This is a genomic window from Mycobacterium alsense (genome assembly GCF_002086635.1).
GTDB classification, from domain to species: Bacteria; Actinomycetota; Actinomycetes; order Mycobacteriales; family Mycobacteriaceae; genus Mycobacterium; species Mycobacterium alsense.
This window is the reverse complement of the sequence record NZ_MVHD01000008.1, coordinates 57296-114449: the sequence shown is the minus strand read 5'-3', so window position 1 is coordinate 114449 and position 57154 is coordinate 57296. Positions and strand designations below refer to the sequence as shown.

At 70.9% G+C, this 57154-nt stretch carries 54 protein-coding genes and 2 pseudogenes (2 of these 56 cut by a window edge); 39 read left to right on the top strand and 17 right to left on the bottom strand.

Annotation, left to right across the window (positions count from 1 at the left end; translation table 11 throughout):
- The 5 genes in view from BST11_RS07660 to BST11_RS07640 are tightly spaced (at most 8 nt apart) and all read left to right on the top strand, a layout consistent with a single transcriptional unit that may run on beyond the window.
- A protein-coding gene (locus BST11_RS07660) for a thiamine pyrophosphate-binding protein (protein ID WP_083137331.1) crosses the window boundary here: on the top strand, positions 1 to 1571 show its 3' portion. 184 nt of this gene lie to the left of the window's left edge; only the last 1571 of its 1755 coding nucleotides appear in the window; its start codon lies beyond the left edge, outside the window; it ends in the stop codon at positions 1569 to 1571.
- The gene (locus BST11_RS07655) at positions 1552 to 2196 is read left to right on the top strand and encodes an SRPBCC family protein (protein WP_083137330.1); all 645 of its coding nucleotides are present in this window, start codon (positions 1552 to 1554) and stop codon (positions 2194 to 2196) included. Before BST11_RS07660 ends, BST11_RS07655 begins: the two co-directional genes overlap by 20 nt.
- A 7-nt stretch (positions 2197 to 2203) precedes the next feature.
- Complete coding sequence (locus BST11_RS07650; RefSeq protein ID WP_083137329.1) at positions 2204 to 3223, top strand: 3-oxoacyl-ACP synthase III family protein; 1020 nt, start codon at positions 2204 to 2206, stop codon at positions 3221 to 3223.
- Positions 3223 to 4284, top strand: coding sequence for a pyridoxal phosphate-dependent aminotransferase (locus tag BST11_RS07645; RefSeq protein WP_083137328.1), 1062 nt, complete (start codon positions 3223 to 3225; stop codon positions 4282 to 4284). The genes BST11_RS07650 and BST11_RS07645 overlap by 1 nt, the downstream gene beginning before the upstream one ends.
- 8 nt (positions 4285 to 4292) lie before the next feature.
- Complete coding sequence (locus BST11_RS07640; RefSeq protein WP_068213874.1) at positions 4293 to 4796, top strand: MarR family winged helix-turn-helix transcriptional regulator; 504 nt, start codon at positions 4293 to 4295, stop codon at positions 4794 to 4796.
- Between the two features lie 69 nt (positions 4797 to 4865).
- On the opposite strand, the gene mmsB is transcribed toward BST11_RS07640, so the two are convergent.
- From mmsB to BST11_RS07625, 3 genes are read right to left on the bottom strand one after another with little or no spacing between them, the layout of a single operon-like run.
- Positions 4866 to 5753: a 3-hydroxyisobutyrate dehydrogenase gene (mmsB, locus tag BST11_RS07635; RefSeq protein WP_083137327.1), complete on the bottom strand. Its 888-nt coding sequence runs from the start codon at positions 5751 to 5753 to the stop codon at positions 4866 to 4868.
- Between the two features lie 22 nt (positions 5754 to 5775).
- On the bottom strand, positions 5776 to 6942 hold the full coding sequence (locus tag BST11_RS07630) for an isobutyryl-CoA dehydrogenase (RefSeq protein ID WP_083137326.1): 1167 nt from the start codon (positions 6940 to 6942) through the stop codon (positions 5776 to 5778).
- Positions 6943 to 6946: 4 nt separating this feature from the next.
- Positions 6947 to 8467: a CoA-acylating methylmalonate-semialdehyde dehydrogenase gene (locus BST11_RS07625; RefSeq protein WP_083137325.1), complete on the bottom strand. Its 1521-nt coding sequence runs from the start codon at positions 8465 to 8467 to the stop codon at positions 6947 to 6949.
- Positions 8468 to 8550: 83 nt separating this feature from the next.
- On the opposite strand from BST11_RS07625, the pseudogene BST11_RS07620 reads away from it, so the two are divergent.
- Positions 8551 to 9962, top strand: a pseudogene (locus tag BST11_RS07620) (NAD(P)/FAD-dependent oxidoreductase).
- Between the two features lie 63 nt (positions 9963 to 10025).
- Here the strand turns inward: BST11_RS07620 and BST11_RS28920 are convergent.
- The 5 genes from BST11_RS28920 to BST11_RS07595 form a co-directional block, all read right to left on the bottom strand.
- Positions 10026 to 11915, bottom strand: a complete 1890-nt coding sequence (locus tag BST11_RS28920) for a PecA family PE domain-processing aspartic protease (protein WP_083137324.1) — start codon at positions 11913 to 11915, stop codon at positions 10026 to 10028.
- Between the two features lie 225 nt (positions 11916 to 12140).
- On the bottom strand, positions 12141 to 12746 hold the full coding sequence (rfbC, locus tag BST11_RS07610; RefSeq protein WP_083137323.1) for a dTDP-4-dehydrorhamnose 3,5-epimerase: 606 nt from the start codon (positions 12744 to 12746) through the stop codon (positions 12141 to 12143).
- A gap of 1 nt (position 12747) precedes the next feature.
- Positions 12748 to 13743: a dTDP-glucose 4,6-dehydratase gene (rfbB, locus tag BST11_RS07605; RefSeq protein WP_067322176.1), complete on the bottom strand. Its 996-nt coding sequence runs from the start codon at positions 13741 to 13743 to the stop codon at positions 12748 to 12750.
- Between the two features lie 28 nt (positions 13744 to 13771).
- The gene (locus BST11_RS07600) at positions 13772 to 14638 is read right to left on the bottom strand and encodes an LLM class F420-dependent oxidoreductase (RefSeq protein ID WP_083137322.1); all 867 of its coding nucleotides are present in this window, start codon (positions 14636 to 14638) and stop codon (positions 13772 to 13774) included.
- 26 nt (positions 14639 to 14664) lie between these two features.
- A complete protein-coding gene (locus BST11_RS07595) occupies positions 14665 to 15522 on the bottom strand; it encodes an LLM class F420-dependent oxidoreductase (protein ID WP_083137321.1) in 858 nt (285 codons plus the stop codon).
- 191 nt (positions 15523 to 15713) lie between these two features.
- Here BST11_RS07595 and BST11_RS07590 point away from each other — a divergent pair, with 191 nt between their 5' ends.
- From BST11_RS07590 to truA, 9 genes are all read left to right on the top strand, one after another.
- The gene (locus BST11_RS07590) at positions 15714 to 17648 is read left to right on the top strand and encodes a serine/threonine-protein kinase PknD (RefSeq protein WP_083137366.1); all 1935 of its coding nucleotides are present in this window, start codon (positions 15714 to 15716) and stop codon (positions 17646 to 17648) included.
- A gap of 233 nt (positions 17649 to 17881) precedes the next feature.
- Positions 17882 to 18103 (top strand): translation initiation factor IF-1, encoded by a 222-nt coding sequence (gene infA / locus BST11_RS07585; protein ID WP_003418601.1) that lies wholly within the window; start codon positions 17882 to 17884, stop codon positions 18101 to 18103.
- A 32-nt stretch (positions 18104 to 18135) separates the two neighbouring features.
- Positions 18136 to 18249: a 50S ribosomal protein L36 gene (gene rpmJ / locus BST11_RS07580; protein WP_003879483.1), complete on the top strand. Its 114-nt coding sequence runs from the start codon at positions 18136 to 18138 to the stop codon at positions 18247 to 18249.
- 179 nt (positions 18250 to 18428) lie between these two features.
- A complete protein-coding gene (gene rpsM / locus BST11_RS07575) occupies positions 18429 to 18803 on the top strand; it encodes a 30S ribosomal protein S13 (RefSeq protein ID WP_067322044.1) in 375 nt (124 codons plus the stop codon).
- A 3-nt stretch (positions 18804 to 18806) separates the two neighbouring features.
- Positions 18807 to 19223 carry a 30S ribosomal protein S11 gene (rpsK, locus tag BST11_RS07570; RefSeq protein WP_067322041.1) on the top strand — a complete coding sequence of 139 codons (417 nt, stop codon included), beginning with the start codon at positions 18807 to 18809 and terminating at the stop codon, positions 19221 to 19223.
- A 24-nt stretch (positions 19224 to 19247) separates the two neighbouring features.
- Positions 19248 to 19853 carry a 30S ribosomal protein S4 gene (gene rpsD, locus BST11_RS07565; protein WP_067322038.1) on the top strand — a complete coding sequence of 202 codons (606 nt, stop codon included), beginning with the start codon at positions 19248 to 19250 and terminating at the stop codon, positions 19851 to 19853.
- A 129-nt stretch (positions 19854 to 19982) separates the two neighbouring features.
- Positions 19983 to 21026, top strand: coding sequence for a DNA-directed RNA polymerase subunit alpha (locus BST11_RS07560; protein ID WP_083137320.1), 1044 nt, complete (start codon positions 19983 to 19985; stop codon positions 21024 to 21026).
- A 67-nt stretch (positions 21027 to 21093) separates the two neighbouring features.
- The gene (rplQ, locus tag BST11_RS07555) at positions 21094 to 21735 is read left to right on the top strand and encodes a 50S ribosomal protein L17 (RefSeq protein ID WP_083137319.1); all 642 of its coding nucleotides are present in this window, start codon (positions 21094 to 21096) and stop codon (positions 21733 to 21735) included.
- Positions 21722 to 22585 (top strand): tRNA pseudouridine(38-40) synthase TruA, encoded by an 864-nt coding sequence (gene truA / locus BST11_RS07550; protein WP_083137318.1) that lies wholly within the window; start codon positions 21722 to 21724, stop codon positions 22583 to 22585. The genes rplQ and truA overlap by 14 nt, the downstream gene beginning before the upstream one ends.
- Here truA and BST11_RS07545 read toward each other — a convergent pair.
- Positions 22582 to 23145, bottom strand: a complete 564-nt coding sequence (locus BST11_RS07545; protein ID WP_142276240.1) for a cutinase family protein — start codon at positions 23143 to 23145, stop codon at positions 22582 to 22584. The two genes, truA and BST11_RS07545, sit on opposite strands and share 4 nt — an antisense overlap.
- 125 nt (positions 23146 to 23270) lie before the next feature.
- Positions 23271 to 24137, bottom strand: coding sequence for a cutinase family protein (locus BST11_RS07540; RefSeq protein WP_083137317.1), 867 nt, complete (start codon positions 24135 to 24137; stop codon positions 23271 to 23273).
- A gap of 123 nt (positions 24138 to 24260) precedes the next feature.
- On the opposite strand from BST11_RS07540, the gene eccB reads away from it, so the two are divergent.
- Positions 24261 to 25622: a type VII secretion protein EccB gene (eccB, locus tag BST11_RS07535; RefSeq protein WP_244897565.1), complete on the top strand. Its 1362-nt coding sequence runs from the start codon at positions 24261 to 24263 to the stop codon at positions 25620 to 25622.
- Here the strand turns inward: eccB and mycP are convergent.
- Both mycP and eccD read right to left on the bottom strand, forming a co-directional pair.
- Entirely contained in the window at positions 25587 to 26870 is a 1284-nt protein-coding gene (mycP, locus tag BST11_RS07530) for a type VII secretion-associated serine protease mycosin (protein WP_083137315.1), read from the bottom strand. The genes eccB and mycP overlap by 36 nt on opposite strands.
- Positions 26867 to 28228, bottom strand: coding sequence for a type VII secretion integral membrane protein EccD (eccD, locus tag BST11_RS07525; protein ID WP_443677626.1), 1362 nt, complete (start codon positions 28226 to 28228; stop codon positions 26867 to 26869). The genes mycP and eccD overlap by 4 nt, the downstream gene beginning before the upstream one ends.
- A 129-nt stretch (positions 28229 to 28357) precedes the next feature.
- Between eccD and eccCa the strand changes: the two genes are divergently transcribed.
- The 9 genes from eccCa to BST11_RS07480 all read left to right on the top strand — a co-directional run bounded on the left by eccCa (position 28358) and on the right by BST11_RS07480 (position 38190).
- Positions 28358 to 31981 (top strand): type VII secretion protein EccCa, encoded by a 3624-nt coding sequence (gene eccCa / locus BST11_RS07520; RefSeq protein WP_083137314.1) that lies wholly within the window; start codon positions 28358 to 28360, stop codon positions 31979 to 31981.
- Positions 31978 to 33237: a type VII secretion-associated protein gene (locus tag BST11_RS07515; protein WP_083137313.1), complete on the top strand. Its 1260-nt coding sequence runs from the start codon at positions 31978 to 31980 to the stop codon at positions 33235 to 33237. The genes eccCa and BST11_RS07515 overlap by 4 nt, the downstream gene beginning before the upstream one ends.
- Positions 33238 to 33289: 52 nt before the next feature.
- The gene (locus tag BST11_RS07510) at positions 33290 to 33601 is read left to right on the top strand and encodes a WXG100 family type VII secretion target (RefSeq protein ID WP_067323019.1); all 312 of its coding nucleotides are present in this window, start codon (positions 33290 to 33292) and stop codon (positions 33599 to 33601) included.
- The gene (locus BST11_RS07505; RefSeq protein ID WP_083137312.1) at positions 33598 to 33912 is read left to right on the top strand and encodes a WXG100 family type VII secretion target; all 315 of its coding nucleotides are present in this window, start codon (positions 33598 to 33600) and stop codon (positions 33910 to 33912) included. The genes BST11_RS07510 and BST11_RS07505 overlap by 4 nt, the downstream gene beginning before the upstream one ends.
- A 217-nt stretch (positions 33913 to 34129) precedes the next feature.
- Positions 34130 to 34573 (top strand): 50S ribosomal protein L13, encoded by a 444-nt coding sequence (gene rplM / locus BST11_RS07500; protein WP_067323026.1) that lies wholly within the window; start codon positions 34130 to 34132, stop codon positions 34571 to 34573.
- Positions 34570 to 35058 carry a 30S ribosomal protein S9 gene (rpsI, locus tag BST11_RS07495; RefSeq protein ID WP_083137311.1) on the top strand — a complete coding sequence of 163 codons (489 nt, stop codon included), beginning with the start codon at positions 34570 to 34572 and terminating at the stop codon, positions 35056 to 35058. Before rplM ends, rpsI begins: the two co-directional genes overlap by 4 nt.
- A gap of 138 nt (positions 35059 to 35196) precedes the next feature.
- Positions 35197 to 36534: a phosphoglucosamine mutase gene (gene glmM, locus BST11_RS07490; protein WP_083137310.1), complete on the top strand. Its 1338-nt coding sequence runs from the start codon at positions 35197 to 35199 to the stop codon at positions 36532 to 36534.
- A gap of 46 nt (positions 36535 to 36580) precedes the next feature.
- Complete coding sequence (locus tag BST11_RS07485) at positions 36581 to 36868, top strand: hypothetical protein (protein WP_083137309.1); 288 nt, start codon at positions 36581 to 36583, stop codon at positions 36866 to 36868.
- Between the two features lie 2 nt (positions 36869 to 36870).
- Positions 36871 to 38190, top strand: coding sequence for a hypothetical protein (locus BST11_RS07480; protein WP_083137308.1), 1320 nt, complete (start codon positions 36871 to 36873; stop codon positions 38188 to 38190).
- Positions 38191 to 38201: 11 nt separating this feature from the next.
- On the opposite strand, the gene BST11_RS07475 is transcribed toward BST11_RS07480, so the two are convergent.
- The 4 genes from BST11_RS07475 to BST11_RS07460 all read right to left on the bottom strand — a co-directional run bounded on the left by BST11_RS07475 (position 38202) and on the right by BST11_RS07460 (position 41507).
- Positions 38202 to 38684 (bottom strand): Clp protease N-terminal domain-containing protein, encoded by a 483-nt coding sequence (locus BST11_RS07475; RefSeq protein ID WP_083137307.1) that lies wholly within the window; start codon positions 38682 to 38684, stop codon positions 38202 to 38204.
- 84 nt (positions 38685 to 38768) lie between these two features.
- Positions 38769 to 39371, bottom strand: a complete 603-nt coding sequence (locus BST11_RS07470) for a TetR/AcrR family transcriptional regulator (protein WP_244897564.1) — start codon at positions 39369 to 39371, stop codon at positions 38769 to 38771.
- A gap of 203 nt (positions 39372 to 39574) precedes the next feature.
- Positions 39575 to 40618 carry an LLM class F420-dependent oxidoreductase gene (locus BST11_RS07465; protein WP_083137362.1) on the bottom strand — a complete coding sequence of 348 codons (1044 nt, stop codon included), beginning with the start codon at positions 40616 to 40618 and terminating at the stop codon, positions 39575 to 39577.
- 46 nt (positions 40619 to 40664) lie between these two features.
- Complete coding sequence (locus BST11_RS07460) at positions 40665 to 41507, bottom strand: dienelactone hydrolase family protein (protein WP_083137306.1); 843 nt, start codon at positions 41505 to 41507, stop codon at positions 40665 to 40667.
- Between the two features lie 191 nt (positions 41508 to 41698).
- Between BST11_RS07460 and glmS the strand changes: the two genes are divergently transcribed.
- From glmS to groL, 13 genes are all read left to right on the top strand, one after another.
- Positions 41699 to 43576, top strand: a complete 1878-nt coding sequence (gene glmS / locus BST11_RS07455; RefSeq protein WP_067323049.1) for a glutamine--fructose-6-phosphate transaminase (isomerizing) — start codon at positions 41699 to 41701, stop codon at positions 43574 to 43576.
- Positions 43577 to 43599: 23 nt separating this feature from the next.
- Entirely contained in the window at positions 43600 to 44307 is a 708-nt protein-coding gene (locus tag BST11_RS07450) for a rhomboid-like protein (RefSeq protein ID WP_142276234.1), read from the top strand.
- Positions 44308 to 44310: 3 nt separating this feature from the next.
- Entirely contained in the window at positions 44311 to 46164 is a 1854-nt protein-coding gene (locus BST11_RS07445) for an alpha/beta hydrolase family protein (RefSeq protein WP_083137305.1), read from the top strand.
- 45 nt (positions 46165 to 46209) lie between these two features.
- Positions 46210 to 47634: an NAD(P)H-hydrate dehydratase gene (locus BST11_RS07440; protein WP_083137304.1), complete on the top strand. Its 1425-nt coding sequence runs from the start codon at positions 46210 to 46212 to the stop codon at positions 47632 to 47634.
- A 13-nt stretch (positions 47635 to 47647) separates the two neighbouring features.
- Positions 47648 to 49030 carry a glutamate decarboxylase gene (gene gad / locus BST11_RS07435; RefSeq protein WP_083137303.1) on the top strand — a complete coding sequence of 461 codons (1383 nt, stop codon included), beginning with the start codon at positions 47648 to 47650 and terminating at the stop codon, positions 49028 to 49030.
- Positions 49031 to 49134: 104 nt separating this feature from the next.
- Positions 49135 to 50310, top strand: a complete 1176-nt coding sequence (gene alr / locus BST11_RS07430) for an alanine racemase (RefSeq protein ID WP_083137360.1) — start codon at positions 49135 to 49137, stop codon at positions 50308 to 50310.
- Between the two features lie 52 nt (positions 50311 to 50362).
- Positions 50363 to 51415 (top strand): alpha/beta fold hydrolase, encoded by a 1053-nt coding sequence (locus tag BST11_RS07425; protein ID WP_244897563.1) that lies wholly within the window; start codon positions 50363 to 50365, stop codon positions 51413 to 51415.
- Positions 51408 to 51878 (top strand): tRNA (adenosine(37)-N6)-threonylcarbamoyltransferase complex ATPase subunit type 1 TsaE, encoded by a 471-nt coding sequence (gene tsaE / locus BST11_RS07420; protein ID WP_083137301.1) that lies wholly within the window; start codon positions 51408 to 51410, stop codon positions 51876 to 51878. The genes BST11_RS07425 and tsaE overlap by 8 nt, the downstream gene beginning before the upstream one ends.
- The gene (tsaB, locus tag BST11_RS07415) at positions 51863 to 52492 is read left to right on the top strand and encodes a tRNA (adenosine(37)-N6)-threonylcarbamoyltransferase complex dimerization subunit type 1 TsaB (RefSeq protein ID WP_083137300.1); all 630 of its coding nucleotides are present in this window, start codon (positions 51863 to 51865) and stop codon (positions 52490 to 52492) included. The genes tsaE and tsaB overlap by 16 nt, the downstream gene beginning before the upstream one ends.
- The gene (rimI, locus tag BST11_RS07410; protein WP_083137299.1) at positions 52489 to 52980 is read left to right on the top strand and encodes a ribosomal protein S18-alanine N-acetyltransferase; all 492 of its coding nucleotides are present in this window, start codon (positions 52489 to 52491) and stop codon (positions 52978 to 52980) included. The genes tsaB and rimI overlap by 4 nt, the downstream gene beginning before the upstream one ends.
- Positions 52977 to 54020, top strand: coding sequence for a tRNA (adenosine(37)-N6)-threonylcarbamoyltransferase complex transferase subunit TsaD (gene tsaD / locus BST11_RS07405; protein WP_083137298.1), 1044 nt, complete (start codon positions 52977 to 52979; stop codon positions 54018 to 54020). Before rimI ends, tsaD begins: the two co-directional genes overlap by 4 nt.
- Positions 54021 to 54284: 264 nt before the next feature.
- The gene (gene groES / locus BST11_RS07400) at positions 54285 to 54587 is read left to right on the top strand and encodes a co-chaperone GroES (RefSeq protein ID WP_067323081.1); all 303 of its coding nucleotides are present in this window, start codon (positions 54285 to 54287) and stop codon (positions 54585 to 54587) included.
- A gap of 76 nt (positions 54588 to 54663) precedes the next feature.
- Entirely contained in the window at positions 54664 to 56301 is a 1638-nt protein-coding gene (groL, locus tag BST11_RS07395; protein WP_083137297.1) for a chaperonin GroEL, read from the top strand.
- Positions 56302 to 56433: 132 nt separating this feature from the next.
- Here groL and BST11_RS27040 read toward each other — a convergent pair whose 3' ends face one another.
- Positions 56434 to 56742, bottom strand: coding sequence for a hypothetical protein (locus BST11_RS27040; RefSeq protein ID WP_142276232.1), 309 nt, complete (start codon positions 56740 to 56742; stop codon positions 56434 to 56436).
- Between the two features lie 90 nt (positions 56743 to 56832).
- On the opposite strand from BST11_RS27040, the pseudogene BST11_RS07390 reads away from it, so the two are divergent.
- A pseudogene (locus tag BST11_RS07390) lies at positions 56833 to 57154 on the top strand (nitroreductase family protein) (its annotated part continues 71 nt past the right edge of the window); the annotation flags it as partial.

The window sequence follows — 57154 nt, the reverse complement described above, 5'->3', positions numbered from 1 at the left end:
ACAGCCGCAGCGGGGCCGGGCTGGGGTCCGGGCTCGGTGTCGTCGCGGCGACCTCCGGCGGCGGGGCGCTGAATCTCGTAGCGGCCCTTGGGGAGTCGCTGGCGAGCCGGGTCCCGCTGCTGGCCCTCGTCGGCCAGACGCCCACCACCATGGACGGCCGGGGCAGCTTCCAGGACACCAGCGGCGCCAACGGAGCGCTCGACGCGAGCGCGGTGTTCTCGGCGGTGTCGGTGTCGTGCGAGCGGGTGCTCAGCCCGGCGGACGCCGCGCCGGCGCTGTCGAGGGCGATCGCCGCGGCGCGCACCGGTGGCCCGGCGGTGTTGTTGCTGCCCAAGGACATTCAGCAGGGTTACACGGACTACGCGCGCAACGGCAGCACCGCGCACGACCTGCGGCCCATCGGCAACCCGCTGCCGCTGGCCGCCGTCCTGCGCAACGCGGACGGACCGGTCACGATCATCGTCGGCGAGCAGGTGGCCCGCGACGACGCCCGCGCCGAGCTCGAAGCGCTGCGGGCGGTGCTGCGGGCGCGGGTGGCGACGGTGCCCGACGCCAAGGACGTCGCCGGCACACCGGGTCTCGGGTCGTCGTCGGCGCTCGGGGTGACCGGCGTCATGGGCCACCCGGGTGTGGCCGAGGCGGTGGCCGCCAGCGCCGTCTGCCTGGTGGTCGGCACCCGGCTGCCGGTCACCGCGCGCACCGGGCTGGACGACGCGCTGACCGCGGTCCGCACGGTGTCGATCGGCTCGGCGGCGCCGTACGTTTCCTGCACCCACGTGCACACCGACGACCTGCGCGGCTCGCTGCGCATGCTGACCCAGGCGCTGTCCGGACCCGGCCGGGCGACCGGCGTGCGGGTGCCCAACGTGGTGCTGCGCACCGAGTTGTCGCCGCCGCCGTGCGCGGGCCCCGGTGTGCGCTATCGGGACGCCCTGGCGGTGCTGGACGGCTGCGTGCCCGACGGCGCGGACATCGTCGTCGACGCCGGCAACACCGGGGCGGCCGCGATCCACTACCTGCCCGCGCGGCGGGGCGGCAGGTTCGCGGTGGCGCTGGGGATGGGCGGCATGGGCTACAGCTTCGGCGCCGGCATCGGGATGGCCTTCGGGCGCGCGAACAGCGGCCGTCCCCGCGGGCGCACCGTGGTGATCGCCGGGGACGGCGCATTTTTCATGCACGGCATGGAGATACACACTGCGGTGCAGTACCGGCTGCCGGTGACGTTCGTGCTGTTCAACAACAACGCCCACGCCATGTGTGTGACGCGCGAGCAGCTGTTCTACGACGATCTCTACAGCTACAACCGATTTCGGCCCAGCCGGCTGGGCGCCGGGGTGGCGGCGATGTTCCCGGGGCTGACGTCTCTCGACGTCGCCGACCTCGACGGCCTGGCCGCGGCGATGCGCGCCGCGCTGCGCGTCGACGGGCCGGCCGTCGTCGCCGTCGAATGCGCCGCCGACGAGGTCCCGCCGTTCGCGCCGTTCCTCGGCAGGCCGGCGGCCAACAATGCCGTATCACAGGAGATTTCGAGGGTAAAGGAGAACCGGACCGATGTCGCTGCCAGCGCTTGAGGATATCCCGGACATCGACGGCGTGACCCGCATCGAAACCAGCCCCCGGGAGAAGGCCACCCCGATCATCATGGACATGATGCGCTCGGTGTACCCGCACGACCAGGTGTTCGGGGAATACTGCACCGTCAACGAGTACGTCGATTGTCCGCCCGACGAGTTGTACGAATACATGGCCGACACCCGCAGCCTCGAGGAGTGGACGTACAGCCTGCGCGGCTTCACGCCCACCGACGAGCCCGGGCTGTGGCTGGCCCACGACCGGCTCGGTTCGGAGACCAAGATCTACACCCGGACCGTCGCCAACGAACAGGCGCGCACCGTCGACTACCACTGCGCGTGGGACCAGGGCAAGCACCTGTGGATGATCTATTTGATGCGGGTCGTCGACGCACAGGTGGTCCTCGACAAGCCGGGTTCCGTTGTGCTGTGGACCAATTGCCATCACCCGTTCTACGACCACAACCCGTACCCGGAGACCGCGCCGGCCGAACGCCCGGTGTGGGTCGGCGACTTCTGGGACATGTTCGGCGCCGGGCACCTGCTGGAGATGCAGAACCTCAAGGCCATCGCCGAGTACCGGCACCGCAACGGGCTCCCGGTGACCCCGAAGTGGATGAGATGAGCCGACCATGAGCCAGCAAAGCGTCAGCCTGATCGACGTCGCGACCTACCTGCCCGGTGAGCCGATCGGCGCAGACTACTACGCGCAATTCGCCGAATCCGACGACCTGCGCGACAATCTCATGTTCCGCGCGCCCCGCTTCCGCCATCACGTCGGCGCGGACGAAACCGCCGTCGACATGATCGAACGCGCGGCGCGGGGCCTCATCGAGCGCCACGGCGAAGACGTCGTCGCCGGCGCGGACGTGCTGATCACCCACACCCAGGCGCCCGACCTACCGTTCTACGGCGCGGGCGGGGGGGTCGCGCACCGGCTGGGCATGCGGCCGTCCTGGGTTCTCGATCTGCACAACGGGGGGTGCGCGGTTTTCGTGTTGGCGCTCAACATCGCCCGCAAGCTGCTGTCGTCCGGGGAAGGCCGCACCGCGCTGATCGCCGTCGCGCAAAACGCCGCCGGTCAGGTCTTCGACCAACCCGGAGTGCGCCGCAAGGCGCAGGCCGCGGTGCCCGGCGACGGCGCGGCGGTGGGCCTGGTCACCCTGGGCGACCGATCACCCATACTCGATGTTGAGTGCCGCACCTACGGCGAATACCACGGCGAGATGACGCTGTCCCCCGACCCGCCGCGCAAGTGGTGGGAGCCCGGTACCGGTGAGCTGTGCATCGGCTTCACCGAGAGCAAGATCACCAAGGTGCTGGCCCGCGGCAACCGGCAGGTGCCCGAGGTGGCGCTGGCGGTGTGCGACCGAATCGACTTGTCCCCCAAGGACATCGACCTGTTCGTCACCAACCAGCCCAACCGCGTGTTTTTGCGTAACTGGCGTGACGCGCTCGAGCTGCCGAAATCGAGACACGTCGACACCTTCGACGAGTGCGGCAACCTGTTCGGGGCCGGGATCCCGATCAACCTGGACCGTGCGCTTTCCGGCGGCCAGGTGCGCGCCGGCGACGTGATCATGATGGCGGGGTTCGCCCACGCCGGCGACTTCGCCGGCGCGGCGGCGGTGCGCTGGGGCGGGCGGGCCTGATGCAACTCGTCCGCGGCACCCTCGCCGCCGAGGCCGACGACGCCTGCCCCACGGCCATCGACCCGCTTGCGTTGTCGCTCAACGAGAATCCGTTCCCGCCGCTGCCCGCGGTGCGGTCCGCGCTGATCCGCTCCGTGCACGCGATCAACCGGTATCCGGAGTTCCTGCCCGAACGGCTGCGGGGCGTGATCGCCTGCCGCGTCGGGCTGCCCGCTCGACAGGTGGTGCTGGGCGCCGGCGCCACGGGGGTGGCGTTGCAGGCCCTGCACGCGCTGACCGCCCCGGGGGACGCCGTCGCGATGGCCGCGCCGACGTTCGACGGCTACCCGATCATCGCGAAGATGGCGCGCCTGAACGCACTGACCGTTCCCCTCGACGGGGACGGGCACAACGACCTCGACGGGCTGGCCGGCGCCGCGGCCGGCGCCAAGGTCGTGGTGGTGTGCCGGCCGCACAACCCGACCGGCACGCTGGAGCCCGCGGCCGAGCTGATGCGCTTTTTCGCCGCCGTGCCGCGCGACACCGTCGTGCTGCTCGACGAGGCCTACATCGAGTTCGCCGCGCCCGAGCACCGGATCGACGTCCCCGCGCTGCTCGCCCGCTTTCCCAACGTGGTGGTGCTGCGGACGTTTTCCAAGGCCTACGGGTTGGCGGGCCTGCGGATCGGCTACGCGCTGGCGTCACCGGAACTGGCCGGGCCGTTGTGGTCCCAGCAGCTGCCGTTCGGCGTGGCGCTCACCGGGTTGCTCGCGGTGACGGCCTCTTACCAGGCCGAAGACCAACTGCAGCAACGGATCCAGTCGATCAATGCCGAACGCCACTACCTGCGGATGCGGCTGAGCGCGTTGGGGATCTACACCACCGACGCCCATGCGAACTTCACGTACCTGCCTCCGAGGGGTCGGCAGGGTCGCCCGTGGCGTGAGGTGTTCGACAGCTGCGGGCTGCAGGTCCGCCACTATGCGGACGGCGGCACCCGGATCACCGTGGGCAACCGCGCGTCGACGGTGGCGGTGCTGTCGGCGATAGGAAAGGTCACAGGCCGGCCGCCGATGCGGTAAGAAGGGGCGTGGCCGCATCAAGCTCCAACCGCGATCCGATCGCCGCGGCACGGGCCAACTGGGAGCGCGCCGGATGGGGCGGCGTCGCGCCCGGCATGGTCGCCGTCACCTCGGTGATGCGCGCGCACCAGATCCTGCTGGCCCGCGTCGAGAACGCGCTGCGCCCCTACGACCTGAGCTTCTCCCGCTTCGAGTTGCTGCGGCTGCTGGCGTTCAGCCGGGCCGGGGCGCTGCCGATCACCAAGGCATCCGACCGCCTGCAGGTGCACGTCACCAGCGTCACCCACGCCATCCGCCGGCTGGAGGCCGACGGGCTGGTGCAGCGGGTCCCGCACCCCACCGATGGGCGTACGACCCTGGTGCGGATCACCGACCTCGGCCGCTCCACGGTCGAGGACGCCACGGTCACGCTCAACGAGCAGGTGTTCGCCGACATCGGCATGGACGCCGCCGAATCCGAGGCGCTGGTGTCGTCCATCGAGACGTTGCGGCGCAACGCGGGAGACTTCTGACCCGCCCGCTGCACGCGGTGCCGCGGTGGCGCTGGTGAGTTACGAGTGAATACCCTTGTGCGCCAACGCTCAGCGCAGCATCTGGATCACGGCGCTGAAGTCCAGGGCGGCGTGGGAGTCGTCGGACGCGATGAACTCGGCGTAGATCTGCGCGGCGTGGGTGCCCAGCGGAGCCACCGAACCGGTGGAGGCCAGCGCATCCATCGCCAGGCCCAGGTCCTTGTTCATCAGCGCCGTCGCGAACCCGGGCCGAAAGCCGTCGTTGGCCGGCGACGTCGGCACCGGGCCCGGCACCGGGCAGTTGGTGTGCACCGCCCAGCAGTTGCCCGTCGCGCCGGTGATGACGTCGAACAGGGCCTGCGCCGACAGCCCCAGCCTCTCGGCCAGCACGAACGCCTCGCCGATCGCGATCTGCTGCACGGCCAGCACCATGTTGTTGCACACCTTGGCCGCCTGGCCGGCGCCGGCGGCGCCGCAGTGAATGATCTTGCCCGCCATCGGTTCCAGCACCGGCCGGGCCCGCTGCAGCGCGGACTCGTCGCCGCCCACCATGAACGCCAGCGTCCCGGCGACGGCGCCCTTCACCCCGCCGGACACCGGCGCGTCCACCTGGGGCATCCCGTGCGACGCCGCCAGCGAGTGCGCCTCGCGGGCGTCGTCGACCGAGATCGTGGAGCTGTCGATGAACAGCGCGCCCGGTCGGGCGGCGGGCAGCACGTCGGCGTAGCAGCTTTTGACCAGGGCGCCGTTGGGCAGCATGGTGACGACGACGTCGGCATCGGTCACCGCGGCCGCGGCGCTGTCGAATATCGTGGCGCCCGTTTCGGCCGCCGCCGCCGCGGCGGCGGGGGCGGGATCGAATCCGCGCACGGCATGGCCGGCGGCGACCAGGTTCGCCGACATCGGCGCACCCATGTGGCCCAGCCCGAGGAAGGCGATCGCGAGATGCTCGGTCATGGCTCTCTTTCTCGGGGCGGCTTCAGGAAACACGGAACCGCGCGGCCTCGGCCCGGCCGATGACCACCCGCATGATTTCGTTGGTGCCTTCCAGGATTCGATGGACCCGCAGATCGCGGACGATCTTTTCCAGACCATACTCGCGCAGGTATCCGTAGCCGCCGTGCAGTTGCAGGGCCTTGTCGGCGACGTCGAAGCAGGTGTCGGTGACGTAGCGCTTGGCCATCGCGCACAGCTCGACCTTGTCGGGGTCGTCGGCGTCCAGCGCACTTGCGGCCCGCCACAACATCATTCGCGAGGTCTCCAGCCCGGTGGCCATGTCGGCCAGGGTGAACCGGATGGTGGGCTCGTCGAGCAGGGGAGAGCCGAACGCCTGGCGTTCGCGCACGTAGGCCCCGGCCTTGTCGTAGGCGGCCTGGGCGCCGCCGAGCGAGCACGCCGCGATATTGAGGCGACCGCCGTTGAGGCCGTTCATGGCGATGCCGAACCCGGCGCCCTCGCCGTCGGCGCCGCCCAGCATGGCGTCGGCGGGCACCCGCACGCCCTCCAGGATCACCTGGGCGGTGGGTTGGGCGTGCCAGCCCATCTTCTCCTCCAGGGCGCCGAAACTCAGGCCCTGCGTGCCCTTTTCCACGACGAACGCGGAAATGCCGCGCGGGCCGGGCTTTTCCGGCCCCCCGGTCCGGGCCATCACCACGTACACGTCCGAGGCCCCCGCCCCGGAGATGAACTGCTTGACGCCGTCGAGCACGTAGTCGCCGCCGTGCTTGACGGCGCGGGTGCTCAGCGCGCTGGCGTCCGAACCGGCGCCCGGCTCGGTGAGGCAGTAGCTGGCGATGACGTCCATCGCGGCCAGCCGCGGAACCCAGGCCTTGCGCTGCTCAGGGGTGCCGAAGCTGTCGATCATCCACGCGCACATGTTGTGGATGGACAGGAACGCCGCGGTGACCGGGTCGGCGATGGCGAGCTGTTCGAAGATGCGCACGCCGTCGAGGCGGCGCAACCCGCTGCCGCCCACGTCGTCGCGGCAGTAGATCGCCGCCATGCCCAGCTCGGCGGCTTCGCGCAGCACGTCGGTCGGGAAATGGTTGGCGGCATCCCATTCCAGCGCGTGCGAGGCCATCCGCTTCTCGGCGAAGGCGGCCGCCGTCTCGGTGATCACCCGTTCTTCGTCGTTGAGGGTAAACATGTCGCTACTTCATGGTGGGGATGACGAATTCGGCGCCGTCCTTGATGCCCGACGGCCAGCGCGACGTGACGGTCTTGACCTTGGTGTAGAACTGGATCGACGCCGGGCCGTGCTGGTTGAGGTCGCCGAACCCGGACCGCTTCCAGCCGCCGAAGGTGTGGTAGGCCACCGGAACCGGGATCGGCACGTTGACGCCGACCATGCCCACCTGCACCCGCGAGACGAAGTCGCGGGCGGTGTCGCCGTCGCGGGTGAAGACCGCCACGCCGTTGCCGTACTCGTGCTCCGAGGGCAGCCGCAGCGCCTCTTCGTAGTCGTGGGCGCGCACGATGCACAGCACCGGCCCGAAGATCTCGTCGGTGTAGATCGACATCTCGGGGGTGACGTGGTCGAACAGGGTGGGGCCGATGAAGAAGCCGCCTTCGAGGTTCGCGTCGCCGAAAGCCAGGTCGTCGCTGGTGCGTTCCCGGCCGTCGATGACCAGCTCGGCGCCCGCGTCGACGCCCTGGCCGATGTAGTCGCGCACCCGCGCCAGGGCCGCGTCGGTAACCAGCGGGCCGTAGTCGGCCTTGGGGTCGAGGCTGTGGCCCACGCGCAGGTTGTTGATCCGCTCGATCAGCCTGGCGCGCAACCGGTCCGCGGTCTGCTCGCCGACGGGCACGGCGACACTGATCGCCATGCAACGCTCGCCCGCGCTGCCGTAGCCGGCGCCGATCAGCGCGTCGACGGCCTGGTCGAGGTCGGCGTCGGGCATCACGATCATGTGGTTCTTGGCGCCGCCGAAGCACTGCGACCGCTTGTCGGTGGCCGCGGCGGTGGCGTAGATGTAGTGCGCGATGTCGGAGCTGCCGACGAAGCCCACGGCCTTGATGTCGCGATGGTGCAGGATGGCGTCGACGGCCTCCTTGTCGCCGTGCACCACCTGGAACACGCCCGGGGGCAGGCCGGCCTCGATGAACAGCTCGGCCAGGCGCACCGGAACCGACGGGTCGCGCTCGCTGGGCTTGAGCACGAACGCGTTGCCGCACGCCAGCGCCGGCCCGGCCTTCCACAGCGGGATCATCGCCGGGAAGTTGAACGGGGTGATGCCCGCGACCACGCCCAGGGGCTGGCGCAACGAATAGACGTCGATGCCGGGGCCCGCGCCCTCGCTGTACTCGCCCTTGAGCAGGTGCGGAATCCCGACGCAGAACTCGATCACCTCGATGCCGCGCTGGATGTCGCCGCGCGCGTCGGCCAGCGTCTTGCCATGCTCGAGCGACAGCAGCTCGGCCAGCTCGTCAGCCGCCTCGTTGACCAGCTCGATGAACCGCATCAAGACCCGGGCGCGGCGCTGCGGATTGGTTGCGGCCCAGCCCTTTTGGGCCTCGACGGCCGAGGCGACCGCCGCGTCGACGTCCGCCTTGCCCGCCATGGGCACTTTCGCCTGCACCTCGCCGGTGCTGGGGTTGAAGACGTCGGCGGTGCGGGTGGCCTGGCCGGCGGTGCGCTTCCCATCGATGAAGTGCGGGATCTGTGTGGTCATGATGTCCTCGGAGTCGGTATCGCGCGATTACTTGCATATCCTAGTAACCTGGCCTGGGCGTCGCAAGGTGGATAGCTTGTCGTATGCGCACCATCGAGGCCGACTATCTGCTGGTCGGGGCGGGCGCGATGGGCATGGCGTTCGTCGACACCCTGGTGACCGAGACGGAGGCGCGCGTGGTGCTGGTGGACCGCAACCACCAGCCGGGCGGGCACTGGACCGTGGCCTACCCTTTCGTGCGGCTGCATCAGCCTTCGGCGTTCTACGGGGTCAACTCGCTGCCGCTGGGCAGCGGCGCCATCGACGAAATCGGCTGGAACAAGGGCCTTTACGAGCTGGCGACCGCGGGCGAGGTGTGCGCCTACTACGACCACGTCCTGCGCCACCGGCTGCTGCCGACCGGGCGGGTCGCCTACTTCCCGATGAGCGAATACCGCGGTGACGGCCGCTTCACCACGCTGGCCGGGACCGATTACACCGTCGACGTGGCGCGCCGCCTGGTCGACGCCACCTACATGCGCGTCGAGGTCCCCGCCATGCGCCCGCCGCCCTACCGCGTCGCGCCCGGCGTCGAGTGCGTCCCGCCCAACGACCTGCCCGGGGCCGCGGCCCGCGAGCGCTACGTCATCGTGGGCGCCGGCAAGACCGGGATGGACACCTGCCTGTGGTTGCTGGGGCAGGGCATCGCGCCGGACCGGCTGACCTGGATCATGCCGCGCGATTCGTGGCTACTCGATCGCGCGACGATCCAGCCCGGGTCGTTGTTCGCCGACCGGATCAAGGCCGCGTTCACCGCCCAGCTGAAGGCCGTTCGCGACGCGGCGTCGGTCGACGACCTGTTCGCGCGCCTCGAGGATGCCGGCGCCCTGTTGCGCATCGACCCCGCGGTCACGCCCACCATGTATCGGTGCGCGACCGTCACCCGCGCCGAACTCGAGCAACTCCGGCGCATCACCGACGTCGTGCGCATGGGACATGTGCGGCGCATCGAGGCCGACGAGATGGTGCTCGACGGCGGCGCCATCGGCACGCACGCCTCGACCCTGTACGTCGACTGCGCCGCCGACGGCGCCGAGAAACGCCCCGCCACACCAATTTTCGAGAACGGCCGCATTACCTTGCAGAGCGTGCGGGGCTGCCAGCAGATCTTCAGCGCGGCGCTGATCGCCCATGTGGAGGCCGCCTATCCCGACGACACGGTGAAAAACCGGATCTGCGTGCCGGTGCCGCACCCCGACACGGACCTCGACTGGTTGCGCATCGCGGTGGCCGACTACGGCGGCCAGCTGCGCTGGCTCGACGACCCGGACCTGACCGCCTGGCTGTCCACCGCCCGCCTTGACCTCTTGGGTCATCTGATGGGCGATCTGCTGGCGTCGGCGGCGGCGAAACCCCGGGTGTCCTGCGCATGACCCGCTCGGCGCTGTCGGACACCGCCGCGAAACTCGACCGGCTCATGCTCGAGGAGGCGTCGGGTAACCCGAGCCGATATTGATCGGTGGACGAGACGCCTTGGCGGCACAGGTCAACGATCGACGTCGACCTTGTTATCGACGGCCTAAGTGGGAGGCGCGTCGAAGATGATCGTTCCGACAGATTCGGGAAGGTACGAGTGATAGATCGGCATCAGGGTGTACGGGTAGTTCCCGGTGTTGAAGACACCACCCGCCCCCACGTCGGCCGTCACCAACGTGCCGTTGATGCCCCCCTGCGTGATCTGCTCGTACAGCACGGAATAACCACCCGTCACCGGATCGACCACTCCGACATAGATTCCGGTTCCCGCGGGGAGGGACCCGCCTATCGGGATGTTTTGCAGGTCGGGCGGCAACAGGTTGTGGGGGATGCTGCCGTTGACGCCGCCGGTATCGACGACACCCGTGGTCGGCTGCAGGGTGGTGTTGCCGACCTGCACGATCAGGCCATTGGTGAACGGCGACCCGGTGACGCCGGCAATCCCGGGGAGCGGGTTGTCGCCGAACTGGAAGTAGTGTCCGGGCTGGTTGACCAGAATGCCGTTGGCCAGCTGGCCCGGCAATTGCTGCACGGCAGTGGAGGTGAATCCACTGCCGAGCGTGTTGGCGCCCACCCCGACCAGCGTTTCGGGTGTCGTGGGCGTTCCATTGTGAACTTCGGAGGTGATGACGCCGATGGTTGTCGGCTGGGTCATGATGCCGTTCCCGAAGTTCACCGCGGCCCGGTATTGGTCGTAGGTGACGACCGTTTCGTCTCCGGGACTGCCGAAGTTGTAAGTGAGTCCGGTTTGGATGGGGGTGCCGAGGGCCGCCAGATCGACGTCGCGGGGTGCAAAGAACAGGGCGCTCGATCCGGTGTCGACCGTTGCCTGCACAAACGGCCCGCCGTCGACGGACACCTGCAGTGTCGGGCGGGTCCCGTGCATCGTGAGCTGGACGGCGGCCGGCCCGCCATTGGCGCCGGTGGCCCCGGATTCGCCCAGCAATTGGCCGCCGATGCCGCCCTGACCACCGATGCCGGTGACGACGCCGCCGGTGCCGCCGTCGCCGCCGGCGCCGATCAAAAGTCCGCCGTTGCCGCCGATGCCGCCGTTCGCGAAGGCGCCACCCATGCCGCCGGTGCCGCCATTGCCGAACCATTGCGCGCTGCCGCCGGCACCGCCGATTCCGTACGGCCCGCCGATGCCGCCGGCGCCGCCGTTCCCCCAGAGCAGGCCGCCATGGCCGCCGGTTCCGCCGGTTCCGCCGGGAAGGATCGTGCCGACGGCGTTGTACATGAACGTTCCGCCTTGGCCGCCCGTGCCGCCGTCACCGATGAACAGCGCGCTCCCGCCGGGGCCGCCGATTCCGGTCCAGCCCCCCAGACCGCCGGTTCCGCCGTTGCCCCACAGCAATCCGCCGGTGCCTCCGGCCCCGCCGGCCGCGCCCAATCCGCCCATGCCGCCCGTGCCGCCGGTGCCGATCAAGCCGGCCGGGCCGCCCGCGCCGCCCGCCACCCCGTCGGCGATGCTGGCGCCGCCGTGACCGCCGTTGCCCCACAGGATTCCGCCGGCGCCGCCGGGTGTTCCGACTCCCGCCGCGGTCGTGATGCCGTCCGCGCCGTCGCCGATCAGGGGGCGCCCCAACAGGGTGTTGGTTGGCGTGTTGATCAGCGCCAGCACGTCTTGCTCGAGGGTCTGCAGCGTCGCGGCGTTCGTCACCTCGGCGGCCGCGTAGGCTTGCGCGCTCGTGTTGACGGTCCGCGTCAACTCGCTGTGGAACGCCGCAGCCTGGGCGCTGAGAGCCTGGTAGGCGGCTCCGTGTTGGGCGAACAGTGTCGCGATGGCGGCCGACACCTCATCGCCGGCGGCCGCCGCGATTGCGGTGGTGGGCGCGGCCGCCGCCGCGTGCGCCGATCGGATTGTCGCGCCGAGGCTTTCGAGGCTCTTCGCCGCGTCCGCCACGGGCTCCGGCAACACGATCACAAACGACATAGCTCCCTCCGGCGATGGTCAAGCGGTCGCTGCTGACTGGCGATGAATCGGATGGTATGTAATTTCAGTCACGAAAGTGCTGAATTGACAGGACAAGTCGGATCCGGGCCGCACCCGAACCGTAACGGGTAGCCCTCCGCCGCCGGGAAATACGCGTTTTCAGTTACCGCGTGTCGAAGGCAACAGTTGCCGGCTCGCCGGCGTCTTCGTTGTCCGGCCGGTATGTCAGCCGCGCAGATCGGCGATGAACCGCTGCGTCTCCTCCCAGGTCGGCAGGAGGCCGGCGGCGCGCACCTCGTCGAAGCCGGGTGCCGCGGCGTCGCGGTCGGACAGGCTGGGGGCGGCACCGTCAACCAGGGGCCAGTCGATCCCCAGCGCCGGGTCCGTCGCGCAGATGGTGTGCTCGCGCTGCGGATTGTATTGCGCGGAGCACAGATACATCACGGTCGAATTGTCTTGCAGGGCGAGGAAGGCGTGCCCGAGGCCCTCGGAGATGTAGATCGTCCGGTGGTCCTGGTCGTCGAGCAGGACCGAGTCCCACTGGCCGAAAGTCGGTGAGCCGACGCGGATGTCGACGACCACGTCGAACACCGAGCCAGACACGCACGTCACGTATTTGGCCTGGCTCGGCGGCAGCTGGGCGAAGTGCAGGCCGCGTAGCACGCCGGCCGACGACACCGAACAGTTGGCCTGCCGGATGTCCAGCCGGTGGCCGCTGAAATCGGTGAACCCGCGCTCGGTGAACCATTCGAAAAACACGCCGCGGGAGTCGCCGTGGACGGCCGGGGTGATCTCCCAGGCGCCGGGGACCTTCAGTTCGCGAGCCTTCACGTCAGCGTCCGCGTTCCTCGTAGCGCGCCTCGGCCTCGTCTTTCAGCGGGCGCCACCACGACTCGTTGTCCCGGTACCAGTCGATGGTCGCGCGCAGGCCCTCTTCGAAGTCGGTGTGCTTTGGCGCCCAGCACAATTCGTTGCACAGCAACGACGGGTCGATGGCATACCGCAGGTCGTGGCCGACCCGGTCGGGAACGTGGTCGAAGTCGTCGGGATCGCGGCCCATCATCTTCAAAAGCGTGCGCAGCACGGTCAGGTTGTCGCGCTCGCCCTCGGCGCTGATGAGGTAGGTCTGGCCGATCCGGCCCTTTTCGAGGATGCGGCGCACCGCGCTGTTGTGGTCCTCGACGTGGATCCAGTCGCGCACGTTGGCGCCGCGGCCGTACAACTTGGGGCGCCGACCGGTGAGCACGTTGGTGATCTGGCGCGGGATGAATTTCTCGATGTGCTGATACGGCCCGTAGTTGTTGGAGCAGTTCGAGATCGTCGCGCGCACCCCGTAGGACCGCACCCAGGCCCGGACCAGCAGGTCGGCGGCGGCCTTGGTCCCCGAGTACGGGCTCGAGGGATTGTAGGGCGTCGACTCGGTGAACCGCGCCGGGTCGTCGAGCTCCAAATCGCCGTAGACCTCGTCGGTCGAGATGTGGTGCAGCCGCACGCCGTGGTGTCGCACCGCCTCGAGGATCGCGTAGGTCCCGATGACGTTGGTGCGCAGGGACGGCTCCGGGTCGTCGAGCGAGTTGTCCACGTGGCTTTCGGCGGCGAAATGCACCACCGCATCGGACTCGGCGACCAGCGCGTCGACCAACGCGGCATCGGCGACGTCGCCCTCGACCACCTTGATGGCGTCCTCGACGTCGGCCAGCGACTCGCGCCGTCCCGCATACGTGAAAGCGTCGAGCACCGTCACGGAATCCTCGGGATGCTCCCGCACCGTGCTGTGCACAAAATTCGCACCGATGAAGCCGGCGCCGCCGGTGACCAGCAATCGCATGGTCAACCACACTAACCGAGGGCGGCGGTCAGTTTGGGGCAGTTAGCCCTAATGGGCCGGCCAGCTCGCCCAGCACCGACAGCAGCGCCTCGTCGTTCGGGGTCCCCAGCACCTGGATCGCCACGTGGTCGGCGCCCGCTTCGCGGTGTTCGTCGAGGCGCCGCGCGATGGCCTGCGCGGTGCCGTGGGCGACCACCGCGTCGATCAGCCTGTCGCTGCCGGGCGGATGCACGTCGCGCTGGGTGAACCCGAGCCGCAGCCAGTTGTTCACGTAGTTGCTCAGCCCCAGGTAGAACTCAACGGTCTTGCGGCCGATGGCGCGGGCCTCGTCGGGGTCGGTGGTCAATACCACCTTGTGTTCCGGCGCCAAAAACACCGAGTTCCCCACCTGCTGGCGCGCCTTGGCCGTGTGTTCCGGGGTGGTCAGGTACGGATGCGCGCCGGCGCTGCGTTCCGCCGCCAGCCCCAACACCCGCGGCCCGAGCGCCGCGAGCACCCGCCGGCTGGTCGGCACCATCGCGGCGTCGAGCGCGTCGAGGTAGGCGACCAGCGCGTCGTAGGGCTTGACGTACTCCTCGGTGTGCTCGGGGTGGCCGACCCCGACGCCGAGCAGGAACCGCCCCGGGTGCGCGTCCTCGATGCGGGCGAAGGCGCCGGCGACCGCGGGCGCCGGGGCGGACCAGATGTTGACGATGCCGGTCGCCAGGTGCAGCGAGCTCGTCGCCGCCAGGGCCGGTTCCACCCAGGCCAGGTCCGCGTCCGGCGATCCGCCGACCCAGGCGGCGCCGTAGCCGAGCGATTCGATCTCGGCGGCCAGCCCGGGCGTGATCGAGCGCGTGGGCAGCCATACGCCGAACCGGCCCAGGTCGGGCTTCAGTGCAACTGCGTCGGTCATCCTGGTCCCCCTCGAAGGTCCGCGTGCTAGGTCAGCCCCAGCGGCCCCGCCAAGTCGGCCAGGGCCGAAACCAGGTTTTCATCCTTGGTGAGGACCTGCACGGGCACGTGGTTGGCGCCCGCGTCGAGGTGCTGTTTGAGCCGCGCGGCGATCTCGTCGGGCGTGCCGTAGGCGACCAGCGCGTCGACCAGGCGGTCGCTGCCGGGGCGGGTGACCTCCTCGTCGGAGTAGCCGAGCCGCTTCCAGTTGTTGCGGTAGTTGGCGAGGTTGAAATAGATGTCCAGCGCCCGCCGGCCGACCGCGCGGGCCTTGTCGGCGTCGGTGGTCAGCACCACCTTGTGTTCGGGCGCCAGGAACGCCGACGGGCCGATCAGCTCGCGGGCGCGCGCGGTGTGCTCGGGGGTGGTCAGGTAGGGGTGCGCACCCGCGCTGCGCTCGGCCGACAGCTTGAGCACGCGGGGTCCCAGCGCCGCCACCACGCGCCGGTTGGCCGGCACGCCGTACTCGTCGAGCTGGTCCAAATACTGCGTCAGCGCGTCGAAGGGCTTGCGGTACTCGCTGTGCGCCTCGGGATGGCCGACGCCGATGCCCAGCAGGAAGCGGCCCGGGTAGGCCTTGTCGATGCGGTGAAACGAGTCGGCCACCGGCTTGGCCGCCGCCGTCCAGATGTTGACGATGCCGGTGGCCACCTGCAGGGTCGTCGTCGCCTCGAGGATGGGCTCGACCCACGCGAGCTCGGCGGGCGGCGAACCGCCCACCCAGACGGCGCCGTAGCCCAGGGCTTCGATCTCCCTGGCCTGCTGGGGGGTCACGCCGCGTCCGAAGGATCCGAACCGGCCGAGGGACGGGCTTGACGGGGAGCCAGTGGCTTGAGCATCGGTCATGGTTGCTCCAACCCGCCGCCGGGCCCGCGCTATTCCTGCCCAGGCCCGCCGATTGCCCCGCTCGCGACGCAGTTTTTGCGGAAAAAAACAATGGGCTTGGAAAAATTACCCGGTGAATTCGCGAATTTTCGCATTCCCGCGCCACTAGCCTGGGACTCGATGAGTTTGACCAGTTGTTGTGGGAGCGCTTGTTGCAGGGAACGACCTTCGGAAACTACGAGCTGATCGACTTGCTGGGTCGCGGCGGCATGGGCGAGGTATGGCGGGCCCACGACACCGTCATCGACAGAATCGTCGCGATCAAGATATTGCCCTCCGATATCTCCCAGGACGAGATCTTTCAGCAGCGGTTCCGTCGCGAGGCCCATGCGGCCGCGCGGTTGAGGAGCCCGCACGTCGTGCCGATTCACACCCACGGGGAAATCGACGGACGCCTGTTCGTGGACATGGCGCTGATCGAGGGCCGAGACCTCCAGTCGATCCTGCGCGACGGCCCACTGCCGCCGGCCCGGGCGGTGCACGTCATCGATCAGATCGCCAAGGCTCTGCACTCCGCGCACAAGGAGGGGCTGCTGCACCGGGACGTCAAGCCCTCCAACATCCTGGTCGACGACGACGACTATGCCTACCTGATCGACTTCGGCATCGCCATCGCGGCGGGGGAGCGGAATCTGACCACGGTCGGGGACGTGATCGGCACGTTCCGCTACATGGCCCCGGAACGCTTCAAGACCCAAGAGCCCGGTGCGCCGCCGATCGACTCCCGTTCGGACATCTACGCGTTGACGTGCGTGCTGTATGAGTGCTTGACCGCCCAGCACGCCTTCCCCGGCGAAAGCCTGGAGCAGCAGGTCAGCAACCACCTCGTCAAGCCGCCACCGCGCCCATCGGTCGTCCGGCCCGAGGTGCCGCGAAGCCTCGACGGCGTCATCGCCAAGGGCATGGCCAAGGTGCCCGGTGACCGCTACGACACCACCGTGGAGTTGGCGCGAGCGGCCCGCAATGCCATCACCGCGCCCATCCCCCTGCCGCCGCGGCCCCCGGACTGGGGACCACCGTCGGACCCGTTCCCGTCGATCCCGTCGACGCCGGCCCACGGGCGGTACTACGGTCGCGGCTACCCGCCGGCCCCGCAGGAAGGGGGCGCCACGGTCCGGTACTCGGTGCCCACCCCCGGCGCGCACCCGCGCCCCCAACCCCAGGCGGTGCCCGGGCCCTTCGCCGACCGGCCGCCCGGCGGACCGGCGCGCGCGCGGTGGTGGCGCCGGAAACCCGCCGTCATCTCGGCGGCGGCCCTGGCGACCGTCGCCGCCGTCGTCGCGGGGTTGGCCGCCTTCGGCGTCTTCGGCGTCTTCGGGTCGAACGGCGACGATTCGCGGCAGACGACTCTGCCGTTCACCGGGCTGCGCGAGCCGCAGGGGCTCTCGGTCGGCAACGGCGGCACGGTGTACGTCGCCGACACCCTGCACAACCGGATACTGGCGTTGTCCGCGGGCTCGACGACCCCGGTGGAGCTGCCCTTCGAGGGCCTGAGCTATCCGACCGGGGTGACGGCGGACAACACCGGCAACGTCTACGTCAACGATTCCGGCAACAAGCGCGTGCTGGTGCTGCGTGCCGGGTCGAGGCAGCCGACCCCGCTGCCCTTCAGCGACCTCGACCAGCCGACGGGCCTGACGGTGGACAGCGCCCGCACCGTCTACGTCACCGACACCGCCAAGAACCGGGTGGTCGCGCTCAACCAGGGCTCGAACAGGCAACGCGTCCTGCCCTTCAGCGGCCTGAACGCCCCGACCGGATTGGTGGTGGCCGACAACGGCAGCATCTACGTCGCGGACGGCGGCAACAATCGGGTGCTGGTGCTGGACCCTCGCTCGAACATCGAGTCCACCGTGCCGTTCACCGGCCTGTCGGATCCGGGCGGTGTGACGCTGGACCGGGAGGGCGCCGTCTACGTCACCGACAGCGCGGGCAATCGCGCGCTCAAGCTGCCCGCGGGCTCGAACCAGCAGGTCATACTGCCCTTCACCGGCCTCGACTACCCCTGGGGCCTGGCGGTCGACAACAACGGCACGGTGTATGTCGCGGGCCACAACAACAAGGTCCTGGCACTGCGGCAAGAATAGGGGCGGGCATAACCCCTGACCGAGGCCCGGACTGCCGGGCGTTTTTGCGCCGACTGCGGCGATGCGGGTAAGGTGGGACGACGGTACGGCTTCCCGTGCCGACTTTTTGCGTGCCCAGCCCTCTGAAATTCCGGGAATTTCTGCCACCGGCTCACGTTTGAAGTCGGGGTGAATGGTGGCGTGCCGAACGGGCGCTGAGCGAACGCAACGAATGACGAGGATTTCTGCGAAGTATGGCCAAAAAGGACGGTGCCATCGAGGTCGAGGGCCGCGTGGTCGAGCCCCTGCCCAATGCGATGTTCCGCATTGAGCTGGAGAACGGCCACAAGGTGCTCGCCCACATCAGCGGCAAGATGCGGCAGCACTACATCCGCATCCTGCCCGAGGACCGGGTGGTGGTGGAGTTGTCTCCCTACGACCTGTCCCGGGGCCGCATCGTCTACCGGTACAAGTAAGAACACGAACGAGAACAGGACCGAGAACAGCCGTGAAGGTGAACCCGAGCGTCAAGCCGATCTGCGACAAGTGCAGGGTGATCCGTCGGCATGGGCGGGTCATGGTGATCTGCTCCGACCCGCGCCACAAGCAGCGGCAGGGTTAGCAGGCTTCGGCCTACACAACTGAATGCAGACCTCCCAGCACCAGTGAGCGGCTGGCATCTGTTAGAGATGGGCCGCTCATCCACGCCCGGACGGAGGCCGGGCCCCGCCCCTCGATCTTTGTCGGGGGTCGGGAACGGACTGGGAACAGACCTCCGCCTAGAAAGAGGACACGCCACCTATGGCTCGACTAGTAGGCGTCGATCTCCCGCGCGACAAGCGGATGGAGATCGCGCTGACGTACATCTTCGGCATCGGCCGCACCCGCTCGAACGAGATTCTGGCGGCCACCGGCATCGACAAGGATCTGCGCACCCGCGACCTCACCGACGACCAGGTGACCCACCTGCGTGACTACATCGAGGCCAACCTGAAGGTGGAGGGCGACCTGCGCCGGGAGGTGCAGGCCGACATCCGCCGCAAGATCGAGATCGGTTGCTACCAGGGCCTGCGGCACCGCCGCGGCCTGCCGGTGCGCGGCCAGCGGACCAAGACCAACGCGCGGACCCGCAAGGGCCCCAAGCGCACCATCGCAGGCAAGAAGAAGGCCAGGTAACCGATGCCACCCGCCAAGAAAGCCGCAGGCAGCGCCAAGAAGGGTCAGAAGACCCGCCGTCGGGAAAAGAAGAACGTCCCGCACGGCGCCGCGCACATCAAGAGCACCTTCAACAACACGATCGTGACGATCACCGACCCGCAGGGCAACGTCATCGCCTGGGCGTCGTCGGGCCACGTCGGCTTCAAGGGCTCGCGCAAGTCGACCCCGTTCGCCGCCCAGCTGGCCGCCGAGAACGCGGCGCGCAAGGCCCAGGAGCACGGGGTGCGCAAGGTCGACGTGTTCGTCAAGGGGCCCGGCTCGGGCCGGGAGACCGCGATCCGGTCGCTGCAGGCCGCGGGCCTGGAGGTCGGCGCGATCTCCGATGTCACCCCCCAGCCGCACAACGGCGTCCGCCCGCCCAAGCGTCGGCGCGTCTAGAAGCGTCAGGAGACCCAGAACCCCATGGCTCGTTACACCGGACCCGTCACCCGCAAATCGCGCCGGCTGCGCACCGACCTCGTCGGTGGGGACCAGGCGTTCGAGAAGCGCCCCTACCCGCCGGGCCAGCACGGCCGCGCGCGGATCAAGGAGAGCGAGTACCTGCTGCAGCTACAGGAGAAGCAGAAGGCCCGCTTCACCTACGGCGTGATGGAAAAGCAGTTCCGCCGCTACTACGAAGAGGCCGTGCGTCAGCCCGGCAAGACCGGTGAGGAACTGCTGCGCATCCTCGAAAGCCGGCTGGACAACGTCGTCTACCGCGCCGGGCTGGCCCGCACCCGGCGGATGGCCCGCCAGCTGGTCACCCACGGCCACTTCACGGTCAACGGCGTGCGCGTCGACGTCCCCAGCTACCGGGTGTCGCAGTACGACATCATCGACGTGCGGGACAACTCGCTGAACTCCGTGCCGTTCCAGATCGCGCGGGAGACCGCGGGTGACCGTCCGATCCCGAGCTGGCTGCAGGTGGTCGGGGAACGCCAGCGCATCCTGATCCATCAGCTGCCGGAGCGCGCCCAGATCGACGTCCCGCTCACCGAGCAGCTGATCGTCGAGTACTACTCGAAGTAAGACCCCCTGTACCAACCGGTGCAGGTCTCGCGACGATCGCAAGCGCGGCGAAGCCGGGCGCAGCGGGTCGGAGCGGGACAACCAAGCGGCATCAAATAGCGGGTGCCGAGAAGGAGAACGAGAAACACCATGCTGATCTCACAGCGACCCACACTGTCCGAGGAAGTCGTCACCGACACCCGGTCCCAGTTCGTCATCGAGCCGCTGGAGCCCGGATTCGGTTACACCCTGGGCAATTCGCTGCGGCGCACGCTGCTGTCGTCGATTCCCGGCGCGGCCGTCACCAGCATCCGCATCGACGGCGTGCTGCACGAGTTCACCACCGTGCCCGGCGTCAAGGAGGACGTCACCGACATCATCCTGAACCTCAAGGGCCTGGTCGTGTCCTCGGAGGAGGACGAGCCGGTCACCATGTACCTGCGCAAGCAGGGCCCGGGCGAGGTCACCGCGGGTGACATCGTGCCGCCCGCCGGCGTGACCGTGCACAACCCCGCCATGCACATCGCGACGCTGAACGACAAGGGCAAGCTCGAGGTCGAGCTCGTCGTCGAGCGCGGCCGCGGCTACGTCCCGGCGGTGCAGAACCGGGCCTCGGGCGCCGAAATCGGCCGCATCCCGGTCGATTCCATCTACTCGCCGGTGCTCAAGGTGACCTACAAGGTGGACGCCACCCGTGTCGAGCAGCGCACCGACTTCGACAAGCTGATCCTGGACGTCGAGACCAAGAGCTCGATCACCCCGCGCGACGCGCTGGCGTCGGCCGGCAAGACGCTGGTCGAATTGTTCGGCCTGGCACGGGAACTCAACGTCGAGGCCGAGGGCATCGAGATCGGGCCGTCGCCGGCCGAGGCCGACCACATCGCGTCGTTCGCGCTGCCGATCGACGACCTGGACCTGACGGTGCGCTCGTACAACTGCCTCAAGCGCGAGGGCGTGCACACCGTCGGCGAGCTGGTCAGCCGCACCGAGTCCGACCTGCTCGACATCCGCAACTTCGGCCAGAAGTCCATTGACGAGGTGAAGGTCAAGCTGCACCAGCTGGGCCTGTCGCTCAAGGACAGCCCCCCGAGCTTCGACCCGTCGGAGGTCGCGGGTTACGACGTCGCCACCGGCACCTGGTCCACCGAGGCCGCCTACGACGACCAGGACTACGCCGAAACCGAACAGCTGTAACACAACACCACAAGTCCGTCCCGGCCCTACCTGATACGGGGGTCGGCCCCACTTAGGAGATAGCGCAATGCCCAAGCCCACCAAGGGCCCCCGCCTCGGCGGGTCGTCTTCGCACCAGAAGGCCCTGCTGGCCAACCTGGCCACCTCGCTGTTCGAGCACGGCCGGATCAAGACGACCGAGCCCAAGGCTCGGGCGTTGCGGCCGTACGCGGAGAAGCTGATCACCCACGCCAAGAAGGGCACGCTGCACAACCGTCGCGAGGTGCTGAAGAAGATCCGCGACAAGGACGTGGTGCACACCCTGTTCGAGGAGATCGGGCCGTTCTTCGCCGACCGCGACGGCGGCTACACCCGCATCATCAAGGTCGAGGCGCGCAAGGGCGACAACGCCCCGATGGCCGTGATCGAGCTGGTGCGGGAGAAGACGGTGACGTCGGAGGCGGATCGGGCGCGCCGGGTGAAGGCTTCCAAGAAGGTGGATGCGCCGGTGGCCGCGGCTGCGGCGCCGCAGGCGGCCGTCGAGCCGGAGGCGGCCGAGGGCCCGACGGCCGACGACGTCTCGGAAGTCACCGAGCCGGCGGATACCGAGGCCACGGAGACCGAGGCCACCGACGCCGAGGCTGCCGCTGAGGAAAAGCATGACGAGGCCGTGGCGGCGAGGGCCGAGGCCGAGGCCGCCGAAGTGAACGACGAGGCTGACGAGAGTTAACGACCCGGGTTTTCAGGTCCGTCTGCGGCTGCACATCGCCTACGACGGAACCGATTTCGCGGGCTGGGCAGCGCAGGCCGGGCAGCGGACCGTCGCCGGCGTCCTCGACGAGGCGCTGACGACGGTTTTCCGCGTTCCGGTGCGGTTGCGCGCCGCCGGGCGCACCGACACGGGGGTTCACGCCACCGGTCAGGTCGCCCACGTCGACGTGCCCGCCGACGCACTGCCCAACGCGTACCCGCGCGCGCCGCGCGACGGGGAGCCCGAATTCCTGCCGCTGCTGCGCCGGCTCGGGCGGTTCCTGCCCGCCGACGTGCGCGTGCTCGACATCGCCCGCGCCCCAGCGGGTTTCGACGCCCGGTTCTCCGCCCTGCGCCGGCACTACGTCTACCGGCTGTCGACGGCGCCCTACGGCGTGGAGCCGCAGCGGGCGCGCTACGTCACCGCCTGGCCGCGGCCGCTGGACCTCGACGCGATGGCCGCCGCGTCGCGAGACCTGGTGGGGCTGCACGACTTCGCGGCCTTCTGCCGGCACCGTGAGAACGCCACCACCATCCGCGACCTGCAGCGGCTGGACTGGTCGCGCGAGGGCGACCTGATCACCGCCCACGTCACCGCCGACGCGTTCTGCTGGTCGATGGTGCGCTCGCTGGTCGGTGCCCTGCTGGCCGTCGGCGAGCACCGGCGCCCGCCCTCCTGGTGCCGCCAATTGCTTTCGGCCACGGACCGATCGAGCGACTTCGCCGCCGCGCCCCCGCACGGGCTGACGCTGGTCGGCGTCGACTACCCGCCCGACGACCAGCTGGCCGCGCGGACGTTGATCACCCGGGATCTGCGCACGCGAGACTAGACGCGGCCCGAGACGAAGGCCGCGGCCTGGTTGGTCAGCCCGGGCACGTAGCCCAGGTGCGCGCTCCACTTGTTGCCGTTGGAGCAGATCGGGTCGCCCGTGTTGCACAGGTCGATGGTCTTGCCACTGAAATCCGGTGTGAGCGCGCTCATCAACCCGCCCGCGCGGGCCGAAGGGTTGCCGAACAGCGCGACGGCGGCGACGTGGTCGGCGGCCTTGGCGGGCAGCGGCTGATGAAAGCCGAAGCCCGGCAGCGGTGCGGCGGTGACGATGTCGATGACGGCGGCGCCCTGCGAATACCCGCCGAGCACCACCTTGGAGTTCGGGCAGTTGTTGGCCATCCGCTGGACGTGGTTGCTGGCGTCGTTCGCGCCGTCGGCGGCGGCCAGGAAGTCCTTGCTGGCCGGGTAGTTAACCCCGTACGCGCCAACGCTTTTGCGGGTGTGCTGGCGCAGCGAGTTGACGAAGGCCTGACCGACCCGCCCGACGCCCGGCGGCTCGTCGGTGCCCCGCGCGAACACCACCTCGACGTCCGGGCAGGAGGCCGAGGCCAGCGGCATCAGCCTCGGCACGACGAAATACGCTGCCACCGCGAGGAATGCGACGGCCAGCGCCAGGCGGATCAGCCTCACACGACGAGGCTACGGACCGATCTGCGGACCTATGGTCAAGCGCCGGTAACGATTTAGACCAGGGGCGCTTGCAGGTTCGGCGCGGGCGCGCTCGGCGCGGGGACCGACGGGCCCGGGCCGGGGACCGAGGGGCCGGACCCGGGGACCTGCGGGGCGTAGCCCGGCGCCTGCGGCGCGTAGCCGGGCGCCTGCGGGGCGTAGCCGGGCGCCTGCGGCGTGTACTGGGGCCCATAGCCGGGCGCTTGCGGGGTCGTCGCACGCAGCCGGGACGCCACGAACGCCGCCGCCTGGTTGGTGTAGGCGGGCACGTAGCCCTCGGTGTGGCCGCTCCACTCGTTGCCCGGACCCGCATGGCAGATCGGGTCGCTGGGGTTGCACAGGTCGATCGCCTTGGACCCCAGCAGCGCGCTCTTGGACGGCAGCGTGCCGCCGGCCCGGTCGGCGATGTCACCGAAGGTGGCGACGGCGGCGATGTTGCTGGCGTACTGCGCCGGCAGCGAGCTGCCCCAGTTGATGCCGCCGATGGGGACGCCCGCCACGATGTCCATCACCGAGGCGCCCTGCGAGTAGCCGCCCAGCACGATCTGGGTGTTCGGGCACTTCTCCACGCTCTTCTTGACGCGGTCGATGGTGTCGTTGGCGCCGTCGCCGCCGTGCAGCTGCAGCTTGCTGGCCGCGTAGTTCACCCCGTAGGGCAGGATGTTCAGGCCGGTCTGCTGGCGCAGCGCGTCGACGAACGCGTCGCCCACCCGGCCCAGGCCCGGTGGCTCGTTGGTGCCGCGCGCGAAGATGACCTCGACGTCCGGGCAGTCGTCGGCGGAGGCGACCGGCGTCGCGGTCGGGGACAGGAGCAGGCCGGCGGCGGTGAGCACTGCGGAAACCCCCGGGCCCACCCAGCGAACTATCCGGTGGGAAGACACGCCGGAATTTTACCCGCAACCCGCGAACACCGAAAATTCGCTGCGCTGTGGATGGACCACCGCACCGCCGCTGACGTGCGGTTTAACGTGAACCTGAGAGATAGATTCCACAATCTTTTCGGGGTGACTTTGGACGTCGGCGGTTACCGATTTCTGCTGCGCCGCCTCGAGTGCGCATTGCTGGGCCTGGACCTTGGTGAAGCGAACGCATTGCGGCGAGCACGTGCGGCGCCGCTGGCGCTCGGGTGCGCGCTCGCGGCCGCCACCCTGGCGGGATGCGCGTTGCTGGGCGTCCTGCGCCCGCACGCGGATCTGGGTCAGGCGCGGATCGTGATCGCCCAACCCTCCGGGGCGCTGTTCGTGCGGGTGGGCGACACGTGGCATCCGGTGCTGAACCTGGCCTCGGCGCGATTGATCGCGGCCGCGCCCGCCAACCCGCAGCCCGTCCGTGACGCCGACCTGGGCCGCACCAAACGCGGTCCGCTGCTTGGCATCCCGGGGGCGCCGCAACTGCTCGGTCAGCCGCTGTCGACCGACGAATCGGCCTGGACGATCTGCGATACCCACGAGACCGGCGCGACGACGGTGATCGTCGGGCCCACCGACGGATCGACGGCGCAGCACCTGGCTCCCGGCCACGCCCTGTTGGTGGCACCGCCCCCGGGCCGGCCCGCCTATTTGCTCTACGACGGCCAGCGGGCGGTGGTGGATCTCGCCGATACCGCGGTCGTGCGCGCGCTGCGGCTGGAGGGCCGCGCGCCCCGGCCGGTGGCGCCGTCGTTGCTGAACGCGGTGCCCGAGGCCGCGCCGATCAGCGTTCCGCGGATTCGCGGGGCCGGCGACGCGGCCGCCGGGCTGCCCGGGTTTCCGGTCGGCAGCGTGCTGCGCGTCGCGCGCGGCGACGCCGACGACTACTACGTCGTCCTGGCCGCGGGCGTCCAGCGGATCGGGCAGGTGGCCGCCGATCTCCTGCGGTCCAGCGATTCGCGGGGCACCGCCCAGCCGGTCACGGTGGCCGCCGACGCGATCCGCACCGCGAAAGTGGTCGACACGTTGCCGGTGGCGAGCTTCCCCGACCGGGTGCCGGCGTTGGACGTCGGCGACATCGTGTGCGTGACGTCGAAACCGGCGCCATCCGGCAATTTCGGCATCGCGCTCCGCACCGGCGGCGCGTTGCCGGTGCCGCCCGGTCGCGCGCCGGTGACCTTGTCGCAAGCCGACGGTCGCGGCCCCGCGCTGGACGGGGTCTACCTGCCGCCCGGCCGCAGCGCCTACGTGCGCGGCAACGGTCGGGTCGGCACCCGATACCTCGTCACCGACACCGGGGTGCGGTTCGGCGTGCGCGACGACGACGCGGCGCGCGATCTGGGTCTTACCCCGCCGATTCCGGGGCCGTGGCCGGTGCTGGCGACCCTCCCGCCGGGACCGGAGCTGAGCCGGCAGAACGCGTCAGCCGCCCGGGACACGGTGGCGGGAGCCCCGTAGCCGCCCCGCCGCCAGGACGACGACCAGCACCAGAAGACAGAGGCCCGCGCCGCGCAAGGCGATGTCGCTGGCATGCGAATCCGGGCGGGCGGGCGGCGGCGGCGCGCCGATCGGCAGGGGTGCCGGCGGGGAGGTGGTGGGCTTGCCGGGGTCGGTGCTGACCGCGGCCAACGCGTCGACGGTGCCGTTGCCCACCAGCGGATCCCATCCGGCGGGCGGGTGATGCGCGGTCGACTCGATGCGCTGCATCACCTGCCGCGCGGTGAGCGCCGGGAATCGGGCCCGGACGAGTGCGGCCAGCCCACTGACCACGGGCGCGGCGTAGCTGGTGCCCGACACGGGTTCCGAGCCCAGCACACTGACACCCTCGCCGACGGCCGCGACGTCCACCCACGGGCCGGCGAGCGTGAACGCCGACGCTGCCTCGTCGGCGTTGACCGAACCGACGGTCAGCACGTAGTCGTCATACCAGGCCGGACTGGCGACGACCGTGACGGTCTGCCAGGTCGCGCCGGGCCGCTGTGGCGGACACTGCCCGGCGGGGCCGGTGTTGCCCGCGGCGGCCACGACGACCGCATTCTTGACGTCGACGGCGTACGCCAGCGCGGCGCCCAGGGCGCGGTCGTCGGGCGCCGACGCGACCGCAACGCAGGCGACCGACGAAACGTTGATCACCGACGCGCCGAGGTCGGCGGCGGTCCGAATGGCCTTCGCCATGGTGTCGAGGTCACCGACGCCGGAGCCCTCACCGCCGCCGGCGGGGGAGAATTTGGCGCTGGACTGGCGGATGGCGATCAGCGTGGCATCGGGAGCCACGCCGGTGAAGCTGTCGGCGTTGGAATCGGGTGCGGCGGCGATGATTCCGGCCACCAGGGTGCCGTGCGCATCGCAATCCTGGGTGCCGTCGCCGCTGGACACATAGTCGCCTCCCGGCACCACATCGCGCAGCCGGGAATGCCGGGAGACGCCGGTGTCGATGACCGCGACCCGTTGTCCGGCACCGCGGGTCAGCTGCCAGACCCGGGGCAGGTCTGGCAGCTGCGGCCGGCTCGGTGCCGGGCCCGCCGTCATCGCCGCGCACACCTCGCGTTGCAGGGTGGGCCGCGTCGGTGTCGACAATGCCGGCGTGGGCAGCCACTTGTCGTCCACCTTCGGCGGCGAAACCGCTTGTGCCCCCGGTGTTCCCAGTTGGATCATCCACGCAAGCGCCGACACCGCCAGCAGTCGCGGCACTCTCGACGGGCTCATGGCAGCGTCAACCCGCGGACGGCGCCGTAGAGGCCGCACACCCAGCATGCCGCCGGCACCATGGCGATCAGCAAACCGGACTCCAGTGCCTCGACGCCGCGAGCCAGTGCCGGCGAGAGCGATGTCCCCGCGGCGACGAAACCCAGGCCGACCGCCGTGGCCACCAGCGTCGTCGTCGTCGCGGCAACCCACGCGCCATGCCCGGGCATGCTCAGGGCGGCGACGCCGAAAGCCATTGTCACGGGGACCATTCCGCAGGCAGCCAGCACCGGCGTCGGATCCCCCTGCGAACGGGCGCGCAGCAGCAGCCACGTCCCGGTGGCGGCGCCGAATGCGATGCAGGACGGCCGTCCCGCGCCGGCGAGGACGGCGACGACGGCACCCACGGCGGCCGTCGACGCGAACGCCGCGCGCAGGCTTCTGAACCAGTGGTGGGCGCGGATCGCCCTGTGGTCCAGGTCCGCCGGGGGCGGCAGCTGGGGCGACAGTCTCGCCAGCGCGAGCGACAGCCGTGCCGCCAGCCCGAGCAGACCCACGGAGATCAGCGCCGACACCGCGCCGAGGGCGCGCGACGGGGCCGCGGTGATCACACCCACCGCGGCGGTGCCCGCGGTGACCCCGGCCACGCACGCGAGCGCGGTCAATGTCACGGCGCCGCAGCCGGATACGCGCATCCCCAGCACCGAGATGACGGCCGCCGCGGCCGCGGCGAGCGCCACGTTGGGCGGGCCGGGAGGACCGGGCACGGCCAGGAATCCGGCGAGCGCCGCGAACGCCGCCGCGATCACGCCCAGTGCGAGTCCGGCGGTCGCATCCCCGTAGGTTCGGTGCGCAACCGCCGCACCGAGCAGGGCCAGCAGGCCCGCCGACGCCACCACGCCGACGGCGACATCGGTGACCCCGGCGCTGAACGCATCCCGGACGAGTGCCACCGCGCCGATCCCGGTCAGGCAGGCGGCGGCGATCGCGCCGGTCAGCCTGGCCGCCCGCCGGCGTCGGGCGGGCGCCCCCGGCCGGCGCGCGCCGCCCAGCGTCGCCGACACGGCCACCGCCACGTCGTCGTGGCGGGGCGCGGGCGGCGGGGTGACGCCCCGCGCCAGAATCAGGACGTCTCCGTCCCGGACGCCGTTCTGCGCCAACGTCGCCGAGGCGCTCAGCGGGGCGGTTCCGGGGCGCGTCAGCTGGAAGCGCCTCGCCTCGCCGGAGTCGTCGGGGCCGTGGACACCCAGGATGTCGACGATCGACGGAATCAGGACGGCGACGGGAACGCCGGCGGGCAGGGCCAAGTCGGTGACGGTGGCGCCGGCGTGGACCGACACGCGGCGCAGCCCCGAATCGGAAGCGGTCAGGGAGATCAATGGCGGCCCCTTGGATCGGACTACCCGCACGCTAGCCGGGCTTTCGCTCGCCCGGTATTCGGTTGTTAACAGGTGACTTGTCGCGGCATTCGGCGTTCCCTAGCGTCGCCAGCCCGTGGGAGGGCCGAGATGACCGAGTGTTTCGTGCCCGCGGCGCGCCGACCGCCGCCGGCGTTCGCGACCGCGGACATCGTCGTTGATGCGCCGCCCGTGCCGCCGGCGCCGGGATCACACCGGTTGTTGCCGATTGCCGTCTCGGTCGCGACGCTGGCGGTGATGGCGGCGGCGTTGTCGTCGGGCTCGGCCGGGACGCGCAACCCCATGTTCTTGGCCTTCCCGATGATGACGCTCGTCTCGATGGCGGTGACGCTGGCCGGGCGCGGCCAGGGGCGCGGCCGCGCCGTCGACGCCGAACGCGCCGAGTACCTCGACTATCTGAACCGGCTCCGTGAGACGATCGCCGAAACGGCGGCGGCGCAGCGGGTTTCGCGGCGTTGGACCCATCCGGACCCGGACACGCTGTGGACGCTGATCGGCGGCCCCCGGATGTGGGAGCGGCGGGCGTCCGACCCCGACTTCTGCCTCGTCCGTGTCGGGGCCGGGACGCAGCCGCTCGCCACCCGCTTGGTGCTCCCGCAGCCCTCGCCTCGTGGGCCCATTGACCCGGTCACCACGACGGCCCTGCGGCGCTTCGTCGACGCGCATTCGGTCGTCGCGGACCTGCCGGTCGCCGTCGGCTTGCGCGGCGCCGGGCGGGTGACCGTCGGGGGCGATCCGGGGGCGGTCCGCGGCCTGCTGCGCGCGATGATCTGCCAACTGGCCGTGCTGCACCCTCCCGACCAGTTGCTGATCGTGGGGGCGATCAGCGACGCGAATCGCGGCCATTGGGATTGGCTGAAGTGGTTGCCGCACAACCGGCATCCGACCGCGGCCGACGCGGTGGGGCCCGGCCGGATGGTGTATCCCAGCCCGGCGGAGGCGAAGCGCGCGCTCACCGGCGACGGGGCGCAGCAGGTGATCGTGCTCGCCGATCCGGGCGCGCGCGGCGCGTGCGGCGGCTTTGCGGGGCTCACCCTTCTCGAGGTGGGCGCGTGCGAGGACGGCGCTCCAGTGACGATCGCGGTGGACGACGAAGCGCAACCGTTGCGGCGTCCCGATGTGATGCAACCGGTGGAGGCGCTGGTGTGCGCCCGCCGCCTGGCCGCGTTCCGCGTCGGCGTTGCCGGTGTGGGCAGCGCCGCCCGGCCGGACCTGGCGGGCCTGGGCGACCTCGCCGACTTCGACCCGGCCACCGTGTGGCGCAACCAAGCCCGGCGCGGCCGGTTGCGCGTTCCCATGGGAACCGCGGCCGACGGCGCACCACTGGAGCTGGACATCAAAGAGGCCGCGCAAGGCGGTATGGGCCCGCACGGGCTGTGCGTGGGTGCCACGGGGTCGGGCAAGTCGGAACTACTGCGCACCATCGCGCTGGGGATGATGGCGCGGAACTCCCCCGATGTGCTCAACCTGTTGCTCGTCGATTTCAAGGGGGGCGCAACGTTTCTCGACTTGGCGGCGGCGCCACACGTGGCCGCGGTCGTCACCAACCTCGCCGACGAGGCGCCGCTGGTCGCGCGGATGCGCGACGCGCTCGCCGGCGAGATGGACCGCCGGCAACGCCTGTTGCGAACGGCGCGCTGCGCCGGCATCGCCGCCTACGAAGACGCGCGCCGGGCCGGCGCCCCGTTGGCCGCCCTGCCGACGCTGCTGATCATCGTCGACGAATTTTCCGAAATGCTCAGCCAGCATCCGGAGTTCGCCGACACATTCGTCGCCATCGGCCGGCTCGGGCGGTCGCTGGGCATGCACCTCTTGCTGGCCAGTCAGCGGCTCGACGAAGGCCGGCTGCGAGGGCTGGAGGCCCACCTCTCGTATCGGATCTGCCTCAAGACCCTGTCGGCCGCCGAATCGCGAACGGTCCTGGGAACGCTCGACGCCTACCAATTGCCGAATACCCCCGGCGCCGGCTACCTGCGGGGCAGCGTCGGCGAGCCGATTCGCTTCCAGGCCGCATTCGTTTCGGGCCCGGCGCCCGCGCTGGCGCCGCCGGGTGGGCCGCCGGTTGGGGTGCGGGTCTTCGGCGCCGAGGCGACCGGCCCCGTCGCCCACGCCGCGGACGCCCCGCCCACCCCGACCGTGCTGCAGGTGGTCCTCGACCGGCTGGGCCGCCACGGGCCGGCGGCCCATCGGGTTTGGCTGCCCCCGCTGGGTGCCGCACCCGCCCTGGACGCCCTGCTCCGCGACGCCGGGCCGTCGCCCGGTGGGCTGCGCGTGCCCATCGGCGTCGTCGATCGCCCATACGAGCAATGCCGCACGCCGCTGATCGTCGAGTTGTCCGGGGCCGCCGGCAATGTCGCGGTCGTCGGGGCGCCCCGATCGGGCAAGTCGACGACGCTGCGCACCCTCGTCACCGCGTTGGCGGCCACCCACGGCCCGGGCCGGGTTCGGTTCTACTGTTTGGACTTCGGTGGGGGAGCACTGGAGGCCCTGCGCGCCGTGCCGCATGTGGGCGACGTCGCCGGACGCGCCGAGCCGGAGCTCGTCCGCCGCATGGTCGCCGAGATGGGGTCCATCGTCCGGTCCCGCGAGACCGATCGAGGCCGCGTGGGCGATCACCTCACGCGCGCTGACGTGTTCCTCGTCGTCGACGGCTGGGCGAGCCTGCGCCAGGAGTTCGAGGAACTCGACGCCCCGATCACGGCGCTTGCGGCACAGGGCCTTTCGTTCGGCGTGCACCTGGTGCTGTCGGCGTCGCGCTGGGCGGAGATCAGACCGTCGCTGAAGGACCAGATCGGCACCCGGATCGAGCTACGGCTGGGCGACCCCGCGGATTCCGAGACCGACCGCAGGCGCGCGCAGCAGGTGCCCAGGGACAGGCCCGGCCGCGGCCTGTCCAGCGACGGCCTGCACATGATCGTCGCGCGGCCCACCGACCGTGTCGCGCAGGGGGAATCGGTCGCACCGCCGATCCCGCTGCTTCCCGCCCGCGTGGACCGCCGGGAGGTCGTGAGCCGGGCCGGTGCGCACATCCTGCTCGGCCTCGGCGAACGGCGACTGCAACCCGTCGCGGTCGACTTCGACCGGCAACCGCACCTGTTGGTCCTGGGCGACAACGAGTGCGGCAAGACCGCGACGCTGCGCCACCTCTGCCGCGAGATCGTCCGGACAAGGAGCGCCGCGGAAGGCCGGCTGCTGATCGTCGACTTCCGGCGCACCCTGCTCGGCGTCGTCGAGTCGGAACACCTCGACGGCTACGCCATCTCGCCCGCCACGCTCGACGGGATGCTGCCGGGACTGCTCGACACCCTGCGAGGGCGGATGCCACCGCCGGACGTGAGCCAGGCCCAGCTGAAAGCCAGGTCGTGGTGGTGCGGGCCGGACATCTACCTGCTGATCGACGACTACGACCTGGTCGCCACGCCCGCGGCCAACCCCCTCGCGGGCGTCGTCGAATACCTGCCGTACGCCAGGGATCTGGGACTCCACCTGGTCGTCGCCCGGCGCAGCGGTGGCGCCGAGCGCGCCCTGTTCGAGCCATTGCTGGCCGGCCTGCGTGACCTCGGCGGCATGACGCTGATGATGAGCGGGGGCCCGGACCAGGGTGCGCCGTGGGGTTCGCGCCGCCCGGCGCGGTTGCCGGCGGGCCGCGGCCTGCTGATCACGCGGGCCGGCGACGAGGAGCTCGTCCAGGTGGCCTGGAGCCCGCCGCCGTGAACCGACACCCCGCAATCATCGAGGTCGGCCCGGGTGTGATCCGCCGATTGTGTTGCGGCACGGGGCCTGTCGCAACCGATGACACGTCCGAGGAGATGCGGGAGGCGCTGGGCGCCATTGACGACCCGGTTGCCCTCGTCGACGGCCGCCCCGTCGCCGTCGATGCGCTGTGGCGCGCGGTGCTGCGGTCACTGGGATGTGGGCAGCCCGGGGGCCTGGCCGTCGTCCATCCGTCGTGGTGGTCGCCGACGCGTGTCGACCTGGTCACCGCGGCGGCCCGGGCCCTGGGCGGTGACGTTGTCACGCGCCCCCGATCGTGGCTGCTGCGCCACGCGGCCGACGGGGAGGCGGTAGTGGTGGAGATCGCCGAGCGGCTGGTGGCGATCACCGGGGCCGAGGTCACCGCGCTACCGCGCGGGGCGGACCCGGACACCCATGACGGCCATGACACCGACGCCGATGAAGTCACCCGGGTCATCGCCGGGATGACGCACACAACGGCGGTCGTCGTGATCGACGCGCCCAGCGCGGTCGCCGGCGCGCCCGCACTGGCGTCGTCGCTCGCGGCCGCGGTGCGTCGTAGCGGCCGGGCGGTCGTCGAAGTCAGCGACGCGCGGCTGGCGGTTCTGGCGCGTTCGGCCCTGCCGGTGCCCGACGCGCCGTCGACGTCGCGGGTCGACACCGGCCGTGGTCGACGACGCCGCGCGCGGTCGGCGAGGGCGCTTGCCGGTGCCGCCGTCGCGCTCACGGTGCTGCCGCTGGCGATCTCGGCCGTGACTCCGGCGCGTCGGCACGGTCCGCCGGCCCCCGTGGCGGTGCCCACGGCGCCGACGGCTTTCCTGGTCGAAGGCCGGGTGGCGATGACGGTGCCCGGAGACTGGCCCGCGCAGCGGGTCGTCACCGGGCCCGGCTCGGCGCGGGTACTCCTCACGTCGCCGTCGGATCCCGAAGCGGCGTTGCACGTCACGCAATCGCCGGTGGCCGGCGAGACGCTCGGCGGCACCGCCGAGCGGCTGAAACGCGCGATCGCGGGCGAGCCGGCGGGCGTTTTCGTTGACTTCGACCCCGCCGCAACCAGCGCCGGGCGGCCCGCGGTGACCTACCGCGAAGTGCGTGCCACGCACCACGTGCGCTGGACGGTCCTGCTGGACGGGCCGGTGCGCATCAGCATCGGGTGCCAGAGCCGCCCGGGCGGCGACGCGGCCGTACGCGCTGCGTGCGAGCAGGCGGTGCGTTCGGCCCACGCGATCGGATGAACCGGCCGGAACCGGGCGGAACCAAACCGGGGCGGTCGCGGTCCAACCTGATATGGCGAACACCCTGAGCACCGACTTCGACCTGATGCGCTCGGTCGCGGCGACCACGGACGCGCGCAACGACGAGATCCGGGCGATGCTGCAGGCGTTCATCGGCCGCATGAGCGGCGTCCCGCACTCGGTGTGGGGTGGGCTCGCGGTCGCGCGCTTCAACGATGTGCTGGAACGCTGGAACGCCGAGTCGACCCGGCTCTACCACGCCCTGCGCGCGATCGCCGAGACCATCCGGCACAACGCGGCGGCGCTGACCGAGGCCGGCCAGGACCATGCCCACCAGATCGCCGCTGCCGGCGGACACCTGTGAGCGGCGGATCGGCCGGGGACCCGGTCCTGTCGTACAACTTCGCCGAAATCGAGTACTCGGTGCGCCAGGAGATCCACAGCACCGCGGCCCGTCTCAACGCGGTGCTCGACGAGCTGCAATCGCAGATCTCCCCGCTGCGGGAAGCCTGGACCCGCGAGGCCTCGACCGCATACCAGGTCGAACAACAGAAGTGGCACCGGGCGGCCACCGCGCTCAACCAGATACTGGTCGATCTCGGCAACGCGGTGCGCGACGGCGCGGAAGAAGTGGCCAACGCCGACCGTCGCGCGGCCGGCGCCTGGGGACGCTGAGACGCACTGGCCCCTGTGTGGTCCCGGCGGGGGAGAGCCGCCGGGACCACACAGTCGTTTTGACCTGCGGGGACGCGCATCGGTAAGCTGCTCGGTTGGCGTGCGGAACGCCGGGGCCTCGGGTCAATGTCGGTCGCCGAGAACAACCCCACCGTGAACGCCTGACCGGCACCCGGGCTCGACCCGGGATCCACCTCGAGAAGAGAAGGTAAGCGCTGTGCCCACCTATGCGCCCAAGGCGGGTGACACCACGCGGACGTGGTACGTCATCGACGCCACGGACGTGGTGCTTGGCCGCCTTGCCGTCGCGGCGGCCAACCTGCTGCGCGGCAAGCACAAGCCGACGTTCGCCCCCAACGTCGACGGCGGTGACTTCGTCATCGTCGTCAACGCCGACAAGGTCGCCATGAGCGGCGACAAGCTGCACAAGAAGCTGGCCTACCGCCACTCGGGGTATCCCGGCGGGCTGCACAAGCGCACGATCGGCGAGCTGATGGAAAAGCAGCCGACCCGGGTCGTGGAGAAGGCGATCGTCGGCATGCTGCCCAAGAACAAGCTCAGCCGCCAGATCCAGCGCAAGCTTCGCGTCTACGCCGGACCGGAGCATCCCCACACCGCCCAGCAGCCGGTTCCGTACGAGATCAAGCAGGTGGCCCAGTGACCGAGACGACCGAGGCGTTAGAGACCCCGGAGACCCCGGAGACCCCAGTGGCCGCCGAAGAGGCTCCGGCCGCCCGCCCGGCCGAGGCGTTCGTGTTCGACCGGCCCATCCAGACCGTCGGCCGCCGCAAGGAGGCCGTGGTGCGGGTGCGCATCGTGCCCGGCTCCGGCAAGTTCGACCTCAACGGGCGCAGCCTGGAGGCCTACTTCCCCAACAAGGTGCACCAGCAGCTGATCAAGGCCCCGCTGGTCACCGTCGACCGGTTGGAAAGCTTCGACATCTTCGCGCGGCTGCACGGCGGCGGCCCGTCGGGTCAGGCCGGCGCGCTGCGCCTGGCCATCGCCCGGGCGCTGATCCTGGCCTTCCCGGAGGACCGGCCCGCGCTGAAGAAGGCCGGGTTCCTCACCCGCGACCCGCGCGCCACCGAGCGCAAGAAGTACGGGCTGAAGAAGGCGCGCAAGGCGCCGCAGTACAGCAAGCGCTGATCGACATCACTTTCTGGCCGCAGCGTCGCATCTTTGCGCGCCGTCTGCGGCGTGTCTGCGCGCGATCACGCATGGTTTCGGTCAGAAAAGAACGGGCACGTTAGGTGTCAGACCGCCAACTGTGAGAGGTTTGTCCGCATGGGTCGACTATTCGGCACCGACGGTGTTCGCGGGGTCGCCAATCGCGAGTTGACCGCCGAGCTGGCGTTGGCCCTGGGCGCCGCGGCGGCCCGGCGCCTGGCCAGTCCGGGCGCGCCGGGCCGGAGGGTGGCCGTGGTCGGGCGCGACCCGCGCGCCAGCGGCGAAATGCTGGAGGCCGCCGTGATCGCCGGGCTGACCAGCGAGGGCGTCGACGCGCTGCGGGTCGGGGTGCTGCCCACCCCGGCGGTGGCCTACCTGACCGGCGCCTACGACGCCGATTTCGGGGTGATGATCTCCGCGTCGCACAACCCGATGCCCGACAACGGCATCAAGATCTTCGGTCCCGGCGGGCACAAGCTGGACGACGACACCGAGGACCAGATCGAGGCGCTGGTCGCGGCCGGGCCGGGGCTGCGCCCGGTCGGCGCCGGGATCGGCCGCCGCATCGAGGCCGAGGACGCGGCCGACCGCTACCTGCGCCACCTGTCCAAGGCGTGCACGCTGCGCCTGGACGGCCTGACCGTGGTGGTCGACTGCGCCAACGGCGCGGCCTCGTCGGTGGCGCCGCGCGCCTACCGCGCCGCGGGTGCCCGGGTGATCGCGATCAACGCCGATCCCAACGGGCTCAACATCAACGACGGCTGCGGGTCGACGCACCTGGACTCGCTGAAGGCCGCGGTCGTCGAGCACCGCGCCGACCTGGGCCTGGCGCACGACGGCGACGCCGACCGCTGCCTGGCCATCGACGCCAACGGGAACCTGGTCGACGGCGACGCGATCATGGTCGTGCTCGCGCTGGCGATGCGGGAGGCCGGCGAGCTGGCCTCCGACACGCTGGTGACCACCGTGATGAGCAACCTCGGGCTGCACCTGGCGATGCGGTCGGTCGGCATCGCCGTGCGCACGACCGGCGTCGGCGACCGCTACGTCCTCGAGGAGCTGCGGGCCGGCGACTTCAGCCTCGGCGGCGAACAGTCCGGGCACATCGTGATGCCCGCGGTGGGCTCCACCGGCGACGGCATCGTCACCGGGCTGCGGTTGATGACGCGCATGACGCAGACCGGCACCGCGCTGGCCGACCTCGCCTCGGCGATGCGCGCGCTGCCCCAGGTGCTGATCAACGTCAAGGTCGCCGACAAGGCCACCGCCGCCGCGGCCCCCTCGGTGCGGGCCGCGGTCGAGCAGGCCGAGGCCGAGCTGGGCGACACCGGTCGAATCCTGTTGCGCCCCTCGGGAACTGAGCCGATGATCCGGGTCATGGTGGAGGCGCCCGAGGAAGCCCTGGCCCAACGGGTCGCCGCCCGCGTCGCCGACGCCGTCAGCGCCGCGCGCTGACCGACCGGCCGGGAACCCGTACGCCGCATCCGGCGTCGGACTAGGCATGAGATTCGATAGCTCGGCGGCCCACCGGGCCGTCGACCAGCTGGGCGCGGCCGCCGAACTCCTCGACCGCGCCGCGGCGGATCACCTGGCGCGCTTGGCGTTCGGCGGGCCGAGCGCCGGCCGGGCGCACACCGCGCGCGGCGACGCCCTGCGCGCCGAGTTGCAGCGACTGACGGCCGAGGTGGCGCGGTGGGCGCGGGCGGCCGCCGAGGCCGCCGCGGCGGTGCGGGCGGCCGCCGACCGCTACGCCGACGCCGAGCGGTACGCCGCGGCGCGGATCGCCTGACCGTGGCCGAGCGGTTGGACGTCGCCGGGCGCCTCGCCGAGGGTCGCGCCGCCGTCGAGCACACCGAGACCTACGTGCGGGCCTGCCACCTGCTCGGCTACCAGCATCCCGACCTCACGGCGCACCCCGGCCAGATCCGCGACTGGTACGACAGCGAGGACGGGCTCGACCTGCGGGTGCTCGACCGCGACTGCGGCGAACTGCGGGCCGCGGGCGCGGCGGTCCTGGAGGCCCTGCGGATGCAGCGCGACGGGCTCGCCGAGCTGACGGCGGCCTGGCAGGGTCCGGGCGGGGACGCCGCGCTCGGGTTCCTGGAACGCCACTGCGACGCCGCCAACACCGTGGCTTCCGAGGTCCGCGCGGCGGCCCAGCGGTGCGAGTCGCTGCGGGACAACCTGTGGTATCTGGTCGATTCCAAGGTCGCGACCGCCATCGCCATCGACGAGCGCACCCGGGCGCAGCGGCCCGACTGGCTGGCCGCGGCGACGGCGGTCACGACCGGGGTGGGGGACCGGTCCGGCGCCGACGAGGTGATCCGTCAACACGTAATTCCCTACGTGGACAACGAGATTCGCGACGACTGGCTGACGACGATGCGTTCGACGGTCGACGGGGTGGACACGGCCTACGCCATGGTGACCGACCGGATGGCCGCCGCGCCCGCGGCGGGCTTCGAGGTCCCCGGCGATCTCGGGCCGGGCCATCGGCCGCTTGCGCCCGGCACGACGACGCCGCCCGAGCCGGCGTCGCCTGCCGGGGTCGCCGCCGCGCCGGCCGATCCGGTGTCGGCTCCGGCTGCCCCCACTCCAGCCGAGCCCGCACCGGCGGTGCCGCCGACGCCGCCCGCCGCGCTTCCCGCGCCACCCCTGCCGGACCTGGGCACGGCCGCGGCGCCGGACCTGGGCACCGCCGCGGCCATGCCCGTCGGCGGGGCGGGTCTGGGCTCGCTGGTCAGCAGGATCGTCGACGCGATGGGTTCCCTGCTCGGTTCGGGGGCCGAGCCGCTCGGCGGCGAGGACGCCCTCGACAACGAGGAGCCGTTTCACCCCGACCACGAGGACAAACCCGACGGCCCCGACCAGGCCAAGGATGTCGACGCGCACCCGGACGCTGCGGCCGTCACGCCGGTCGAGGAGGCGGAACCGGGGGGCCCGCCGCCGCCGGCGGACGGGCCGCCGGCGCCCGTCGCAGCGCCCGCGCCGGTCGACGGGGCGCCCGCGCCGGTCGCCGCGCCCCCGGGTCCAGGGCCGGCGGGCCCGGCAACCGACCCGTCCACGCCGTGCGAAATCGCCGCGGACCAGCTTCCGCAGGCGGGACAGTGACGACCCGGCCGCTACGCGCCGGCGCAGGCTCGCTGGAGGTAACCCAGCTGGCCGAGGCCCGCCAGGAGCTGGCCGGCCACCGATCGGCGGGCGCCGCTCATCGCCCACCACAGGTGCTCGGGCGCGGTCGCCGTCGCGGTGGCATGGGCCCGGCCGGCCGCGTTGATCAGCACCGCTTTCGCGTTGGGGCTGTAGGCCAAGTGCACCACCCGCGCGGGCTGGTCGGCGCGGGCGCGGATGTGCCGCTCGAAGCGCCGGCGGATCACGTCGAGCTCCGCCCCGCGGGACCATAGTGCCGTCGTGATCGGGCTGGAGCCGTCCGACACCAATGCCAGCAGGAGGTGGGCCGTCCCGACGTAGCGGCTCGCGTAGCGGTAGGCCTCCTGGTGGGCTTGCATCACCACCGCCCTGCCGGAACGACCGAGCGTATCGAGCGCCTGGACCAACTGCAGGGTGTCGGTCCTGTGAAACGGCGAGGGCGGCGCTGCGACCATATCGGAATATTGTGCAATATTTGCGTATTGGAGTCGAGTCCAATAAGCGAGGAATTGGGGCCGGTGGCCCAGGCGAATCGCCCCTTACGGCCGCAGCTGGCCGGATCGGATCAGCGCGTTGACGGCGTCCTGCCAACGCTGCAACTGGGTGGGGCTGGTGAGCGGCTCCGGCAGATGGCGGTCGAGCTGGCGCCGGCAAACGATCCCTCCGAGGATCAAGATCAGCGGGTTGAGCGCCGCCCACACCAGGTCGAGGCCGTCCGCGGTGGAACCGCTTTCGGCCAGATGTTGCCACTGCGCGATTCCGTTCGCCACCATCGCGTCGAAGAACGCCGCGCCCAGGGGGGTGCCGTCCACCACCAGCCGGGCCAGGTAATCCAGGGCGGACGTGTGATCGGCGAGCAAGAGGCTCACCCTGCGCCCCACCTCGAGGACCGCGTCGACCCCGGATTGCGGCAGGGGCGCCGACATCGTCGTCGCGACCACCCCGAGCGCGTGCGCGCCCACCGCCTCGATCAGCCCGTCCTTGGTGCGGAAATGATGCTGTACCAACCCGACGGAGACCCCGGCGGACTCGGCGACCATTTGCAGTGTCGCGTCGGAGGTGCCGTGGGCGGAGAAGATCTCCAGCGCCGCGTCCAGGATCCGGGCTTGCCTCGAGCCAATGGAATCGACTCCGCTAATCACCACTTCCACCTATCCATGCACCCGGCCCCCGGCTCGCCCCGCCGGACCGGGCCATGCACGGTCGACCATAGGCCCTGTTTGCTGACGCCTCGCCGACCGGGCTTGACCACTGCCGTGCACGGGAGTCTAAGGCCACCGACCGGCAACGGCGAGGCAAGCCGGCAAACACATAGATGCCATGATCGAGGGCGTCGCCCGGCCGCCTACGCGGGCCGCAGCTTCAACGCCTCCTCGACGAACCGCACGGCCTCGCCGGGGTCGGCCGCCAGCGGGTTGAGCAACAGCGTCGTCACGCCGGACTCGGCGAAGGCGGCCATGCGCTCGGCGACGTATCCGCGGGGCCCCACGAGCGACATCCCGCGCACCAGTTCGTCGGGCACCAGGTCGGTGGCCTCGCGCTTGCGGCCCGACAAGTACAGCTCCTGGATCCGGTCCGCGACCTCGCCGAAGCCGTAGCGCGTCGCCAGGTTGTGATAGAAGTTGCGGCCCTTGGCGCCCATGCCGCCGATGTAGAGGGCCAAATTCGGCTTGGCCCAGGCCAGCCGATCCTCGACGTCGTCGCCGATGGCCAGCGACGCGTGCACCATGACGTCGAGCGGTCCCAGCGCCGGATCCCGTTTGGCGGCGCCGGCGGCCAGCGCGTCGCCCCACACCAGGTGGGCCTTCTCCGGAAGGTAGAACACCGGCTGCCAGCCTTCGGCGATCTCGGCGGTGAGCTCGACGTTCTTGGGGCCCAGCGCCGCGATCATGATCGGAATGCGTTCGCGCACAGGGTGATTGATCAGATGCAGGGCCTTGCCCAGGCCCGTTCCGCGGTCCGCGGGCAACGGGATCTGGTAGTGCTTGCCGTCGTATTGCAGCCGCTCGCGGCGCCACACCCGCCGGCAGATCTCCACGATCTCGCGGGTGCGCCCCAGCGGGGCGTCGAATGCGACGCCGTGGAACCCCTCCATCACCTGGGGGCCGGAGGTGCCGATCCCGAGCCGGAACCGCCCGTCGGACACGTAATCCAAACCGGCGGCGGTCATCGCCAGCAGCGACGGTGTGCGCACGTAGATGGGGACCACCCCCGAGGCCAGCTCGACCCGGCTGGTCTTGGCGGCCAGATAGCCGAGCTGGCTGACGGCGTCGAAGGAATAGGCCTCCGCCACCACCGCGACGTCGATGCCTACCTTTTCGAGTTCGACGACGCGGTCGACGGCCTCGTGAAAGCCGCCCGAGTAGTCCAGGGCGATCCCGATTCGCACCAATGACAGATACCACGATGACCGCGGCACCCCGCGGCCGGGCGCGTCACTTCAGCAGCGCGACGATCTTCTCTTCGAGGGTGATCGGCTCGGCCTCGGGATCCACCGGGTCCGTCCCGGGCAGCTTGACGTCCGGGTCGGCGAAGGCGCGGTACGTCTTGTCCCCGCCCAGCGCATAGAGCAGGTAGCCGGTCAGCAGCGCCCGCACCGAGCGTTGGGTGCGCCGGTGCGGGCCCGCCAGCCCGACCACCTTCGCCAGCCGACGGCCCTCGACCAGGCCGCCGGTCTCGGCCTTGCGCACGACGCGCAGCGTCGCCGCGTCCCACGCCCCGGCCATCGACAGCGCATGGGAATTCAGCGATTTCGGGTCCCCCGGCGTCGTCAGGATCAGGCCGGGGACTTTCAGCGTCGCGGCGGGCTGGGCGGCGGGCGGGCTGGTGACCGTCGGGAAGATCGCCGCGACCGCCGCGGGCTTGTCGGGCATCCCGGCCGCCGCGAACACGGCGGCCGAGCCGCCGAATCCGTGGCCGACGACGCCGAGCTTGGCCGGATGCACGCTGATTTTTCCGCCGGGCCCCAGGCGCACCCCCGACACGATGTCGAGGGCGGTGCCGAGGTCGAAGGCGAAGTTCAGCACCGAGGGCACCGGGCCCCGCTGGGTGTCGGGCGCACCGGCCACGATGCCCCAGGACGCCAGATGCTCGAGCAGCCCGGCGTAGCGCGCGGCGCCGGCGAGCCAGTCGTGGCCGAACGCCACGCCCGGCAGGTTCAGCCCGGCCTCCGGCGTGTACACCACCCCCGGCAAACCGGCGAAGGCCAAGTCGCCGCGCAAGACTCGGTGCGGGCCACGGCGGCTGAGCTCTGCGACGAGTTTGCGGATCCGGGCCACGCGTCGACGTTAGCGCATCCCGGCGGTGCGCCGGGCCGACGGACGACCGCCACGCGCCGCGCGAGCCGTGCCCGCGATCAGGCCCCGCCCTCCGCGGGTGGCCGCGGCCAGAACCGGGCCGCCTCCGGTCTTTCCGCAGGTCGGCGGCGTGCTGGCGGATTGGGCGCGATCGCTGCACTACCCTGATCAGGATGTGCGGAATTGTCGGCTACGTCGGGCAGCGCCCGGCCTGCGAGGTCGTCATGGACGCGCTGCGCCGGATGGAGTACCGCGGCTACGACTCGTCGGGAATCGCGCTGGTCGACGGCCGCGGCAACCTCACCGTGCGCCGTCGCGCCGGCAGGCTGGCCCACCTCGAGGAGGCGGTGGCCGAGACTCCCGCGGCGGCGCTGTCGGGCACCACCGGTCTGGGCCACACCCGCTGGGCCACCCACGGTCGCCCCACCGACCGCAACGCGCACCCACACCGTGACGCCGCGGGCAAGATCGCCGTCGTCCACAACGGCATCATCGAGAACTTCCCGGCCCTGCGCCACGAGCTGGAGGCCGCCGGGGTGGAGTTCGCCAGCGACACCGACACCGAGGTGGCCGTGCACCTGGTGGCGCAGGCCTACCGGCACGGCGAGACCGCGGGCGATTTCCCGGCCTCGGTGCTCGCGGTGCTGCGCCGGCTCGAGGGCCACTTCACCCTGGTGTTCGCCAACGCCGACGAGCCGGGCACGATCGTGGCCGCCCGCCGCTCGACACCGCTGGTGATCGGCATCGGCGACGGCGAAATGTTCGTCGGCTCCGACGTCGCCGCGTTCATCGAGCACACCCGCGACGCCGTCGAGCTCGGCCAGGACCAGGCCGTGGTGATCACCGCCGACGGCTACCGCATCACGGACTTCGACGGCAACCCGGGCCTGCAAGCCGGCCGCGACTTCCGCGAGTTTCACATCGACTGGGACCTGGCCGCCGCCGAAAAGGGCGGCTACCCCTACTTCATGCTCAAGGAGATCGCCGAGCAGCCCACCGCGGTCGCCGACACCCTGCTCGGGCACTTCGTCAACGGGCGGATCGTCCTCGACGAGCAGCGCCTGTCCGACCAGGAACTGCGCGAGATCGACAAGGTGTTCGTGGTCGCCTGCGGCACCGCCTACCACTCCGGGCTGCTCGCCAAGTACGCGATCGAGCACTGGACCCGGCTCCCGGTGGAGGTGGAGCTCGCCAGCGAGTTCCGTTACCGCGACCCGGTTTTGGACCGCAGCACGTTGGTGGTGGCGATCAGCCAGTCCGGCGAGACCGCCGACACCTTAGAAGCGGTGCGGCACGCCAAGGAACAAAAGGCGAAGGTGCTGGCGATCTGCAACACCAACGGCTCGCAGATCCCGCGCGAGTGCGACGCGGTGCTCTACACCCGCGCCGGCCCGGAGATCGGCGTCGCCTCCACGAAGACCTTCCTGGCGCAGATCGCCGCCAACTACCTCGTCGGGCTGGCGCTGGCGCAGGCCCGCGGCACCAAGTATCCCGACGAGGTCCAGCGGGAGTACCACGAGCTCGAGGCGATGCCGGACCTGGTGGCCCGCGTGCTGACGATGATCGACCCGGTCGCCGCCCTGGCCCACCGGTTCGCGCAGTCGTCGACCGTGCTGTTCCTGGGCCGCCACGTCGGCTACCCGGTGGCGCTGGAAGGCGCGCTGAAGCTCAAGGAACTGGCCTACATGCACGCCGAGGGGTTCGCCGCCGGCGAACTCAAGCACGGCCCGATCGCGCTGATCGAGGACGGCCTGCCGGTCATCGTCGTCATGCCCTCGCCCAAGGGTTCGGCCACGCTGCACTCCAAGCTGCTGTCCAACATCCGCGAAATCCAGACCCGCGGCGCGGTGACCATCGTGATCGCCGAGGAGGGCGACGACACCGTGCGCCCCTACGCCGACCACCTGATCGAAATCCCTTCGGTATCAACCCTTTTGCAGCCACTGCTGTCGACCATCCCGCTGCAGGTGTTCGCCGCGTCGGTCGCGCAGGCCCGCGGCTACGACGTCGACAAGCCCCGAAACCTGGCCAAGTCCGTCACCGTCGAGTAGCCGGGCACAAGAGGGTGGGCGTCGTGGCGAGCGCATCGGTGGGGACGCGGCTGCGGAACATCTGGCTGGCGGTATGGCACTTCGTCACCGGCGCGCCGCTGACCTACATCTGGCTGGTCGTGCTGATGATCACGACGATCATCCAAAACGAACTGTCCGGGCGCCAACTGCACGGCGTGCTGCTGCACCGCTCCACCAACATCCACGGGCTTGGCACCGATCCGCTCGACGTGCTGTTCTCCAGCCTGCTGTGGATCGACGGCAAGAACCTGGAACCGTACCTGCTGCTGTTCACCCTGTTCCTCGCGCCGGCCGAGCACTGGCTGGGCCACTTGCGTTGGCTCGCCGTCGGATTGACCGCCCACATCCTCGCCACCTACATCAGCGAGGGCATCCTGTACTACGCGATCGAGGAACACGAGGCCTCCGAGAGGCTGGTGCACGCCCGCGACATCGGGGTCAGCTACTTCCTGGTCGGCGTGATGGCCGTGCTGACGTATCACATCGCGCGGCCATGGCGCTGGGGCTACCTGGGTGTGCTGTTCGTCATCTTCGGTTTCCCGTTGCTGACGATGGACCACCACGAGCTGAACTTCACCGCGATCGGCCACTTCGCCGCCATCCTCATCGGGCTCTGCTTCTACCCGATGGCCAAGGAGCGCAAACGCCCGGCGCTGAATCCGGCGAAACTCAAAGCGGCTTTCCGGCGAGTCGGTTCGCGGGAGGGGTAGGCGATGGGGCCGCAGGTCCGCGCGCTCTACGGCGCGTCGCTGTCGCCCGACGCCACGGCGTTTGCGCACCTCGTCGACGACGGTGGCTATCCGCACGCGGTGCAGCGCCACCTGCGCGGCCGACAGTTCAGCCCGCCGCGCAACGTCGAACTTCCGATCGAGGGCCCGGTCTCGCGCGTCATCCACTCCGCGGACGGTCGTTGGCTGGCCTGCCAGGTGGCTCCCGAGGGCGGGACCCGGTGCCAGATCTGGGTCGTCACCACCGATCCCGAGGACCGGACGGCTTGGCGCGCCGACCGCGAGGAGGACGGCACCGCCGAATTGATCGGGTGGGACAGCGCGCTGGTCGCGGCCATCCTGACGGGTGAGGACGGGGTGGGGCGGTCGTGCCTGATCGATCCCGCCAACGGCGACTGCGCCGTGTTGGACCGCCGCTCCGGCGCCCGGCTCGTCGACGCGTGGGGCGGGGCCGCGCTGATCCGGGTGGGGCCGCGCGGCTATCGCGAGATGGTCATGCTGCACGGCGACACCGAAATCGCGCTCCTGCCTTCCGATCCCGGGTCGGTGACGGCCTACGGCGCCATCCTCGACGATCATCATTCCCGCCGCCTTCGGTACGGCCCGACCGGCGAGCTGACCAGGCTGTACAACCCGGGCGTGGGCGCTGACGGGTACTTCCGGGCGCTGGTCATCAGCGACAACGGCTGCGAGCACGCCCGGCTGCTCGAAGTGGTCGCCACGCTGGACGGCGTGAGCTACTTCGTGGTGGCCGAGCGCCCCGACTGCGATCTCGACGAATTCGCCGTCAGCGCCGACATGTCCACCGTGGCATTGTTGTGGAACCTACAGGGGCGCAGCGAATTACAGATTCTCGATCACACCGACTACACGCTGGCCGAACCGATCCCGCTGCCGGGCGACGTCGCCGGCGAGCTGTCCATCAGCGCCGGCGGATCGCTGGTGGCGATGACGGTGCAGGGGCCGGCGATGCCGCGAACCGTCGAGGTGGTCAACCCGCGCACGCGCGAATGGCAACTCATCGACGAACCCGGTCGCGGCCCGCTGGCGCACGGATTTTCCGCCCGCCCGACGCTCGAGACGATCACCGCCCGCGACGGGCTGAAACTGCCCTCGTGGCTGTACCGGTCGAGCGTAAAGGGCCCAGGCTCAGGGGCTTTGGTGTATCTGCACGGCGGTCCGGAGGGACAGGCTCGGCCCGACTACAGCGAAATCTTCCCGGAGGTGCTCAACGCCGGAATCAACGTGCTCACACCCAACGTGCGCGGCTCCGGCGGCCTGGGACGCAGCTTCGTGCACGCCGACAACAAGGAGAAGCGGTTCGCCGCCATCGACGACGTCGCCGACTGCGTGCGCTTCCTGGTGGACAACGAACTGGCCGACCGGGGGCGGATCGCCTGCGCGGGCTGGTCCTACGGCGGCTACCTGACGATGGCGGTGATGACGTTCTACCCGGAGTTGTTCGCGGCCGGGGTGACCATCTGCGGGATGAGCGACCTCACCACCTTCTACCGCAACACCGAGCCGTGGATCGCCGACGCCGCGTATCCGGAGTACGGCCACCCGGTCTACGACCGGGAACTCCTCGAGCGGCTGTCGCCGCTGCGCCGGGTGGACGCCCTGGTTGCGCCGTTGCTGGTCGTGCACGGCGCCCACGACACGAACGTCCCGGTCGGCGAATCGGAGCAGATCGTCGACGCACTGCAGCGGGCCGGCCGCGAGGTGCGCTACCTGCTCTTCGCCGACGACGGCCACGAGATCGTCAAGCGCGAGAATCACGCGGCGCTGGCCGGCGCGATGACCGAATGGCTGACTACGGCGTTCGCGGGGCGCGCCTAGCGCCGCCGGTGCCGCGTGCAGGCCCGGCATGGAATGCTAGCGGTGATGCGGCATTACTACTCCGTGGATGCGATCCGCGACGCCGAGGCGCCGCTGCTGGCCAGCCTTCCCGACGGCGCCCTGATGCGGCGCGCGGCGTTCGGCCTGGCCACGCGGATCGCCGCCGAGCTGACCGCGCGCACCGGCGGGGTCGCCGGCCGCCGGGTGTGCGCGGTCGTCGGCTCGGGCGACAACGGCGGGGATGCGCTGTGGGCGGCGACGTTCATGCGCCGCCGCGGGGCGGCCGCCGACGCGGTGCTGCTCAACCCCGAGCGCACCCACCGCAAGGGACTCGCCGCGTTCCGCAAGGCCGGCGGTCGGATCTTAGAAGACGGCGAAAGCGTTTCATCCACAACGGATCTCGTCATCGACGGGGTGGTGGGCATCTCCGGCTCGGGACCGCTGCGACCGGCCGCTGCCGCGGTGTTCAAGGCCGCCGAGGGAATCCCGGTGGTCGCCGTCGACATCCCCAGTGGCATCGACGTCACGACCGGCGCCATCACCGGGCCCGCGGTGAAAGCCGCGCTGACCGTCACCTTCGGCGGGCTCAAACCCGTACACGCGCTCGCCGACTGCGGCCGCGTCGAACTGGTCGACATCGGGCTGGACCTGCCGCACACCGGTCTGCTGAGCTTCGAGGCCGCCGACGTCGCCGCGCGGTGGCCCGTGCCCGGCCCGCACGACGACAAGTACACCCAGGGCGTGACGGGCGTGATGGCCGGCTCGGCGACCTATCCGGGCGCGGCCGTGCTGTGCACCGGCGCGGCCGTCGCGGCCACGTCCGGCATGGTCCGCTACGCCGGCAGCGCCCACGAGCGGGTCCTCGCGCAGTGGCCCGAGGTCATCGCGTCGCCCACCCCGGCTACGGCCGGGCGGGTGCAGGCCTGGGTCGTCGGGCCGGGGCTGGGCACCGACGAGACCGGGGCCGCGGCGCTGTGGTTCGCCCTGGAGACCGACCTGCCCGTGATCGTGGACGCCGACGCGCTGACCATCCTGGCGGCCCACCCCGAACTGCTGGAAAGCCGCGCCGCGCCCACGGTGCTGACCCCGCACGCGGGCGAATTCGCCCGCCTCGCGGGGAAGCCCCCCGGCGACGACCGCGTCAAGGCCTGCCGCGCGCTGGCCGACACGTTCGGCGCCACCGTGCTGCTCAAGGGAAACGTCACCGTCATCGCCGATCCGGGCGGCCCGGTGTACCTCAACCCCGCCGGGCAGTCCTGGGCGGCCACCGCCGGGTCCGGCGACGTGCTGTCCGGGATGATCGGGGCGCTGCTGGCGTCCGGGCTGCCGGCCGGCGAGGCGGCCGCGGCCGCCGCCTTCGTGCACGCGCGCGCGGCCGCGCTGTCGGCCGCCGACCCCGGCCCGGGCGAGGCGCCGACCTCGTCGTCGCGCATCGTCCCGCACATCCGGGCCGCCCTGGCCGCTCTCTAGGAAGGATTCCGCAGTGCCCCAACACCCGTCCCTGCCCGCGCACTCGATCACCCCCGCCTACACCGGCCGGCTGTTCACCGCGCCGGTTCCCGCGCTGCGGTTGCCCGACGAGTCGATGGATCCGGAGGCCGCCTACCGCTTCATCCACGACGAGCTGATGCTCGACGGCAGTTCGCGGCTGAACCTGGCCACGTTCGTCACCACCTGGATGGACCCCGAGGCCGGGAAGCTGATGGCCGAGACGTTCGACAAGAACATGATCGACAAGGACGAATACCCGGCGACCGCGGCCATCGAGCAGCGCTGCGTGTGCATGGTGGCCGACCTGTTCCACGCCGACGGCCTGAACGACGCCGACCCCTACAGCGCGTGCGGGGTGTCCACGATCGGCTCCAGCGAGGCGGTGATGCTGGGCGGGCTGGCGTTGAAGTGGCGGTGGCGGCAAAAGGTCGGAAAGACCTGGGAGAGCCGCCGCCCCAACCTGGTGATGGGCTCCAACGTCCAGGTGGTCTGGGAGAAGTTCTGCCGCTACTTCGACGTCGAACCCCGCTACCTGCCCATGGAGGAGGGCCGCTACGTCATCACCCCCGAACAGGTCGTCGAGGCCGTCGACGAGGACACCATCGGGGTGGTGGCGATCCTGGGCACCACCTACACCGGCGAGCTGGAACCCGTCGCCGACATCTGCGGCGCACTGGACAAGCTGGCGGCCGGCGGCGGGGTGGACGTCCCGGTGCACGTCGACGCCGCCAGCGGCGGGTTCGTGGTGCCCTTCCTGCACCCGGAGCTGAAGTGGGACTTCCGGCTGCCCCGGGTGGTGTCGATCAACGTCAGCGGCCACAAGTACGGGCTGACCTATCCGGGTGTGGGCTTCGTGGTGTGGCGCAGCAAGGAACACCTGCCCGAGGAGCTGGTGTTCCGGGTCAACTACCTCGGCGGCGACATGCCGACGTTCACGCTGAACTTCTCCCGGCCCGGCAACCAGGTGGTCGGGCAGTACTACAACTTCCTGCGGCTGGGCCGCGACGGCTACACCAAGGTGATGCAGGCGCTGTCCGGCACGGCGCGGTGGCTGGGCGAGCAGCTGCGGGTGAGCGACCATTGCGAGCTGATCTCCGACGGGTCGGCGATCCCGGTGGTCGCATTCCGGCTGGCCGGGGACCACGGCTATACCGAGTTCGACGTCTCGCATGAGCTGCGCACCTTCGGCTGGCAGGTGCCCGCCTACACCATGCCCGACAACGCCACCAACGTCTCGGTGCTGCGCATCGTGGTGCGCGAGGGCCTCTCGGCCGACCTGGCCCGCGCGCTGCACGACGACGCGCGCACCGCGCTGGAAACGCTGGACAAGCTCAAGCCCGGCGGGCATTTCAACGCCCAGCATTTCGCCCACTGAGGCCCTCGGCGCCCGACGTCGAGTCGTCGGGCTGATCAGGCCGAACACCCGACAACAAGTCCACGACCGGCGGGGCTCGGCGCGGTTCTGGGACAATGGCGGCCATGAAGGGGCGGGCCGTTGCGCCGATCTCCCTGACGCCCGGCGTGCTCGCCGAGGCCGTCGTGGACCTGGGCGCCATCGCGCACAACGTGCGGGTGCTGCGCGAGCACGCCGGCGCCGCGCAGGTCATGGCCGTCGTCAAGGCCGACGGCTACGGCCACGGGGCCACCGCGGTCGCCCGCGCGGCGCTGGCCGCCGGCGCGACCGAGCTGGGCGTGGCCACCGTCGACGAGGCGCTGGCGCTGCGCGCCGACGGGGTCACCGCGCCGGTGCTGGCCTGGCTGCACCCGCCGGGCGTCGACTTCGGCCCGGCGCTGCTGGCCGGCGTCGAGATCGCGGTGTCCTCGGCGCGCCAGCTCGACGAGCTGCTCGACGCCGTGCGACGCACCGGGCGCGCGGCCACGGTGACCGTCAAGGTCGACACCGGCCTGAACCGCAACGGCGTCGCGCCCGCGCACTACCCGGCGATGCTGGACGCGCTGCGGCGGGCCGCGGCCGAGGACGCCATCCGCATCCGCGGGCTGATGTCACACCTGGTGTACGCCGACCAGCCCGACAACCCCGTCAACGACATCCAGGCCCGACGGTTTACCGACCTGCTGGCGCAGGCGCGCGAGGCGGGGCTGCGGTTCGAGGTGGCGCACTTGGCCAATTCGTCGTCGACCATGTCGCGCCCCGACTTGGCCTTCGACCTGGTGCGGCCCGGCATCGCGGTGTACGGCCTGAGCCCCGTGCCCGAGCTCGGAGACATGGGATTGGTCCCGGCGATGACGGTGAAATGCGCTGTGGCGCTGGTAAAGTCGATCCGTGCGGGGGAGAGCGTTTCCTACGGGTACACCTGGACCGCGTCGCGCGACACCACCCTTGCCCTGCTGCCGATCGGCTACGCGGACGGCGTGTTCCGCTCGCTGGGCGGGCGCCTGGACGTGCTGATCAACGGCAGGCGGCGGCCCGGCGTCGGGCGGATCTGCATGGACCAGTTCGTCGTCGACCTGGGTCCGGGGCCGGCCGACGTCGTCGAGGGCGACGAGGCGATCCTGTTCGGGCCCGGCACCCGGGGCGAGCCCACCGCCCAAGATTGGGCCGACCTGCTCGGCACCATCCACTACGAAGTGGTCACCAGCCCCCGGGGGCGGGTCACCCGGACCTATCGCGAGGCCGAAACCCTTGAGCCCTGACAGAACCCGCAGGCGCCACAGGCGCAGGGCCTGGCTTGCGGGAGGCGCCGGGGTGACCGCCGTCGCCACCATCGTGGGAGCCTCCGCCCGCCGATCGATCACCCAACGCGCCATCCCGGTCGAAGACCCTTACGCCGACGAGGATTTCGACACGATCGACCGCGACCGCGCCTACGTGGTGACCACCCCCGACGGCGTGCCGCTGGCGGTCCGCGAGGCCGGGCCCGTCGACGCGCGCGTGACCATGGTCTTCGTCCACGGATTCTGCCTGCGCATGGGCGCCTTCCACTTTCAGCGGACCCGCCTGCCGGACCGGCTGGGTTCGGGCGTCCGGTTGGTGTTCTACGACCAGCGCGGGCACGGCAGGTCCGGCGCCGGCGCGCCGGAGACCTACACGCTCACGCAGCTGGGTCGCGACCTGCAAAGCGTGCTGAACGAGGCCGCGCCGCGCGGGGTGGTGGTGCTGGTCGGCCATTCGATGGGCGGCATGACGGTGCTGTCGCACGCCCGCCAGTACCCCGACCAGTACGGGCACCGGATCGTCGGCGCGGCGCTGATTTCCTCCGCGGCCGAGGGGGTGGCGCGCTCGCCGCTGGGCGAAATCCTGAAAAACCCTGCGCTGGAAGCGTTCCGGTTCACGGCCCGCTCGGCGCCCAAGCTGATGCACCGGGGCCGCAATGTGTCGCGTTCGCTGATCGGGCCGATCCTGCGCGCCGCGTCGTTCAGCGACCTGCAGGTCAGCCGGAGCCTGGACGTGTTCTCCCAGCGGATGATGAACGGCACCCCGATCGCCACCATGGTCGGCTTCCTCGACGCTTTGGAGGAACACGACGAGACGGCCGGGCTGTGGACGTTGCTCGGGATTCCGACCCTGGTCGCCTGCGGGGACCACGACTTGCTGACGCCGGACGAATACTCGCGCAAGATGGCGGAGTCGTTGCCGCGCTCCGAGCTGGTCATCGTCACCGGGGCCAGCCACCTGGCCCTGCTGGACAAGCCGGACGCCATCAACGACGGGCTGGTCCGGCTCGTCCGCCGGGCCGTTCCGGGCCGGATGACCCTGTGGTACCGGAGATTCCGTGAATGGTGGCGCCGCCATGGGTGACGTCGAGATGCGGGGCACGGCCACGCTCGAACGCGTCGAGGACACCGTCGCGCTCGGGTCGCGGCTGGGCGAGGGACTGCGCGCCGGCGACGTGGTGGTGCTCTCCGGTCCGCTCGGTGCGGGAAAAACGGTGCTGGCCAAGGGTATTGCCGCGGCGATGGACGTCGACGGCCCGGTGACGTCACCGTCGTACGTGCTGGCGCGGGTGCACCCGGGGCGGCGGCCCGGCGCACCGGCGATGATTCACGTCGACATGTACCGATTGCTGGACCACGACGGCGCCGACCTGCTGGCCGAGCTCGACTCGCTGGACCTTGACACCGATCTCGACGACGCGGTGGTGGTGGTCGAGTGGGGTGAGGGCCTCGCCGAACGCCTCTCCGAGCGGCACCTCGACGTCCGGCTGGAGCGGGTCAGCCACTCCGACGTGCGGATCGCGACGTGGGAATGGGGGCGCGAGTGATCCTCGCCCTTGACAGCTCCACCCCCGCCGTGACCGCGGGCATCGTGCGTCGTGACGACCTGACCGTGCTGGCCGAGCGGGTCACCGTCGACGCCCGCGCGCACGCCGAGCGGCTGACGCCCAACGTGCTGGCCGCCCTTTCCGACGCCGCGCTGACCATGGACGATCTCGACGCCGTCGTCGTGGGCTGCGGGCCCGGCCCGTTCACCGGGCTGCGCGCCGGAATGGCGACCGCCGCCGCGTACGGGCACGCGCTGGGCATCCCGGTACACGGCGTGTGCAGCCTGGACGCCATCGGGGTGCTCACCACCGCCGAGGCCCTGGTGGTCACCGACGCCCGCCGGCGCGAGGTGTACTGGGCCCGCTACCGCGACGGGATCCGCACCGGCGGACCGGGAGTCGCTGCCCCGGCCGACGTCGACCCCGGCCCGGCCGCCGCGGTCGCCGGCTCGCCGGAGCATGCGGCGCTCTTCGGCCTGCCGGTGTGCGGCCCGGCCCACCCGACGCCGGCCGGGCTGGCGGCGGCGGTGGACGACTGGTCGGCGGACCCGGCGCCGCTGGTGGCCCTGTACCTGCGCCGGCCCGACGCGAAACCGTTGGCGGCTCGCCGATGACCGCGTCCAGCCAGCCCGTGACCATCGGCGCGTTGACGCCGGCCGACGCGCAGCGGTGCGCCGAGCTGGAGGCCCAGCTGTTCGACGGCGACGACCCGTGGCCCGCGGTGGCGTTCAACCGCGAACTGGCCGCCAAGCACACCCATTACGTGGGCGCGCGCGTCGACGGCCGGCTCGTCGGGTACGCCGGCATCTCGCGGCTGGGCCGCACCCCACCGTTCGAGCACGAGGTGCACACCATCGGCGTCGACCCGCTCTATCAGGGCCGCGGCATCGGGCGCCGGCTGCTCGACGAGCTGCTCGACTTCGCCGCCGGCGGCGTCGTCTACCTCGAGGTCCGCACCGACAACGAGGCCGCCATCGCCCTGTACAAAAGCGCGGGCTTCGCGCAGGTCGGGCTGCGCCGGCGCTACTACCGGGTCAGCGGCGCCGACGCGTACACGATGCGGCGGGAGGGGACCGCCCCCGCTTGCGGGGGCGCCTTATGACGACCATCCTGGCCATCGAAACCTCCTGCGACGAAACGGGAGTCGGCATCGCGCGCCTGGGCGAGGACGGCGCCGTGACCCTGCTGGCAGACGAGGTCGCCTCCAGCGTCGACGAACACGTCCGCTTCGGCGGCGTCGTCCCCGAGATCGCGTCGCGCGCCCACCTGGAGGCGCTGGGTCCCACCATGCGCCGCGCGCTGGCGGCGGCCGGTCTGGACAGGCCGGCCAAACCTGACGTCGTCGCGGCCACCATCGGGCCCGGCCTCGCCGGCGCGCTGTTGGTGGGAGTCGCCGCGGCCAAGGCGTATTCGGCCGCGTGGGGCGTGCCGTTCTACGCCGTGAACCACCTGGGCGGACACCTGGCCGCCGATGTCTACGAACACGGGCCGCTGCCCGACTGTGTGGCGCTGCTGGTGTCGGGCGGACACACCCACCTGTTGCACGTGCGCTCCCTCGGCGAGCCGATCGTCGAACTGGGCAGCACCGTCGACGACGCCGCCGGGGAGGCCTACGACAAGGTGGCGCGGCTGCTGGGGCTGGGCTATCCGGGCGGGAAGGTGCTCGACGACCTGGCCCGCACCTGCGAACGGGCCGCCGCGGAGATCCCCGCCTTCCCCCGCGGCATGACCGGCCCACGCGACGACCCATACGCGTTCAGCTTCTCCGGGCTCAAGACCGCCGTCGCGCGCTATGTCGAGAGCCACCCCGCCGCCGCTACCGCCGAGATCGCCGCCGGCTTCCAGGAGGCCGTCGCCGACGTGCTGACCCGCAAGGCGGTGCGCGCGGCGACCGCGCTCGGGGTGTCGACCCTGCTGATCGCGGGGGGAGTGGCCGCGAACTCGCGGCTGCGGGAGCTCGCCACCCAGCGCTGCGCGGACGCGGGCCTGACCCTGCGGATCCCCGGGCCCCGGCTGTGCACCGACAACGGGGCGATGATCGCGGCCTTCGCCGCGCACCTCGTGGCCGCGGGCGCGCCGCCGTCGCCGCTGGACGTGCCCAGCGATCCGGGCCTGCCCGTGGTCAAGGGCCAGCTGCCCTAGCTGCCGCGGACGGAAGCAGCAGGCCCCCCTTGAGTGCTAGCACTCTCATGTATAGAGTGCTAGGTGGCAATCGGCCGAGCCCTGTGCCGGCACCCGCGACGACGGCGCGAGGGCTCGGAAGGATGCCGCATCACTGATAATTCGGGCGGTTCGGGGCTCACCCCGGACCGACCGCCAACTCCGGCCGGGGCGCAGGCCCCGGACCCGCAACAAACCGTCGGGGCGCAGGCCCCGGCCCGATCGAACTAGTGGAGGGCTCCAATCGTGGCGAAGGTGAACATCAAGCCACTCGAGGACAAGATTCTCGTGCAGGCCAACGAGGCCGAGACCACGACCGCGTCCGGTCTGGTCATTCCCGACACCGCCAAGGAGAAGCCGCAGGAAGGCACCGTCGTCGCCGTCGGCCCCGGCCGCTGGGACGAGGACGGCGAGAAGCGGATCCCGCTGGACGTCTCGGAGGGTGACACCGTCATCTACAGCAAGTACGGCGGCACCGAGATCAAGTACAACGGCGAGGAGTACCTGATCCTGTCCGCCCGCGACGTGCTGGCTGTCGTAGCCAAGTAAGGACCGTGTCCCGCCCCGGCGATCCCCGCATGACCGCGGGTGATTTCCGGGGCGGCATGCGTTGCTAAGGAGCCTGATGAGCAAAGTTATCGAGTACGACGAAACCGCGCGCCGCGCCATGGAGGCGGGCGTGAACAAGCTCGCCGACGCGGTCCGGGTGACGCTGGGCCCGCGCGGCCGGCATGTGGTGTTGGCCAAGGCATTCGGCGGCCCGACGGTGACCAATGACGGCGTCACCGTGGCTCGCGAGATCGACCTGGAGGACCCGTTCGAGAACCTGGGCGCCCAGCTGGTGAAGTCGGTGGCCACCAAGACCAACGACGTCGCCGGTGACGGCACCACCACGGCGACCGTGCTGGCGCAGGCGCTGGTCAAGGACGGCCTGCGCATGGTCGCCGCCGGCGCCAACCCGATCGCGCTGGGCATCGGGATCGGCAAGGCCGGCGACGCGGTGTCCGAGGCGCTGCTCGCCGAGGCCACCCCGGTGACGGGCAAGGAGGCGATCGCGCAGGTGGCCACGGTGTCGTCGCGCGACCAGCAGATCGGCGAGCTGGTGGGCGAGGCGATGACCAAGGTCGGCGCCGACGGCGTCGTGAGCGTCGAGGAATCCTCGACGATGAACACCGAGCTGGAGTTCACCGAGGGCGTCGGCTTCGACAAGGGCTTCCTGTCGGCGTATTTCGTGACCGACTTCGACTCCCAGGAGGCCGTGCTCGAGGACCCGCTGATCCTGCTGCATCAGGAGAAGGTCAGCTCGCTGCCCGACCTGCTGCCCATGCTCGAGAAGGTCGCCGAATCCGGCAAGCCGCTGCTCATCATCGCCGAGGACGTCGAGGGCGAGGCGCTGGCGACGCTGGTCGTCAACTCGATCCGCAAGACGCTGAAGGCCGTTGCGGTCAAGGCGCCCTTCTTTGGCGACCGGCGCAAGGCGTTCCTCGAGGACCTCGCGGTGGTCACCGGCGGCCAGGTGATCAACCCCGACGCCGGGCTGCTGCTGCGCGAGGTCGGCACCGAAGTGCTGGGCTCGGCCCGCCGCGTGGTGGTCGGCAAGGACGACACCATCATCGTCGACGGCGGCGGCACCAAGGACGCCGTGGCCAACCGCATCAACCAGCTGCGCGCCGAGATCGAGAAGAGCGACTCCGACTGGGATCGCGAGAAGCTGCAGGAGCGGCTGGCCAAGCTGGCCGGCGGCGTGGCCGTCATCAAGGTGGGCGCGGCCACCGAGACGGCGCTCAAGGAGCGCAAGGAAAGCGTCGAGGACGCCGTGGCCGCCGCCAAGGCCGCTGTTGAAGAGGGCATCGTGGCGGGCGGCGGGACGGCGCTCATCCACGCCCGCAAGGCGCTTGCGGAGCTGCGTTCGACGCTGTCCGACGACGAGGCGCTCGGGGTCGACGTGTTCTCCGAGGCGCTGGCGGCGCCGCTGTACTGGATCGCCACCAACGCCGGGCTGGACGGCGCGGTCGCCGTCAGCAAGGTCGCCGAACTGCCCGCCGGGCAAGGGCTGAACGCGGACACGCTCAGCTACGGCGACCTGGTCGGTGCAGGCGTCATCGACCCGGTCAAGGTCACCCGGTCGGCCGTTGTCAACGCGGCGTCGGTGGCGCGGATGGTCCTCACCACCGAGACCGCGGTCGTCGAGAAGCCGGCCGACGAGGACGACGACCACGGCCACGGCCATGGCCACGGGCACCACCACCACCATCACCACTAGGTAGTGCCGAAGAAACACCCCCGGTTCCGACCCCCGGGGGTGTTTCGTTTCCGCGCCGCGCCGAGATCCCCGCTCCAGACACCAGCTATTGCGATAATTCTCGGCCTGGCGTCGCAGACATTCATTGTCGCGTTAGGCGGCAATCGCCAGCAGTGAGACGGCAGTGGTCGAGAAGTAAGTCACGAAGCGGACGACTGCAGGTAATAGTCGCGGCCACGGTTGACCTGAACCCGGTCGGGCAGGGTGACCCCCGCGAGGTGAAGTTGCGATCTGGTCGGTCGCCGATTTCAGATCGTAGGCTTCCCGCCACTGCTGGATTCGTCCCCATTCGTCAAGTTCGAAGACTGCCATGACGGCGCTGCTAACGGGAATGCCGCGAATAATCGAGTTAGAGACCTGCTCGACCATGACGGTCCGCCCACGGCTGATGAGGATCAGCACCAGGTGTCGATGCCGGCCTGGGGGCTTGTGTACTGAACCGCAACAGTTTTCGCATGTAGGCCAACGGTCGGAGGCGAGCGTCGCCGGCGACGTCGGAAACGGTTTCGAATCGTGCGCTACAGCGCACTCGGCATTGAGCGCGAGGACTGGGAGGCGCGTCAGAGGGCCGCTTCCGCGAACTGGGACTGTTTTCGCGCACCGGCCGCCCTGTTTTGCTATATCGACCGCGACCTGGGCCGTCCCCGATGGGCCGACGTGGGCATGTATCTGCAGACCGTCATGCTGCCGCTGCGCGCCGAAGGGCTGCACAGTTGCCCGCAGATGGCGTGGTCGGTGTATCGCAAGACTGTCGCGGAGATCCTGTCGCCCCCGGACGGGCTCATCCTCTTCTGCGGCATGTCGATCGGGTACG

What these genes read in the sequence shown, in the direction of transcription:
- BST11_RS07655 (WP_083137330.1), top strand. Translation starts at nt 1,552, where the DNA reads ATGTCGCTGCCAGCGCTTGAGGATATCCCGGACATCGACGGCGTGACC.
- BST11_RS07650 (WP_083137329.1), top strand. Translation starts at nt 2,204, where the DNA reads ATGAGCCAGCAAAGCGTCAGCCTGATCGACGTCGCGACCTACCTGCCC.
- BST11_RS07645 (WP_083137328.1), top strand. Translation starts at nt 3,223, where the DNA reads ATGCAACTCGTCCGCGGCACCCTCGCCGCCGAGGCCGACGACGCCTGC.
- mmsB (WP_083137327.1), bottom strand. Translation starts at nt 5,753, where the DNA reads ATGACCGAGCATCTCGCGATCGCCTTCCTCGGGCTGGGCCACATGGGT.
- BST11_RS07630 (WP_083137326.1), bottom strand. Translation starts at nt 6,942, where the DNA reads ATGTTTACCCTCAACGACGAAGAACGGGTGATCACCGAGACGGCGGCC.
- BST11_RS07625 (WP_083137325.1), bottom strand. Translation starts at nt 8,467, where the DNA reads ATGACCACACAGATCCCGCACTTCATCGATGGGAAGCGCACCGCCGGC.
- BST11_RS28920 (WP_083137324.1), bottom strand. Translation starts at nt 11,915, where the DNA reads ATGTCGTTTGTGATCGTGTTGCCGGAGCCCGTGGCGGACGCGGCGAAG.
- rfbB (WP_067322176.1), bottom strand. Translation starts at nt 13,743, where the DNA reads ATGCGATTGCTGGTCACCGGCGGCGCCGGCTTCATCGGTGCGAATTTT.
- BST11_RS07600 (WP_083137322.1), bottom strand. Translation starts at nt 14,638, where the DNA reads ATGACCGACGCAGTTGCACTGAAGCCCGACCTGGGCCGGTTCGGCGTA.
- BST11_RS07595 (WP_083137321.1), bottom strand. Translation starts at nt 15,522, where the DNA reads ATGACCGATGCTCAAGCCACTGGCTCCCCGTCAAGCCCGTCCCTCGGC.
- infA (WP_003418601.1), top strand. Translation starts at nt 17,882, where the DNA reads ATGGCCAAAAAGGACGGTGCCATCGAGGTCGAGGGCCGCGTGGTCGAG.
- rpsM (WP_067322044.1), top strand. Translation starts at nt 18,429, where the DNA reads ATGGCTCGACTAGTAGGCGTCGATCTCCCGCGCGACAAGCGGATGGAG.
- rpsK (WP_067322041.1), top strand. Translation starts at nt 18,807, where the DNA reads ATGCCACCCGCCAAGAAAGCCGCAGGCAGCGCCAAGAAGGGTCAGAAG.
- rpsD (WP_067322038.1), top strand. Translation starts at nt 19,248, where the DNA reads ATGGCTCGTTACACCGGACCCGTCACCCGCAAATCGCGCCGGCTGCGC.
- BST11_RS07560 (WP_083137320.1), top strand. Translation starts at nt 19,983, where the DNA reads ATGCTGATCTCACAGCGACCCACACTGTCCGAGGAAGTCGTCACCGAC.
- rplQ (WP_083137319.1), top strand. Translation starts at nt 21,094, where the DNA reads ATGCCCAAGCCCACCAAGGGCCCCCGCCTCGGCGGGTCGTCTTCGCAC.
- BST11_RS07545 (WP_142276240.1), bottom strand. Translation starts at nt 23,145, where the DNA reads ATGCCGCTGGCCTCGGCCTCCTGCCCGGACGTCGAGGTGGTGTTCGCG.
- mycP (WP_083137315.1), bottom strand. Translation starts at nt 26,870, where the DNA reads ATGAGCCCGTCGAGAGTGCCGCGACTGCTGGCGGTGTCGGCGCTTGCG.
- eccCa (WP_083137314.1), top strand. Translation starts at nt 28,358, where the DNA reads ATGACCGAGTGTTTCGTGCCCGCGGCGCGCCGACCGCCGCCGGCGTTC.
- BST11_RS07510 (WP_067323019.1), top strand. Translation starts at nt 33,290, where the DNA reads ATGGCGAACACCCTGAGCACCGACTTCGACCTGATGCGCTCGGTCGCG.
- glmM (WP_083137310.1), top strand. Translation starts at nt 35,197, where the DNA reads ATGGGTCGACTATTCGGCACCGACGGTGTTCGCGGGGTCGCCAATCGC.
- BST11_RS07485 (WP_083137309.1), top strand. Translation starts at nt 36,581, where the DNA reads ATGAGATTCGATAGCTCGGCGGCCCACCGGGCCGTCGACCAGCTGGGC.
- BST11_RS07475 (WP_083137307.1), bottom strand. Translation starts at nt 38,684, where the DNA reads ATGGTCGCAGCGCCGCCCTCGCCGTTTCACAGGACCGACACCCTGCAG.
- glmS (WP_067323049.1), top strand. Translation starts at nt 41,699, where the DNA reads ATGTGCGGAATTGTCGGCTACGTCGGGCAGCGCCCGGCCTGCGAGGTC.
- BST11_RS07445 (WP_083137305.1), top strand. Translation starts at nt 44,311, where the DNA reads ATGGGGCCGCAGGTCCGCGCGCTCTACGGCGCGTCGCTGTCGCCCGAC.
- BST11_RS07440 (WP_083137304.1), top strand. Translation starts at nt 46,210, where the DNA reads ATGCGGCATTACTACTCCGTGGATGCGATCCGCGACGCCGAGGCGCCG.
- alr (WP_083137360.1), top strand. Translation starts at nt 49,135, where the DNA reads ATGAAGGGGCGGGCCGTTGCGCCGATCTCCCTGACGCCCGGCGTGCTC.
- tsaE (WP_083137301.1), top strand. Translation starts at nt 51,408, where the DNA reads ATGGGTGACGTCGAGATGCGGGGCACGGCCACGCTCGAACGCGTCGAG.
- tsaB (WP_083137300.1), top strand. Translation starts at nt 51,863, where the DNA reads ATGGGGGCGCGAGTGATCCTCGCCCTTGACAGCTCCACCCCCGCCGTG.
- rimI (WP_083137299.1), top strand. Translation starts at nt 52,489, where the DNA reads ATGACCGCGTCCAGCCAGCCCGTGACCATCGGCGCGTTGACGCCGGCC.
- tsaD (WP_083137298.1), top strand. Translation starts at nt 52,977, where the DNA reads ATGACGACCATCCTGGCCATCGAAACCTCCTGCGACGAAACGGGAGTC.
- groL (WP_083137297.1), top strand. Translation starts at nt 54,664, where the DNA reads ATGAGCAAAGTTATCGAGTACGACGAAACCGCGCGCCGCGCCATGGAG.